Below are 57,671 nucleotides of genomic sequence, written 5' to 3' on the forward strand. Positions count from 1 at the left end.
CACTTACGGCCTGTACCACGGCACCAAGTTGACGTACCACGTCGAGCACTTGCCGCAAACCGATTCAAGCCTCTGGCCATCCCAGCCTCGCCCGGACGCACCGCTGCAATCGATCATTGCCGCATTGCCATCCGGTGGCGCCAGTGTCACGATCCTTCGCGACGGCAAGCCTGCCAAAGACGTCGAAGTGAAACTTTACTGCGAAGAAGGCCACGAAGAAGCGTCGGCCAAGACCGACATCGCAGGAATCGTGACGTTCAAAAAATCGGCCGTGGAACCGGGCCTCAACGCGATCGTCGTTGGGCTGACCGACGACGATGCGAAAGGCTTGCTTGATGGCGTCGCCTACACCAGCACGACCGACTATTTAACGGCCACGTTCCGTATCGCAAGTGATAAAGCAAAAAGCTCAGGCGAAGCGACACCGAAGCCCGAGTCAAAACGAAACAGCAACCTTCCTAAGCTGGACACGAACAGCGGAGTGTCAATCGTGCCGACCAACTTACCCGAACTTCCCGAGCCTCTGACCAGCTTCGGTGCCGCGATCGCGGATGGCAAGGTTTACATTTACGGCGGCCATACCGGCAGCGCTCATTCGTATTCGATCGACGAACAGTCCAATCGCGGTTGGTGCTTGGACACGACCAAAGGCGAAAACGGCAGTTGGCAACCGCTGCCCAGCGGACCAGCCCTGCAAGGCCTGGCACTGGTGGCACATGCAGGCCGCATGATTCGCATCGGCGGATTCACAGCCGTCAACGCGGCGGGCGAAGATCACAACCTGCAATCGCAAGATGACGTAGCCGCCTACGACTCCGCGACCAACGCTTGGACAGATCTGCCATCGCTGCCGGAACCACGATCGTCGCTCGATGCTGCGGTCCTGGGCGATACGGTCTACGTCTTCGGCGGCTGGCAACTCAGCGGCGAAAGCGACGACAGCCAGTGGCGCAAAACAGCTTGGTCACTCGACCTCGCCGATGCGTCCGCCACTTGGCAACCAATCGCCACCCCACCGCTGCAGCGGCGCGCGATGAGCGTTGCGGCTCACGATGGCAAGCTGTTTGTGATCGGCGGCATGAACTCCGACGGAAAACCAACCACCGAGGTCAACGTCTATGACCCCAGCAGCAACTCGTGGATCGCCGGCCCATCGCTTCCTGGCAGCGGCATGTCTGGTTTCGGTTCGGCATCGTTCGCCACCGGCGGCCGACTGTACGTCAGCACGATGGACGGATTCGTACACCAGCTCGCTGGCGACGAGCAATCGTGGACCACCGTCGCCAAAAGTGACCCAGCACGATTCTTCCATCGCATGCTGCCGACCAACGAAAGGGAACTGCTGATGATTGGCGGCGCGAACATGGAAATCGGCAAGTTCACGCAGATCGATCGAATCGAACTGCCGCAGTAACGCGACGAACCGCGTATCGATCGCTGGGGTACGCCTTTGGCGTAAATGGCGATCGCGGGGCAAACCTGCCGCCCGCCTGCCGGACGCTTGCATCGTCCGCGTTGCTCGACGATGATCAAGGCCCGCCCACACCTAACTGCGAGCCTACCTGATCATGCGTTTCTGCTTCGTCACCTGCTGCATCCTGGCATTCATCATGTCCCAACCATCCACGACCGCTGCCGACAACGCTTCGGAAAAAGTAAACGTCGACGTCTGGATCGGCACCGGGTCGAGCCCACAGTCGAAGGGCGTCTACCACTGCATGCTGAACACTCACACAGGCAAGTTGACCAATCCGACGCTTGCGGCCGAAATGAGTGGTCCTGGTTTCCTGGCGATGCACCCGAGCGAAAAGGTGGTTTACGCCGTTGGCGGTCTCGAAGGCAAACAAGTCGTTGCTGCTTACACGATCGACGGCGAGAAACTGTCGCTGATCAACTCGCTTGAAATCGGCGATGGCGGTGCGGCACACGTCTCGGTCGACCCGACCGGCAAAATGTTACTGACCGCCCAGTACGGTGGCGGCAGCGTGGCGGCGTTTTCGTTGAACGAAGACGGATCGCTAAAAGAACGTACCGCCCTGATCAAACACGAAGGCGGATCCGGCGTAGTGCCCGGTCGTCAAGACGCGTCGCACGCTCACTGGACCGGGTTCTCGCCAGACAATCGATTCGCGTTTGTGCCGGACCTTGGCCTGGACAAAGTGGTCATCTACAAGGTCGACCTCGAAAATGCAACGCTCACGCCGCACGGATACGGCAAAGTCCCGTCCGGCGGCGGGCCTCGGCACATGAAGTTCCACCCGTCCGGAAAGTTCGTTTTCGTGCTGAACGAATTGTCGCTTAGCGTGACGGTGTTCGACTACAACGCCGAAACCGGCACGATGACTCCCAAGCAAACGATCCCGACGGTTTCGAAACAACTGTTGGCGAAAGAGAAGTTCAAGAGTTGTTCGGAAATTCGCGTTCACCCGTCGGGCCAGTTTGTCTTTGCCGCCAACCGCGGTCACGACACGGTCACGGTTTTCCGAGTCAACCAGTCGTCGGGGCAGTTGTCGGTCATCGAAGTCGAAAACGCTCGCGCCGTCACACCGCGAAACATCAACTTGGACCCAACCGGAAACTGGTTGCTAGCCGCGGGACAGGATTCACACACTTTGGCGTCATTCAATGTTGACGGTTCAACGGGTGAATTGACCTACAACCAATCGATCGTTGTCGCGCCGTCAGCAATCTGCGTGATGTTCGAACACGAGTGAGACAGACGCTGGACTAAAAATCTAACGTCATCTCGTCCGTCGCCAGCGTCACGGTGCAAGCAACTTTTTTGCGTATCGATTCCATCCCGACCGCATCCTCGGCCTCTTCGATCGGGTTGATGTGCGTTAGCAACAGGTGCTTTGGTCGCGACAGCGAGGCTACTTCCGCCACGCGACCGGCATAGCTGTGACCTGTCTTGACGGCCCAATCGGCTGCCGCGTCACGAAAATAACACTCGTGCATCAGCACGTCGGCACCGGCCGACCACTCAGAGTGCTGGGCGGTCGTGTCGCCCGTCGTGTCAGTTGCGTAAACCAAACGTTTGGCTGGGCGTTTGCCCAGTGGTTTCCAATCGAGTCGATAGGCGACTGAACCACCGGGGTGATCCTGTGCTCGCCAGGCAACGTCGACTTCACCGATCGAGAAGGTCGGCCGATCGTCGATCGCGATCCAATCGGCGTCCAAGGCAACGGGAAAGATCAGCTCGTTGAATACATGCGACTGGATCGCTGCCAACTTATTTGCTTCGCCGTGAATCCTGAGTTTCTCGAGCGGTCGGCCGCGGCGTTTTTCAACTTGATAAAGCACGTCCAACAAAAACGTCAGCCCGAAGGTGTGGTCCAGGTGGGCGTGGCTGATCAGAATGTCCAGGTGATCGGTTTCGACCAACTCGCCCAACCGAAACGCTCCGCTGCCCGCATCAAGCACGATGCCTGATTCCGGCAAGAAATAGCACGACGTGTGACGAGCACGATTGGGGTGATATCCAACGGTCCCTAAACAATGAAGTCGCATCGGACGGGCACCTTAATTTGGCCATCGAGAGTTTCGCCGAGCGTATCAGTCTGACTGAAGCCAACGGCGGGCTCAAGAACCGCGCTGAACATTCCGGCGTTGATGCCAGCCGAACGCCCCATTCCTTTCGCAACCAACGCCGCTTGCCAGCGAAACGGTCAGCCGATATTCTTTGTCCTCGCGGTGTCCGACAAGGCACCGATTCCACATGCGGATGTGGCGAAATTGGCAGACGCGCAAGATTCAGGTTCTTGTGCCCGCAAGGGCGTGGAGGTTCAAGTCCTCTCATCCGCATTTCTTCTTCAATCGCAAGCCAGAACGCCCACGACGTTCAATTCAATCTTCTGCGATTTTCCACGCGTTGATCTTCTCCGCATAGGAGTTAGGCCAAACCGGTTTGCAAAACCCCGCTGGAGTTTGCCTGGCGTAGGTCGCAGTGCTGGGTTACTAGGCAGTCGGCCGGGGCCGGGGTAATCTTGCGTAATGCCGGAGAATACTGGCGTTTTTGAGAATTCACCTTTGCGGACTCGAGCCTTTATGCCCACCTACGATTACGAATGCGACGCGTGCGGTCACGCGATGGAAGTTTTTCAAGGCATCAATGACCCGGTGATGAAAAAGTGTCCCGAGTGCAAAAAGCTGAAGCTCAAACGGTTATTCGGCACTGGGGCGGCAATTGTGTTCAAAGGCAGCGGCTTCTATCAAACCGACTACCGCAGCGAAGGTTACAAGAAAGCGGCCGCGGCCGATTCGAAGAGCGAGACAAAGAGCGACTCGAAGTCTGAATCCAAATCGGACAGTAAGTCCAAGTCGGCGGACAAGCCAGCCGCCAAGCCAAAGAAAAAGTCGGGCGAATAACGATGCCTCACGTTCGTTCAGCCAACCTGCTGGCCGCCGACCGATCCGGCTTGCTGGTCATCGACATCCAAGAGAAGTTGGTTCCGGCGATTCGATCGGCGGACAACGTGATTGCCGAAACGTTGAGGTTGATCGACGCAACCGAACTGTTGGACATTCCGACGGCCGCGACGGTCCAGTATCCCAAGGGACTCGGTGGGCTGGTTCGTGAACTGGCGGATCGATTGCCGCCGCCCGAAGAAAAACTCGACTTCAGCGCCGCCGTTTGCCGCGGTGCGCTGGATGCCTGGGCCAGTGCTGGACGTGACCAGATTGTCGTGGTCGGCATCGAGACTCACATTTGCGTGCTGCAAACGGTGCTCGATTTGTTGGCCGAAGGCATGCGTGTTTACGTTGTCGCCGAAGCCGTCGCAGCTCGCGGCGGCCGCGAACACGAAACGGCGATCGAACAGATGGCCGAATGTGGCGCGACGATCGTGTCGGCCGAGTCCGTGCTGTTTCAGTGGTGCGGTACCGCAGCTCGGCCAGAATTCAAAGCGATCAGCCAGATGATCAAGTCAAAGCATCGCTAGAATCTTAGAATGAGCGATTCAAAACACTTAATGCCGCTGGGAAAGGTCACCAGCTTCTACGTTCCGTCGCACAAACTCGACGACTCGCGGTTCTACGACGACAACCACACCGCTCGTTCGTCGATCCACGAATTCTTGATGCACCATTACCGGGCGTACACGCAAACGCCAACGCCGGTCAAAGGATTCTGGGTCGATCCCGCTGGCGTGTTGGTGCATGACGTGATGGAACGATTCGAAGTCTCGTTTGCTAACGAAACGGACTTTGATCAGTTGATCGAGTTCCTGGTCACTCTCTGCAAGCGGCTGTCGGAGGAAGCGATCTACGTGACTCGCGGCGAGCGAAGTTTTCTGGTGGCGCGAGAAGCCAGCGAGTGAGAGGCCATCGCAAATACGCCTGTCCTCTGTAAACGCTTGCCTGAATTCTCTATCCTTACATCCGTTGAACACACAGTCGCTCGCGTTTGTAGGATGGATGAATTGAACGGAATTTTCTCGCGAGCCCATTTGCCTGAGTTCACGTTGCCTATCAGTCGCGAGACGTCGACAACGTTGCTGCTCGTTTGCCTGCTTTGCTGTCCGGCGATCGCTGAATCACCGGCCGAAACGCCATCTGAAACGATCGCCGCGACGCAGCTAAAACACTTACGCGAGGACGTTGCCTATCTGGCCAGCGAGCCGCTGCGTGGACGCAGCGTGGCCGACGAAACGATTTTGTTGGCCGCCGACTATGTCGCCAAACGAATGTCGCAAATCGGCTTGGACACGACATCGTTCGATGGCAAACCGTTCCAACCGGTCTCGATTCGCTTGGGTGCTGAGGCTGGTCCGGCGGAAAGCAACCGACTGGTGGTCCGCTTTGCCAACGAACAAGAACGAATCATCGCCGAACTTGGCAATGATTTGATGCCGCTTGCCGTCGGCTCGACTCGCGGCCAATTGACTGGCCCGCTGGTCTTCGTCGGATATGGGATCACAGCACCAAAGCTCGGCTACGACGATTACGCCGGCATCAACGCCCAAGGTGCGATCGTCGTCGTGATCCGCAAGGAACCTCAATCGGCTGATCCGAACAGCCGGTTCGACGGCACGCGGCATACACGCCACGCGTTTTTCAACACCAAGATCAAGAACGCGATTCGCCACGGAGCCAGCGCCGTCATCTTCGTCAACGATCCAGCAAGCATCGAAATTGGCGTCCAAGAACAATCCAATCGCATCGACGCTGAACGCAAACGCAAGGTTGCGATTGATGAGCAAATCGCTGCACTGCCAGAGGGCGCCGTCAATAACCGCGAAACGCTCAGCGAAAAAGCGGCCGGCATCGAAGCGATGATCGGATCGATGGAAGTCGAGCAAAATCGAGCCCGGCGCGGCGTCATGTCGATCTCCGAGGCCGGCGATCGCCCCGAAGTGATCCCGGGCGACCCGGTGACTGCTATTCCAGTGGCCTCGGTTGCTCGCGACATCATCGACGCGATCCTAAAACGCAGCAAAGGCAAGTCACTCGCTCAAATTGAATCGTCGATCGACGCGACGCTGCGTCCCGACAGCCAAGTGTTGGCGAATGTGTCGGCGACGCTTGGCGTTGATTTGAAAGAGTCGCTTCGCGAATCGCCCAACGTAATCGGTGTGCTGCCCGGACGCGGCGAACTTGCCAATGAAACGGTCGTGGTGGGCGCTCACTTTGACCACGTCGGCATGGGCGGCATCGGATCGCTGGCACCGGGAACGGTCGCGATTCACAACGGCGCCGATGACAACGCATCCGGCACCGCGACAATGTTAGCGACGGCCGACCAAATGGTTCGACGCTTGAAAGATGTGGCGTCGCACCGACGGATTGTGTTCATCGGGTTTACGGGCGAAGAACGCGGGTTGCTCGGCAGTCTGCACTATGTGCGGTATCCGCGATTTCCGATCGAATCGACCGTCGCCATGATCAACTTGGACATGGTCGGACGACTGCGAGACAACGAGTTGACGGTTTATGGAACGGGCACATCGGAGGCGATGGACGGGATCGTCGAACAAGCCAACCGCGAAACCAAGTTTGATTTGTTCAAAGTTCCGTCGGGGTACGGACCGAGCGATCACCAATCGTTTTGCGAAGTCGGCGTTCCAGTTTTGTTTTTCTTTACAGGCTTGCACAACGATTATCACCGACCTTCTGACGATTTTGACAAAATCGAGTTCGGTGGCATGACCCGGATAACCGATATAACTTCTAACTCTGCGTTCGAGCTAGCCGTTCGTCGCCAGCGCCCCACTTATGCGGCAACCGGAAGAGATGTCCAAATTCGTCGTCAAATGACGGCATTCCTGGGCGTTACTCTTTCGATTCGCAGCGACCAAGTCGCAATTACGGGCCTGACGCCAGGCGGACCAGCAGAAACCAGTGGAATTCGTGTTGGCGATCGATTGATTTCGATGTCCGGCAAACCGATCGCTCAGACTTCGGACGTCTTAGCGCTGCTTCGCAACCAATCACCTGGGGACGAGGTCAGCATTGAAGTCGCCCGTGAAAGCCGTCGGTTTACGGTCAAGCCAAAACTGCAAGCTCGTCCCGACGGCTAACGAGTGACCGGCTAAACGAAACGACAAAAAGAAAAAGCCGAAAAAAAACGATTCAGGGCTGGTGAGCGAAAAACTCGCCTTTACGCCCACAAGAACTGGTGACACAATCGCCGAGATCGATCTTCGAATTTCAAGATCGGCTGACGTTGATGACTCGGCGCGGGTGACGGAAACCTTTGCGTGGAATCGAGCAAAACAGAGAACGTCAGTTTCAGTACGCACCACACACGCAAGGAGAGCGGACGTGCGATTTTTTGGTAAAGCAGCCATTGCTATGGCTTTAGGATTCCTGGCTGCGATGGCCCCTCAAATGGCATCCGCCCAAGACGCAGGACACCGCGTTGCCGTGGTCGACGTTGCGTACATCTTCAAAAATCACCCTGGCATCAAGGATCAAGTTGCTGCGGTTGAAAATGAGCTGAAGGCCTTCGGTGGCGAGATGCAAAAGCGCCAAGACGAGCTGAAGGCTGCGGCCGAGCAAATCAAGGCATTCAAACCGGGTTCGCCCGAGTATTCGCAGCAAGAAGAGCGTGTCGCTAGCCTCGAGTCGAAGCTGCGTTTGGACATGGCTCGCAAGAAAAAAGAACTCGCCGATGCGGAAGCTCGAATCTATTTCGAGAACTACACTCGCATTGCCGACGGCGTCAAGTTCCTGGCCAACCACTACAAGATCAACTTGGTCTTGCGTTACAACAGCGAAAACATGGACTTGGAAGAAGGCCAGTCGGTCATCCGTGGCGTCATGAAAAACATCGTTTATCACGACGATGATTTGGACATGACCAAGGGCGTGATGCAGTACTTGGACAAGTTCAGCGTCGCCGGCAAGCCTGCCGCAACTCGCTAGTTCCGTCGACACCCATCAGCCAGGACTCGTCCAGCACACGGACAGGACTTGTCCAGGACTTGTCCAGGCAAATGGGTTGCCGTCGCACGAAAAGCCAGGAAACGACCTGGCCTACGATCGAAAGTAGAACGCTCGCCAAGGATGGCGGGCTAACTCGTCCAAGGAGGGCCGTCGCGTGCATCGACCACGCAATGAACACACGACCGCCGTCACGTGCGAAATACACGGACGCGGCTACTGGTCCGGCAAAGCAGTCATTGTGACTGTTCACCCGGCGCCAATGGGAACCGGCATCTGCATGATCCGCACGGATCTAGCATCTGCACCTCGTTGTGTCGCATCGGTCCACCATCGCGAAGACGCCAACCTGCGGACCAACTTGGTCTGCGGCGAAGCCCGTTTCCAGATGGTCGAACACCTGATCGCAGCCCTTGCTGCTCTTGAAATCGACAATGCGTTTGTCGAAATCAACGCGGAAGAACTACCGGCTCTCGATGGCAGTAGTCTTGCGTTTGTCGAAGCCCTTTCACACGCTGGATTGGTCATTCAAGCACAGCCGCGCCGTCAACTGATCATCCGCGATCGCTATCGTGTGGGTTCAGCCGGTGGCTGGCTAGAAGCGATGCCAGCGAAAAATGGCGAATCGTACTTTGAGTACCAACTTAGCTTTGACGACGAGACGCCGATCGCCCCACAAGCGTTCAGCGTCGAGCTGACGCCCGATCGATTCATTCGCGAAATCGCGTCGGCTCGTACCTTTGTCACGTCCGCCCAAGCCGAACAGATCCGGGCAAGCGGAATGGCTTCGCACGTGACCAACCAAGATCTTGTCGTCGTCGGCCCCGCCGGCCCGATCGACAACGCGTTCCGATACACCAACGAATGCGCACGCCACAAAACACTTGATTTGATTGGCGACCTAGCACTTTCGGGTCTTGAATTGATCGGTCGATTCACCTCGTTTCGTGGCGGGCACAACCTGAACGGACGAATGGCAATGCAGCTAGCCAAGCTCGCCAGTTGTGAATCCGTCAGTCAATCCCGAGCAACAAATCAGTCTGGTCAAATCACTGATGCGTTCAGTACAAACGACCGAAACAATCCCTATAACCCCAACACCATCGAGAGTCGAGAAGCAGCCTAGTGACTGCCTCGCTGGTTTTTGTAAACCAGTGACTCTTCGAGACACCAAAGACCGACACCCGCGTCGATTGCAGGAATCCACATGAGCAGCATGATCGCGCAAACCGCCGTCGTTGACCCCCGTGCCAAACTGGGGAACAACGTTCGCATTGGCCATTTCTGTGTGATCGGTCCCGACGTCACGATTGGTGATGACACCATCATCGATTCGCACTGCGTCATCAGCGGCAACACACGAATCGGCGAAGAGAACCACTTCTTTAGCGGCTGTGTGATCGGCACTCATCCCCAAGACACCGGATATCGCGAAACACCAACGTGTGTCGAGATCGGCGACGGAAACACCTTCCGCGAACATTGCACCGTCAACCGCGCGACTGAAAAGGAAGACGGCATCACTCGCGTTGGCGACAACAACTATTTGATGACCAACGTTCACGTCGCACACGATTGCAAGTTGGGCGATCGGATTGTGATTGCCAACAACGGCATGCTGGGCGGACACGTTCATGTGTTCAATGACGTGACGATCGCCGGCGGAGTCGGGGTGAACCACTTTGCATCAATCGGACAGATGAGTTTCGTCAGCGCGATGAGCCGCGTCTTGCACGATGTCCCACCCTTCATGATCGTCGACGGCCAACCGGCCAAGCCACGCGCGGTCAATAGCGTCGGACTGAAACGACACGACTATCCCGCCGAAGACATCGAAGTTCTATCGCGGATCTATCGCATGATGTACCGATCCCGAATCGGCGTCGAAGCGACTCGCAAACAGATCATGGAATCGGGCCCCATCCGCCCAGTGATGAAACAGTTTTTCGACTTCATTGACATTGCCGGAACCGGCAAACACGGCCGCGGCCGACAACAACGAAAGAAAGCAGCGTGAGCAAGCTACGCATCGCCGTCATCGGCGCCGGTCACTTGGGACGAATCCACAGCAAGCTGATCGGCCAAGTCGACGGCGCATCTCTGGTCGGCGTCAGCGACCCTTTTGAATCGGCACGAACCAACGCAGCCGAGCTGTTTTCGGTTCCGACGTTCGCTGACTATCGCGATCTGATTCCGAACATCGACGCAGCCATCATCGCAGCGCCGACCGATCTTCACGCCGAAATCGCTGGCACGCTGATCTCGGCTGGCAAGCACGTGATGGTCGAAAAGCCAGTCACGATCGAGTCCACAGATGCTGACCGACTCGCCGCTCTGGCCGCCAAACGTCAAGTCACGTTGCAAGTCGGCCATGTTGAACGATTCAACCCTGCGTTCACCGCACTCGGTGATCTTGCGGTTGACGTCAAGTACGTCGAAGCCGTCCGTGCGTCTAGTTTTCCAGGACGTTGTCTGGATGTGGGCGTGGTGATGGACTTGATGATCCATGACATCGACTTGGTTTTGTCGATGACAAACGCTCCGCTGAAATCCGTTAGCGCGTCCGGAATGGCCGTGATCAGCAATCATGACGACTTGGTCGAAACACGATTGGAGTTTGAGTGCGGACTGGTCGCAAACCTGAAGGCGTCACGGATCAGCCCAACGCCAGCGCGCAGCATGCAGGTGTTTGGCGCCAATGGGTTTGCCGAAATCGACTTCGGTGCTCCGTCATTATCGGTCGTTCGCCCCTGCGAGTCGGTGGTCAACCGATCGTTTGATCTGTCGATGGAAACCGAGAATCCGCTCGGATACTCGGCCACCCTGTTCAGTGGCAAACTGCAGTGCGAAACGCTGGAACTTGAACCACGAAACGCGATCCTTGACGAACTGCATGACTTTGTCATCAGCATTCAAACCGGAATCGCACCAACAGTGGATGGCGTAGCAGGCGCACGAGCAGTCACGATTGCAAACCGAATCTTGGAAGCAGTTCAGCAACGCCAGTGGTACACAGACTGCCGAACGACCGAGGTCGGTCCGCATGCAATCCCACGCGAGCGCATCGAAGCGGTCAGCCGACGCATCCACCAAGACCGCAAGGCAGCCTAAATAGGCGGATAACTTCACAGCGAATAACTTTCGCTAACGGAAATCGCTGTGATCGAACACACGCGTTTCTCAATTGCCGCCGTGGTGACCCCACCACACTTTTGCTTCGTCGATCGACCAGGGATACTTCATTCGCAACTGGTCGATGACTTGGCACAGTTCGCCAATCGTTCCGAACCGATCTTCCGGACGTTTTGACATGCAGCGGAAAACCAGTTCTGAAATCTCTTTCGGCACTTCTTCGCCGCGGTGAATTGCAATCCCGATCGGATGCTCGGACAAGATCAACGCAAACAGCGATTCCGGATCCGATTCAATGAACGGCGGTCGTCCTGACAATAAATAGTATGCGACGCAGCCGACCGAATAGATATCGCTGCGCGGATCCATCACACCGGGTTGCCGGAATCGTTCGGGCGCCATGTACATCGGTGTGCCGGCCCAAATCGTCTCGCTGGTTTGATAGACGCCCGCATCGGGTTCAAGGGGCTTGGCCAATCCATAGTCGAACACCACCGCCCAATCGCCAACCGATGGGTCGAGCGACAACATGATATTTTGCGGCTTGATGTCGCGGTGCAACAGATTCATCGAGTGTGCTTCGGCGAGCGCATCGCAGACCTGACGCATGACCGTCAACATTCGGCCGATCGCCTGATAGCCGCTGCGGGCGACCACTTCATTTAGCGTCAGCCCTCTCAGGAACTCCATCACGCAATACGCTTCGCCTTCTTCGCTGCGGCCGTAGTCGTAAATTTGGACGCTGTGCGGATTGCTAAGGCTGGCCGCCAAACGGGCTTCGCGGTCAAACCGCAATCCGTCTTCGGCCGAGTGCCTGTCACCTCGCAATACTTTCAATGCCGCGTCACGCCCCAGTTGTTTGTGGACCGCTTTGAAGACGACTCCCATCCCGCCGCTGCCCAATTGTTCCTGGATATCGTAGCGCGAAAGAGGATGATTTGCCGCATGTTCGGCCGTCGATGTGCGAGCGAGTTTGGTTGCGGCCAAAAACGCAGTCAGTGACAACAGGCTGCCCAGCAGCAAAAAGGCAAACCGAACCACTCGCACCGGCGCGAACGCTTGGTCAGCTTCCTGTTCGACAATCACGCCCATGTTCCATTTGTCCAGCCAACGCCAAGCGCCGACGACCGATCCGCCATAGTAAGTCGAGTAGGGTGCAGTTTGGATATCAGGCCGGATTCCAACCGCACCAGCAACCGCGACCGTGACTGGCCGAAATTGGCGCTGAAACGCTCCCTGGTTTGTTCGGGACAACAAGTATCCCGGATCGCTGACTCGCAAATTCGCGGCGATGTCATTCGGCCCAACGTCCAACAACCCCCGCGTCGCCAAACCGAGCGCCCGACCACTTGCGTTGAGCATGACGCCATCACGATTGATAGCAAATGCGTCCAGTTGACCGACTTCGATGACGTCGGAAAAAACGGCGTTGAACGCTTCGTAAATACCAATCCCACGCACCATCAATGACGCGATGATGCGTCCATCGCTGTCGTGAATCGGAACGATCACAGCCATCACTGGCTGTTCCGCACTGGGATCAAAGCCGGGCAAATCCGCAGCCGGTCGCTCGGGGCCATAGATGACCGTTTCGCCCGCCATCACTCGCGCCAAATTGGCGGCACCGGACGGATGCACGGGTTTTCCGATGTCGGCGCGATCCTCGGACCAGCTGGCCAGAGTGCGAAACGAGTCATTCCAAACGATGAACTTGACGTCTTCGACGCCCGATAGCTGCTTGAGCTGCTGATGGATTCTGCCAATCTGTTTCGAACTGCGAAGTTCGTCGATCGATTGACCGGTTTCAGCAAGTTCGTTCAGTTCAATCACAGCAGCACGAAGGTTCGGCTCGCGAGACCACGATTCCACCAACGTGGCTTTATCGCCAAGGAAACGATCCGCCGAAATCGCGACGCTGTTGATCACGCCTCGCAGTTCGGTTCGAATCGATTGCTCGATCATCGACTCGACTTCGCGGTAAGTCCACCAACCAATCAAGGCAGTTGGCAATAACGCCGCCAACCACAACCAACCCGAGTTCCGGCGGCGACTGTTGCGAGTCCGCCGGGCCCAAATCTGATTGCTGGTCGATTGGTGCTTTCGGCGTTCTTCTTGTTTGACGCGTGGCGAAGCGTGAGTCCGGTTGGCGCCGTGTCGGGTGACCGCTGCCGATCCGCCCGAACGACCGCGCCCCGGCAATGCCTCGATCTCACCGCGGCGAGTCTGATTCTGTGAATCACCGCGTCGCGTCGTATCGCCGCTTCGTTTGGAAACAGGTCCGCTTTTGGTGCCAGGCCCACTTTTCGTACCAGGGTCGGTTTCGCGCGTTAAATCAGAACCTGCAGGGCCGGTCTTTGTGATCTCACCAAACGCGCTGCCGATCTGGGTGGGACTCGAGATCGGCGCTGACACCGGCGTTGCCGATTCGCCTTCGATCTTGGCAAACTCGGCATCATGTTCGGCCAACAACGACATCACTTCGTCGAACAGCGAATCATCACCATTGCAATGCGAACGCACGAATTTCTGCTGCTGGTCGGCAGGCAATTCTTCCGCGGCCAGAAACAGATCTCGAATTCTGGCATACCGAGCCGCATCCATTCGTCAAACGTCTCCAGGTGATATCGCACCTGAGCCTTCTTCGGTTTCGATCACGCCAGCTTGTTCGTCAACAGCTTCGTCGGAAGCAGCGTCGTCCGAAAAGTCTTCGCTCCGCAATTCACGACGCATCCAAGCCCGCGACATTGCCCATTCTTTCTCGACCGTGCGGAGACCCAAATTCATTTCGGTTGCGATCTCTCGCATCGTCATGCCGCCGAAGAACCGCAGTTCGACGATCTTGGCTTGCCGAGGATTCAGTTCGGCGAGTGTTTTCAACAAATCGTCCAACGCAACCACGTCGTCGTCGTCGCTCAGCTTGAAAGTGACATCGTCGGTCAGTTGGCGCCGTTCCCAGCCACCACCGCGTTTTAGTGAACGAACCTTGCGAGCATGATCGACCAGAATCCGTCGCATCACAGTCGCACCGATCGCAAAGAAGTGCGTCTTGCCCTGCCAATTGATCCGCGATTGGTCGACCATTCGAACGTACGCTTGGTGGACCAACGATGACGAACTCAATCGATTCCGCAGAGGCTCATTTTGCAAAAAACGCCCCGCCAAACGACAAAGATCTTCGTACATCAACGTGAAGAGCTGGTCGGTTTTACCCGATTCACCCTTCGTGCTTTTCGACAGGAGATCAGTGATCGAATTCATGGGCAACCGCCAGGCCAACGTTCGAAACAATAAATAATTAAAGGCATACGGGCAAAGCCCCTGGCCTGAAATGCCACAATGTTGAAGGCATTGAGTATAGCAGGCCCAAAGCTGACCACTCAAACAGACGACACTTTGTCATCGCATCTCTTGGACCTGTGCACCCCCCCATTGTATAGGTTCCCAGCGAACCGCAATGTGTTATCGCTCGGATTCTCGAGCGAATTGCAAAGCAGCGACTCGCCTTGGCGGGTGAAACGTGGTGGTGACGCCGTGGTGGTGGCTGGTGGCTGGTGGCTTGGGGGTGGTGGCTAGGCGAGTAGCTTTGCCGCCGCACACATGCCCTCGGCCTCGGCCTGCGATTCCGCTTCGGCGATGAACCGGACGATCGGCTCGGTATTGCTGCCGCGGACCAATAACCACTTGTCGTCCCAAGCAAGCCGCAGCCCGTCCCCGGTTTGCACTTTCGCGTCCGGGTATTGATCGGTCAGTTTCTTGAACAAGTCGGGCAGTCGATCGGCCGAAACCGTCGCTTTGTCTTTGTGGATGTGCAGCTTGGGCAGTCCATCGGCAAGCGTCGCGACCGATTTGCCCGTCGCGGTCATCAAATCCAAGATTTGCGCCATCCCGACAAAGCTGTCGCGGACATAACCGACTCGCGGGTCAATCGGACCGCCGTTGCCCTCGCCGCCGTACGCTGCTTTCTTGTCGATCATCATGTCGGCGACGTTCGCTTCGCCAACCGAACTTCGATAGGATTCGACACCCGCGTCGCGAGCGATCCGTTCGCTCATCCCGCTGGTGGCTCCATTGATCACGATCGGCCCCCGAGTCGCCTCGTCCGACATCGCTCGCAACACACATAGCGCCAACGTGTACTCTTCGCCCACGTACCGCCCGTCCGCGTCAACCAGCGCCAATCGGTCTGCATCCGGATCTTGGCAGAACCCAACGACGCATTTCTCGTCACGCACTCGCTTGGCAATCGCAGTCAAATTGGCGGCCGTCGGCTCGGGCTCGTGCGAGAACTTGCCATCGGGCGTGTCACCGACTGCGACGATTTGGCAACCGAGTGCTTTCAACAACCGCACGCCCAGCAGACTGCCCGCACCGTGATTGCTGTCGATCAGCACTCGATGGCCGGCTGCTCGGATCGCCAGCGTATCGACGGTCTCTAGAACCGCGCAAAGATGAGGTTCGTGCGGATCGGATTCTTCTGAGATCCGGCCAATCTGGTTGAACGGTTTGTAATCTGCTTCGCCAGCAAAGTAGGCATCACGAATCGCCGCCCCGGTGACCGCATCGAGCACTCGTCCGGTCGAACCAAACAACTTGATCCCATTGTAAGGCGGTGGATTGTGGCTGGCCGAGATCTGTACGGCACCGGCGGCCCCCCGTTGTCGCACCAAAACTCCGATCGTTGGCGTCGCCGCAACGTCGACATCAATACAGTCGCGCCCACACGCCGAAAGTGCCGCGATGATCGCGCGGCTAAGCATCGGCCCGGTATTACGCCCGTCGCGGCCGACGATGATCGGGCCGTCAGGCAATTTGCTGGCGAAAGCGGCGACGAACCGCATCGCGACTTCGGGAGTCAAGGTTTCGCCAACGATTCCACGCAGACCGCTAACGCTGATGATCAATTCGCTCATGTTTTCGATACTTTCGAGTCACTTTGGGTGCCTTGGTTGCGACGACCGGCAGACTGCAAATAGAATCGCATCACTGCAACGTAACAAGGTCAGCGCAGCATCCCCCAATCTTGAAGATTCTATGAGTATTGACGCAACCGTGCCCTCCTCTCTGTCCGCCGTCCAACAAGCCGTCACCGATGGCAAGCTGACTGCCGCCGCCGCCAAAAATATCGAAGCCTGGCTGACCGAAGACCGCTATGCCGAATATCGCGACGAAGTGATCGAGCACATTGTCGCCGGCAAATGGCAAAAACTGGACGACGTTTTCTGGACGATCATCCCGTTCGGGACCGGTGGTCGCCGAGGCCGGATGTATTCGATCGGGTCCAACGCGATCAACGATCGAACGATCGGGGAAAGTGCACAAGGATTGGCCGACTACGTGGTCGAATTCCACAAAGGCAAGAAAGACCTTTCCTGCGCGATCGCTTATGACACTCGGCACAAGTCACGTCACTTCACCGAATTGTGCGCCGGCATCATGGCCGCCGCTGGCATCAAGGTGTACTTGCTTGACGACTATCGCGCGACGCCGCAATTGTCGTTCGCTGTCCGTTATAAAAAATGCGACTGTGGCATCATGGTCACGGCCAGCCACAATCCGCCCAGCGACAATGCCGTCAAGGTTTACTGGTCCAGCGGTGCCCAAGTCTTGCCGCCGCACGACAAAGCCATCATCGGCAAAGTCATGAACTGTCAACAAATTCGGTCGATGCCGTTCGACGAAGCCGTTGCCAAGGGGATGGTCGAAGTCGTCACCGAAGAAGTCGACAAGGCGTACTTCGATGCCGCCAGCAAGTGTGCATTCGAAGGTCCTCGCGACGTCAAGTTGCTGTACACACCGCTGCACGGTGTCGGCGCCGCAGCCGTTGTTCCGCTAGCGAAACGCGATGGATTCACCGACATCGAAATCTATGGACCGCACGCCGAAAAGAGCGGTGACTTTCCGAACGTTCCTGGCCATGTCTCGAACCCCGAGAACGCTGCGATCTTTGACGAACCGATCAAGCACGCCCAAGCCCACGGCCAAAACTTGATTCTGGCAACCGACCCCGACTGTGACCGCATCGGTGTTGCCGCGCCCAAAACGATGGACACGGCGGGCCCGTGGCGAACATTTAACGGCAACGAAATCGGCGCAATTCTGGCCGAGTACGTGCTCAGCAAACGAAAGGCCGCCGGCACGCTGTCGCCACAGCACTACATCGTCAAGACGTTGGTAACAACCGAACTGACCCGCCGGATCGCCGAAGAGTACGGCGTTCGATGCGTCGGCGACCTGTTGGTCGGATTCAAGTACATCGCCGAAGTGATCGACCGCGAAGGTCCGGACCAGTTTGTCTACGGCACCGAAGAATCGCACGGATACTTGGTCGGCCAGTATTGCCGCGACAAGGACGGTGCGGTGGCGGCGATGTTGATGTTCGAATTGGCTGCCGAATTGAAGGCACAGAACATTTCGATGCACGACTACCTGTGCGATCTGTTTCGCAAGCATGGCTATCACCGCGAAACGCTGATCAACTTGGTGATGGAAGGCAGCGAAGGCATGGCCGCGATGCAGCGTCTGATGAAGTCGTTCCGAACCTCGCCGCCCGAATCGGTCGCCGGGATCAAGATCGCGAAAGTACGCGATTATGCAGCGGGAACGATCACAGACACGGCAACCGGCAAGTCCGAAAAACTGGATGGCCCGACCGGTGACCTGATCATTCTGGATCTGGCCGAAGAAGGAAATTACGTCGCCGTCCGGCCTAGCGGTACCGAACCGAAGATCAAACTTTACGTCTTCACGCGTTTGGAACCAGCCAAGTCGCAAGATTTAGACGCCGCCGATTCTGTCCTAGGATCCCGGATCCAAACGCTCGAAAAAGACGTCCGCGCATACGCGGCAAAGAACGCGTAGCGGCAAGTTCGGGAATAACTCCGGCATTCGCAAGCCCAAGATCACCTTCCCGCCCCGCGGGAGGGTAGATTCCCAACACTACTTCCGCATGATCTCGTAGGAGCCCGTTCGCCTGCATCTGGCCAACGAATTAGACAATCAGTCGACAGCGATGCAAGCGGCTTGTTCGGTGCTGCGCACAAACACCTTTCCATCACTGATCGCTGGCATCGACCAGCACTTGCCGGTCAAAACGTCCTTGCGAGCGAGTTCGTGGTATCCCGATGGATCTGCTTTGACAATCGCGACTTCGCCGGCGTCTGAAAGCACCACCAACTTGTCGCCTGCCAGGATACAGTTGCCCGGTCCAAACCCACGCTCGGCCCACTTGATTTCGCCGGTTGCCAATTCAACACATTGCAGCGGAGCGGTCCCGTACTTCTTGAATTCAAAGAGACCGTACAGGTGACCGTCGTGAACGACCGGCGTGCTCCAGTGATTCATCAACTCGTTTGACTTGAACCAGACTTCGTCCGCAATCGCGGTGCCGTTTTTCTTGAAAACGCCTGCGCCGACGCCGTAACCGGCTGAGCAGTAGACAAGATCACCATCGGTTACCGGCGAAGCTGCTGTCGATGTACTGAACGGGAACTGCGCCCGCCACAGTTCTTTGCCCGAATTGGCGTCGACCGACACCAAACCCGATTTAGCAAAGAAGATCACCTCATCACCGCCATCACCTTTAGCAACCGTGGGAGTTGCGTGCGTGATCGTTTCGTCACCCGATTCCCAGACATTCTTTCCGGTCGTCTTTTCAAACGCTAGAAACGACTTACCCGCTCCGCCGCCGCCTACAATCACCAAGTCGCCAGCGATCACCGGTGATGTCGCGTTCAACCACGAAATGTTTCGGCCATCATATTCCTTGATGACGTCGCGTTTCCAAACGAGCTTGCCTGTCGCGGCATCAAAACACTGCAACAACATGTACGAATCGTAAACATAGACTCGGCCGTCATCGACCAAAGGTGTCGAGCGAGGTCCGTCGCCGCCACGGTTGTCTTTCGTGCCCGCACCGCCGCCGCCCTGCTCGTAAGCACTGCTACCCATCGGCACAGCCCACAACTCTTTCCCGTTGCTGGCGTCCATCGCCACCAGCGTTTCTTTTTCGTCGCGTCCGATGACCGTGAACGCACGACCGTCAGCGATCGCAAACGAACTGAACCCCAACGGAGCCGGCACGGTCCAAACGACGTTCAACGAATCACCGATCGACTCTGTTGATTTTCCATCGCCTTGGTTACCACGATACTGATGCCAATCTTCGGCTCTGGCGAACGACGCAGCCACGGCAACGGCGGTAGCTGCACAAGCAAAACGGAACAATTTCATGGTCAAAGCCTTTTCGGCGCTGGGCGAAAATGGTGGGAGACTTGAAAACACTCGGCTCGATCGATTTCAAGCTCTGTGGTTTCGGGCTCCGTAGTTTAGTAAAACCAGCCCGTCTTGGTTAGCCGTTTCGCGGCACCCCAAACAATGAATCTCCACCAAGGAAACTGCCGCATGGATCCGTTTTTAGAAGCCGCCATCGACGAAGCCCGCCAAGGACTTAGCGAAGAAGGCATCCCTATCGGCTCGGTGCTCGTCATCGATGGCGAAATCGTCGCCCGCGGCCACAACCGACGCATCCAAAAAGGCAGCGTGATCTTGCACGCCGAAATGGACTGTCTGGAAAAAGCCGGTCGACGAACCGCTGCGGATTACTCGCGGTCCATCCTGTACTCGACGCTGTCGCCGTGCGACATGTGCAGCGGCGCCGCCCTGCTGTACAAGATCCCCAAAATCGTGGTCGGCGAAAACCGAACTTTCCAAGGCCCCGAATCCTACGTCCGCAGCCGAGGCGTGGACCTAGAGATCCTCGACGATCCTGACTGCATCGCCATGATGCAGTCTTTCATCGCCGAGCGACCGGAACTGTGGAACGAAGACATCGGGCTGCCGAACTAGAGCCTATCGGGCGTTCTTCGCTCGCAGTTGTTCCAAGTAATCACAGCCCTTCCAGGTCAGAACCAACGGGCCTTTGTCGGCGAGCGTTTGGGAACCAAGTTCGACGAAGCCTGCATCGGCTAGCAGATAGACGTGATCGACAACCGCATCACGTTCGTACCCTTCGATCGGAATCGTTCCTTTAAACATACGGTGGCCCTTGCTCTCGACAAACAACAGCAACTTGTAAACCAAAACCATGTCTCGCTTCATCGAACGTCTTTCCAGTCAGGGCATCGCTCAGCATCAGACACGCGAAATCGCCATGTCTCAGGCCCCCTAGAGTCGGCCGGCACCAACAATCCCGCAAGTGCAATCACGACCGCCCATGACATCGACTCTACTCTTATCGTCACTCTTGTAGTCACGAACCTGCTATCCGCCTTGGCTCATTAGACACGGTCCGCGTCCTTGGCATGCCCCCCACCTAATTAGCAGCGACCTACAAGATCGCACTCAAAACAGCCTAAACAGGCCTTCCAAGCCCCCCCCCAGAAGTGACGCAACACGCGATTATTGTCGTAAATCGATGCCAATATCGTTGTTAACTCACGCAGCCTACGTAGACTGGGAGCTCTGTCGTCGATTGACATCTGCCCACCTCACGGCCCCTTCGTGGAATTCAGTAATGCTTCGGACTTTGATTTGCTTTGGCTTGCTCGCTTGTTTTGCTTCGACTCAAGCATCCGCTGCGTTTGTTTTGGATTTCACATCCTCGACGGAGGGCTTTACGGCAAGCAGCGCTGCATCTGTCGGTTTTGCCGGCGGTGTATTGCAAGTCGTCGACGCGCCGGGCGGTGGTGAGTTCTTCGAAGACTCTTCCCGAGCAACGAGACTTGATTTTTCGTTTGCTTCACCGCTGGGGGTCGAGCTCAATGCCGCGGCAGCCAATGGTGGAACGATTTCATTCGATATCTCCATTGCCGAAAGCGACATCACTTGGGCCGGAGCTGGACGCCCTGGCCTGCTGGAAATGCAACTTACCCTCGACAGTCCTGGTCGCGATACGGAAGTGGAGTTGTTATCCGTTCCTTCCGTTGGCGGAACAACAACGAGAACTTTTTCCGCGAATATCGTTCCTGGAATCGGCCAGCAGTTCAACGGCACCAACGACAGCATCAACTTCAATACGAGTCCGGGTTCTCTATACATCGGCCTCAAAGATCAAGGCGACTTTATAACGACTGCAACCTTCTCGATCGACAACTTTACAGTCTCGGCGAATGCCGTCGCCGTGCCCGAACCTTCATCGCTTGCTCTGGTTGCCATCGGTGGCGTCGCAGTCGCTGCCCGTCGTCGCAAGTCAGTCAAAGCGTCCGTTTAATCAGCTAACTGAATACAGTCCTGAATCCGCTCCAGCGCCGGACCCTCATGAAATCTTTGCTATCGGGCATCATCGCGACCGCGGTGATGCCCTTTCTTTTTGGTGCCTCGTCGCTCGTCATCGCTGACGAAACACCCACCATTTCAAATCGATCCGCGAAGGCTCGGTTTGATTACGAGTTGATTTTCGACAGCGACTTTTCGAAGCCACAGTCGATCGATCCCAAAGTAGGACAATGGCGCCGCGAGACGATGCGGGACAGCAACAATTCCGGCCAACATCGTCAAGGGGAAGGTCGTCGACACGCTGCTTGGTATGACAAGTTCGCGGACGAAACGGCATCGGTTGAAGACGGTGTCCTGGTCCAACGCGGGTTCGTTGCCGATTCGGAACTAGACAATTTCACCAGCCGCGATTCCGGTGCAAAACCTCGCAACCATCTCTACACCGATCCCGATCCGAAAGACGCGGCGCTCGGGGAAGTGAATTTCGCGGACTTCGAAATCCACACTTCCTGGTTCGATACGTTCGCCGCCAAGTCAGTCGATGGAAAGCAAGTTCCCGTCCTACGCACTGACGAACTGCTGCCGAAAGACAAGTTCTGGGGACAAGACGGAAAGACAGACACTCTGTCGCCCAACATCACTTTCGAGCCAGGGACGTTCTTCGAAATCACAGTCAATTTCGAAGACATGGAAGCACTCGCTCACCGTCATTCGTTTTGGCTGATGCCGGCGAGCGAACAGGGACTCGCCTACGACAACGATCCAGCAAACGGACTGGAAATCGACATTTACGAACACGAAATGGTCGTGGCGAAAGACCAAGTTCCGGCCGGCGGCGACAATCCCAACGAAGTGATGCTGATGAAGTGCATCGGCGGAAAAACCACACCGCCTTCGACCTTCAATGAACTGCACCCCGACGGAAAAACATCGATTCATTCGCCGGGGATCAATCGAGGTTGGCACAAAATCGGATTTCTGTGGACCAACGAGGTGGTGATGTGGTTCATCGATGGACAAGCTGTCGTGCGAGATCGCAAGTTAGTACCGCAAGTGCCGATGTACTTGATTCTCTCACGCGAGGCGAACACGGGTGCCGGACAATCCGGCGACGCACAAAACTTGAAAGCCGATGGTGACAAAATCCCCATCGATGCCGGCCTGTATGGTCGCAACGTTGCCACGCCAGCCAATCGCGACCTGATCAAACAAGGCCGTGACGAAGTGAAGGTAAGAAGCGTGAAAGCATGGAAACTGACAACACGCTAAGAAAATAGTCGTTGCAACGCAAACTCGCAGGCTGCTTTTACGAGATCCGTCACTGCAAGTTCCTAAAACGCCGAGATCACTTCAAGTTCGGCTTTAGTAATCAACGACGCATAGACTTCGATGTCGATTTGTTCCGAGATGAAGTGAGTGCTGCCGTCGGCCAGATTGATTTGCAACCCGCCGGGGTGAAACGAGTACGCTTCGTTGTTGTTGGTTTTGTTGATTGCCCATGGTCCCGAACAGCTCAAACCATCGTCGCTGAATCCATGCAGTGGGATAAAGTTCTGAGGGTCAGCCCAACCGCCACCCTTCGCTCGCCCATTGGCGACGTTCAGATTGCCGCAACCGTTGTCGTTCGTCGACGGTCCTAACCGGCCATTGACATAGAACTGGGGTCGACCGGCATCCTCGGTCAACAGCATCGTGTTTGACAATCCGTCGAAAACATCACGCATTCGCGTGACACTTCGGTTGATCAAACCAAATGGTTTCTTTCTCCGTTTGACGAACCCCGCGTTCATGATCGTCGACGTGACCACACCATGGGGAACATAATCCGTTGTGGCAGTCATGACTCCGCCACCCGCACGATCGAGCAGCCCACTAATCGGCGTACTCGGGCACGTGTACGTCGACACCTTTTTATCAATCGTGTCATGGTTGCGACTGTTATTCCAATCGACACTGAAATCATAGCTACTAAAAAGGTCAACACGTTCAAGAAACGGCATGATGGCAACAGCCCAAGTATGGCCGCGATTGGGCAAGGCTTGACGCGGAAACATCTTGTACAGCGAATGGTAGTTCTGGGCGGCAAGGCCGATCTGTCGCATGTTGTTCGAACATGACATGCGACGCGTAGCTTCACGGGCCGCCTGAACAGCCGGCAACAACAGCCCAATGAGCACTGCGATGATCGCAATCACCACCAGCAATTCGATCAGAGTGAATCCCACGCGTCGACTTCGAACGAGATTGCCAATCACCAAAACCGTGCCTCACTCTACCGGTGAACCGAAGAACCCAGCCCAACAGTCTAACGCATCCGCGAACCGCTTTCGCGCAGCGAGTGCCTGAATAGCAGGAACCACAAAGCTCGCCGAATGATTCGGTTAACACCGCATCATTGAAACGTCAATCCTGCACAGACGTCATTTGCATCGTATCAGCGATTCCATAAAAACGGTTCGCGCTGCGGCATCGTGGGATCGCGTACCACTGATCACCCAACTGTCCCACAACGATTCGAGATCCGTACTCGCGACCGTCGTATCCTTCTGCCACCACAGCAACGCACATAAACTTTTCAGCGTAGTAAGTGCTCACCATTTCCAAACGCAAAGCGACAACTCGTCTGTCGTCGGGATCAAAGGCTTCACTTGCGACGACGCGCACAGGTCGATTCGGATTCATTCGCTTTGGCAATTCGTAGACCGTAAACGATTCCTCGCCGTGACTGAATTTGGTTTCATGCAGACACTGGGCAAACTTCTGCAGCGTGTCGACCGAACCGTCACATACACCCAAAAGCAGATGTCGAACAAAGTCTTTGGGTGATTCCATTGCACAGCCACGAAACAGAGCGGAGGCAGCATCTTCGGGGCTGGACGCGCCTTCGCGATCGAACGTAAACGGAGCGAGAATCGGGTCTGCGACTGCGGCATTCAAGCGAACCCCGTAGGTCATCGTGGCAGCAACAATCACGGCCATCACCGTGCATGCGATGGAAAAACTGCGGCGCTTCATGGTTGTGATGCCCTTAAAAAAGTGAACAAACGACGCTTGTGTTCGCCCGACCGAAGCGAGCGACGATACCACGGAACTTTAACCGACAAGTGAACTCAAATGGGACAATTCAAAGTGTAAAGCAAAGATCAGACAATCGTGGCTTGGCGAACTGATGGGTATATTGATCGCTTCGCCGAAAATTTTCGGATGTGGTGGACCCTAGGAAGACCGAGAAATTGATGCCAATCCCGAAGTGTTTGATTCGAAGCGCCGTTGGTTTCGGACTGTGGTTGGGAGTGATCGGTTGCTCAACATCTACCGTACCAACGCCCGACAAGGACTCCGCTGCTGCAAAAGTCAAAACGCCGACTATCGAAAAGTCGGAATCCGTTGCCCCGCCACTCGGCGATCAGCCCCCATCAATCGACGTACTGATCCAATCGGCGGAAGAAGCTTTGGCCGCCGGCCAGTGGGACAAGGCCAGAGAATCGCTGCGGCGCGGACTACTGATCCAACCGGACAGTTCGCGGCTACGATTCTTGTCTGCTCAAGCCGAGGCGAACGACGGAAACCTTGACGAAGCGATCGCGATTCTGGCTTCGATTGACAATAGCGATCCCGATTTTGGCATCGCCTCCCTGGGGCAAGCGGCACAGTGGTTGGCATCTGCAGGACGCGCGACCGAAGCCAGAAACATGTACGAAAAAACGCTCGAGTTAGCACCCGATGTCGACTTCCTGCGTCACCAGTACGCTGCGTTCCTGAACTTTGTCGGCTGGCGATACCGTGCCCGCGACGTGCTCGAGCCGCTTGTGAAGTCCGGGCAAGCTAACACGGCCGAACTTCGGTCTCTTTTGGACGTTTCGAATTCGTTTGCCGCGACCCAGGCGACTAGCACGAGCGGAACCGCCAACCGCGAGGGGCCGCTCAGCGAATCACTCGGACGGCTAAGCCATCGCCAGCCTCGGATCGCCATTGAGATTCTGCAAGCGATGTTGAAGCAAGGGTTGATGGATCGCGAATCGACAACCGACGCGGCAATCGCAGCCGGGTTTGCCGAGCTTCAACAGTTTGACGAAATGGCACAATGGCTCGACGACTCGTCACCGGACGTCACCAACAATCCGATGTACTGGCGAACGATCGGCGACCAGCGTTTCTTTGACGGCCGCGCTGACGAGGCCGTTGCGTGCTATCTGAAATCGATCGATGGCGACTGTACCAACCCGATTGTCTACGAACGCCTGACGGCCGCAATGCTGCGACTGGGCGACGATCCGTCCGCGCGACGCATCGACGGACATCGCGAATTGTTGCTGTCGATTTCACAAGTTGCCGAAGCGATCGTGACTCAAACACCAAGCGACGACAGCCTTGCCGTTGAATTGGCGGACAAGTTGGAACAAGCAGGCCAACCAGACCAGGCGGCCGCTTGGTTGTCGTGGTTTCGCACTGAGTATCCCGAGTTGGTGAATTCGGCTGCGTTCGATCGCGAGATCCTGCGGTTGAGGAGTATCGATGCCAACACTATCGAGACGCAGCGGTTTGTCGGAATCTCGCCGAAGGCCTATCCAGAACCGTCGGCGATCAAGCTACCTACAAACGATGGCTCTGCAACGAAAGAGTCTTTGGCAAATACCGACAAACGTCCATTCGTTCGGCAACCAACGCTCGCCACCTTCGTCGATGTTGCTGAAAGCACCGGTTTAGTTCATGAGTATAAGAACGCCAATCCAAAACGCCTCTACAACTTCCGCATCTTCGAAGGCTTGGGTGGCGGCATCGCAGCGTTTGACTTTGACCGCGACGGACGCGTCGATTTCTATTGCAGCCAGGCCGGTTGCGAGCCGCCGTTAGGTCTTAGCAGCGAGTCCAATCAACTCTACCGAAACCTTGACGGACACTTCCGCAATGCCACCGAAATCGCCTCACTCGTCGACCGAAACTACACCCAGTGCGTAACGACGGGCGACATCAACCAAGACGGTTTTGATGACGTGCTTGTTGGAAATTTGGGTTTCAATCGCATGTTGATCAACCAAGGTGACGGCACCTTTCGCGACATCAGCGAGTCGGTTGGCTGGACAAACCCCGATACGGCCCATTGCACGATGGGGCTAGCAATCGCGGACATCACAGGCGATGCGATTGCCGATGTAGTCGAAGTCAACTACGTCAATTCGCCGTTGATGTACGAACCGTCGCCAGTCGGGCCTGATGGTGGGCTCGTTAAAATACCAGGGCCACTGCACTTTCCCGCCGAGGTGGACCGTCTTTGGATTCAAACACACGATGGCAAGTTTGAGCCAATGAATTTGGGCGAGACCGCTACGTCGGCCGGCCACGCACGAGCGGCCGAGTTTGGTGACTCTGCGAATCCAGGACTGGGAATGATCATCAGCAACTTTGACGACGATCCAGCCAATGAAATTTTCGTCGCCAATGACGCGCGGCCCAACCAATTGTGGAAGCAGCAGCAATCGGCGAAGCAGCTAAGTGCTGACGACAACGAGTTGTCCTTCGAAGACATCGCCGTTGCCCGCGGTTGTGCCGTCAGTTCGCGAGGCGAGGCGTGTGCCTGCATGGGTGTGGCGTGGGCCGACTTTGATCGCAACGGATCGCCAGACATGATCATCACCAATTGGTTCGACGAATGGCTGAATTTCTACCTGGGTGACTCAAGCGGCAACTTTCGTGATGTCGCACCGCGATTCGGCTTAGACAAACTAAGCGAAAACTTACTCGGGTTTGGTTGCCAGGCAATCGACTTTGACAACGACGCGACCGTTGATGTCTTTGTCGCCAATGGTCATATCGACAACGTCGCGGGCGCTAAAACTGCGTTGGCGATGCCTGCTCAATTGATCCAAAACCTTGGTGATCGATTCTTGTTAGCCGAGCAGTCGGCCGAAACGTTTTGGCAGCAAAACCATGTGGGACGGGCTGCGATCACCGCCGACCACAATCGCGACGGACAAATGGACATCGCGGTGGTCGACCTGCTGGCGCCGGTCGCCTTGTTAGAAAACCAAACACAAACCAACAACCACTGGATCCAGTTCGTGATTGTCGGCGTCGAAAGCGAACGTGGGGCGATCGGCACACGAATCGAAGTGTCGCAGGGAACCGAAAAACAAGTTGCCGTCACGGCAACCGGCGACGGGTACCAGGGACGCAGCGAGGCCGTTGTACCGTTCGGCCTTGGCTCGTCCGAGGCGCCGGTTGGAGTCAAGGTTATATGGCCGTCGGGAGTGGAAAGTTATTTGCCAAGCTTGCGCCCCGACACGCGATACTTGATCGTCGAAGGGCAATCCGAACCATGGGCCGACCACCTACGCTGATCGTTTTTGACTTAGCTTGAATGAGCTTCGGCAAGTGGGATGCTCCGAACGCGCAATCGCTTTGTTCACGCCGCATGGAAGGATATTTGGTCGGCGGATTTTATTTCAAATATATTTGAAGATTCCGTCAAACGAGCCGCTACCTAGAAAGCAGACTGCTGTTTACTATTCATGAATGACGACTCGATCACGCTGAACGGGTCTCACTTGGAACAATCTTACAATAGTGAATGCCCAGAGCGCGGACAATCATTCGATGAAGTCTCTTTCTGCCTTTTGCTGAAACAGCAATGAGACTTTCCGGTTGTCGCCTTGCTCACTCTGTAGATTCCGTTCGCGATTAGCCAAATAAAACGATCCCGGTTGTCGGGCTCTTCTGGTTAAGTTTCTGTTTCATCTTTTACTATTTTGGAGAAGTGTATGGTTCAAACTGCGCGCCGCCGTTCGCACGGCGGTTTTACCCTGGTCGAGCTACTAGTGGTCATCGCCATCATTGGCGTCTTGGTTGGTCTCCTGTTGCCTGCGGTTCAGGCCGCTCGTGAAGCTGCACGCCGCATGAGCTGCAGTAACAATTTCAAGCAAATCGGGCTTGGTCTTCACAACTACCACTCGGCATTCAACCAGCTTCCTGCGCAATGTGCTGGCCCGCACGTCGCTGGTCTTGCCTACACTTCTGATAGCGTCTTGGCTGCCAACAACAAGCTTAGCTTTTTGGTTGGCTTGACCCCGTTCCTTGAACAACAAGCCATTTGGGAACAAATCTCGAATCCCGGCGGCATTGGCTTGGCGTTAAACGGAAACCTCACTGGCTTGTTCCCAGCAATGGGACCGTCGCCCGACACCGACCCAGGTGCGAACAACACCGGTGGCCGCAACTACACGCCTTGGTTCAACGAGCTGCCAACGCTTCGCTGCCCAAGCGACCCAGGCGTCGGTCTGCCGGCCCAAGGTCGTACGAACTACGCCGCCTGTCTTGGTGATGCAATCGACAAGACTCACGAAGGTGCCGGCGTTCAGCAAGCAAACGGCGTTTGGCCACTCAACGCGACCACTGCTGAACAAGCTCGTGCTGCTTGCCGTGGTGTGTTCATCCCCTACCAAAACACCAAGTTCCGCGACATCCTTGACGGACTGTCGAACACGTTGGCCTGTGCCGAAATCGCAACCAACTTGGGTGACCGAGACGTTCGAACCGACCCTGTTGTGAACACCGGTGTTCGCAACCGAAGCGGACAAGCTGGTGAACTAGGAAACCTGCTCGCCTGTGACGTCAGCATCGACCCGCTGCGTCCAAATTTCTGGGTCTCGACCGTCGACACTCTTTCGATCAACGCCGCCGGAACCGAAACTTGGCGTTCACGTAGCGCTCGCGGTTACATGTGGGCCTATGGTGGTCCAGTAACAACCGGCTTCAACACAATGCGTCCACCAAACAAAGCAACTTGCTTGGGATGGCGTGGACTGCGTGAAACGGGTGCTTTGCCACCATCAAGCTATCACCAAGGTGGCTGCCACGTTTTGTTCGCTGACGGTGCTGTCAAGTTCCTGACCGACTCGATCGAAGCAGGCAACCAAAGCTCACAACCGGTCAAGTTGGGCAACGTTGCACCAGCTCCTGTACCTGGTGCTCAAAGCCCCTACGGCTTGTGGGGTGCTTTGGGTACTCGAGCAAGCAAAGAAACGATCTCAGAAGAACTATAGTCTCGGACGACCGTTCATCACTTCGCCAATCCGCATGCCCCGCCGATCACTTGGTCGTCGGGGCATGCTTCTTCGTTAACATCAACCTGCAAGTAGTTTAAACGTGAAAAAGTTAGTATTGCTAAACGCCCTGTTCGTGGTCATGTTCGCATCAATCACCGGATGCTCGGAACCGAAAGCCGGCGTTGTCGCTGATCCAGCAGAAATGGACCAGTACATCACACCCGAAGGTGTTGATTTGTCGGCCGAACAAAGCCCCACCACCAGCAAGTAGTCGGCGTGTGCTGCGAGCAACCGCAAGGTGTCTGATTTGAATTCCATTGACATCGATGCCATGGACTCAGTTTGCTCGTTCGACGAATGACTCTGCAATCGCTTAGCCAGCCAAACGGAATTCCCGAGGTCAAATCCTCGAAAGCTCCGCTCGGCTTGGCCGGATGCCAGCCCACAGGGATCGGCCAACCATAGCCCGTGCATCAACATGAATGGTGTCGGCGAACTTGTGACCGAACGCAATTCAATTCCGCCATTGCGAAAACGAAACAGCGTCTCTTCGCCTTTCTAACGAAGCAATCAACCTCGCTTAGCGATCAGCGTTACGCCTTGCGACGACGACGGACAAACACCGCAACGCCGCTTGCCAGAACAAATGCCAGTGAACCGGGTTCAGGAACCGCACTGATATTCGTGTATCCGATGTCCCTAAGGATGCCGACTTCGATGGCACTGATCACACGAGTATCTAAGCCCGAAGCAACGGCGCCCTCGTGATTCATCATTTTCAACGCATTGCCATTGGTACCGTTGAAGAAATCCGTATCAAGGTGCGAGCCCGACGATCCGCCCAACCACGTCGCTGGCGAATAAAGCGGCACCGGGTTTCCACCGTTAGCCAGTACAGCGTTGGGGCCGTTGAACAACAGCCCGTCAACGGGCCCTGCGCCGCCTACCGACGCAGCGTTCCAACGGGCAGTGTCCAGTGCAAACGTTCCATCGATCAACGCGCCCGTGGAGTCGGCAACAAATTGATCAAACGTTGTCCAAGCGGTTGGTGCGCCGATAGGATCGCTGAACCCACTGCTGCCGTCTTGCCCGATGCTGGACGCAAAGCCGACGGCGTGCAGCAATTCGTGGACGGCTGTCGAAAACAAGTCCAACTCGCCGGGCTGAAAATCATCAAACGGCTCCCACTGAAAGTTGGCAAAGTTCCAATTGACCGTTCCGTCGGCCAACGCTGGCGATGGGTCCGCTGCATCACCACCAAGAATCTTGGTCCTAACATCGCCAGACGAGACGAATCCGTTGGTAGCAACCGACGCGCTAAAGTTCGAGCCCGCCGAGGCGAGTGTATTCGGCCCTGTTTCGCTGCCGTTGACGTCCATGTTGATGGTTGCGGTGTAGTTTTTGAAAAAACCGGCTAGATAGTTCCCCGCATTGGTCAGCCCCTGGCGACGATCGCTGCCCGTCTGTCCATTCGCGTTGAATCCCACGCCCAAAGCATCAGTGAAGTTGAAGTCAAAAATGACTTCAGCTTGCGCCGGTTCCGGCGTATTCATCAGAAACCCAGCGGCAATCAGCATGAAAAGCCGCTTGCGCAATTTTGAAACAACTGCCTTCTTATGACACATCATTTGACCCTGAGAAAAAGCCATTTAAAAACGGGAGCCTTGGCGAAAGCCAAGTAAGACGCACCGGTCGTGTCAGCAGCGAAGAAAGTGCGTGCTAGGCAAGATGCGGAGCGATAATATGCACCGGACTGCCGGTAAAAGCAACTACGCAAATTCGTTCATTTGACGCGGTTTTTACGGAAGTAAAGAGCAGTTCAGGCTTATTAGCGGCGTTGCCAACAAGCCTGAAATAGCATCGGAAATGCGTCCTTTGCCAATTCTGCCTTTATGGATCCCGCCAGCCATCCGCGGCCGATCGGTTCAAGGAACTCGCGATCGTCTTCCCCATCAACCGCGCTAGTCCGAAGTGACCGGTAATTTCAGCACAGGCTCAGTCCGCACAAATTCAACAACTTCCTCAAGTCTCTCGCTCGTCTGCTCGTTCCAGGCGTTCAGGTGTTTAATTTGCAATCTAAGCGTTTCCATTCGACGCTTCAACTCCCGATTCTGTTGGTGCTGGTTCAACGAAACAAAAACGAGTGCCGCAAATGCGATCAGCAACAACAGCGACCGAATCGAAAAGTGTTTCTTTACGAGCGGCGTATCGGCAACGATCAGTACTGCAGCTTGCGTTTGGTTTCGATTCATAGAAGTGTTTCAGATGGTAGGCGGTCGTCCTGACCAAGAACGTAGGCTTTCAAAGTCTGTGCCGTCCGCCATGGGATGATAGAGCCGTCCGCGTTCGGCTAGCTTTCCGCCCAGCAACGCCAGTGGCACGATTAGAACACAGCTCATCACGTGAGTCCAAAAATATGGGGCATCGACCAGCCAAGGAACTGACATTGCAACATCAGCGACCAGATAAATGCAACCGGCATAGAACGCGTGGGCGATGCACCTGTATCCAGCCAAGCGCCCGGCAAGATAGCCGCACAACAGAAACGGCGGCCACACAAATGCAGGAAAGAAAATGGCGTTGAACAAGATCGTCGAGCCTTCGTTGCGATCAAACAGCAACATCCAATAAATAAAAATAAACAGGCCCGCCATTGCCGCGAGAACCAAGGAAATCGCCAGCGTGGCGACAGGTGCGAACAGCACCGCAGGAATAGAAATCGCTGCGGAAACAGTTCCTTGAACGTTCGATCCGAACGGGCGATACGGATTTTGCATAACAAGTACACCGGTGGAAGGAAAACAGCGCAGCCTTGGAAAACGCCAAACATGAGACGCTTCGAAATAGGCTGGATTTACCTAAACGATGGGCGTGTAAAATCGCCAACTCGAACAGAAGCTCGCTACAACTGCTGCATTTCGAACAATGGCAGTGACAGTTTTAAATCGAGTGTTCCGATGCTTAATCAACCGAGCATCACCGGGGATCTCGTTAAAGAAAAGAACTGTCGCGTAAAAAACTTTACTGCTGGCTTTCGCCGAAATAAGTTGCCAGCACGTCGTTCCATTTGGGGCTGGACGTTTGACGCAGCAAGACTTGATTGATGGGTTCGCGCAGCGGACTGTCGCTCGGCAATGCGAACGCGTAACTCTGCCGCTCGAATGTGGTTGGCAACACGTAGGCGTCGCCCGACCATTTTCGATAGGTCTCGTGCTGCAAGATCGGCGCGTCGTAAACGACGGCGTCACATTGGTTGGCCACCAGACTGGTCAGTGCCGAGTCAACGTTGGGAAATCCGGCGAACAAGATATGCCGAGACCGCAGATAATCGGCCGACGTGGAACCGTTGACTGTTGCGACTTTCACTCGCGACAAATCGGCGGGGCCGCTGATGCGTGATCTCAACTCCGTCAACGTCAGTGCCGACGTGACCGCCGCGGTGAAACCAGCGATGATGAACAGACCGGCGAACATCCAAATCAATCCGATCAATCGACCGCCCAGCGTCCTGGGTACTTTGTCACCATAGCCGACGGTCGTGATCGTCACCGCCGCCCACCACATGCCGGCAGCGATACCTCGAACCCAACCTTTGTCGAACTGCTCGCGATTCGCCTTACGCTCGAACAGGTAGATTCCCACCGCGCTGACAAACATTGCCAAAACCAACCCAGCAACAATGCGGATGAACGTCGGTGAGAAGACTGCGTCTAGGATTCCGAACCATCCGGATCTGCGTTGCTTCGCACCGACCGCAATGCCCAAACCCGAGGTGTGAAACGAGTGCGTGAAGTCCATGCGTTTTTCACGTTCATAGTTGACCGTGATCGCAGCGGCGGCCAAGTCGACTTCCGCCGCCTCGACGGCGTCAAGCATCTCGCCAAGCGACAATGGCCGGAAGTCGATTTCAATGGTGTGGCCAGATTCGATTTCCAGTTCGGCTTTGACCTCACGCATCAAATCGACGCTGATGCCGGTCCATTGACCGTCGTCGCTAAGCATCGCAAACGGAGGGACCTCGCGGACAGCGACACGTAGCGTTTCTGGTACTCCCAACCGGACCGGATCATCAGTAGGACCGTTGTCGCGAATGTTATCCTGAGCCAGCCCGATCGCCTGCGCAAAAAGGACTACGCCTAAAAACGTAATACAGACGCTTACGGTGTTCGCCTCGATTGGACTGCCTCGCATCGATTCATTCTCCTAGATAGCGATAGACAAGTTCATCCCATGAATCGCTCTCGCGAAAACGCAGCAACTCTTCGTTGAAGCGTTTCCGCAGCTCGCTATCCCTCGGCAGCGCGATCGCATACTCCTGGACATTGAATAAGACGGGCAAAACGTCGATTCGGTTTGCGAACTCGTCACTTGCCAAATACTTTAACAGCGCGGCGTCATAAACCACGGCATCGGCGTTGCCAGAATCGACCGCACCGATTGCAGCACGAGGTGACTCGTAAGCACGAAAGAAGATGCGACGTTGACGAAGATAATCAGCACTCGTGCTCGCATCGACCGTCGCCACTCGCACATGATGCAGGTCCGTCGACCGATTGATTCCAACATCGAGCTGCCCGACCGTCAGCACAGATGTGATCACGCCCGTCAGAATCGATAGCACGATCAAACTGGCGAACATCGCCAGCGTCGCCAGCAAACGCCCCATCATGCTAACTGGAATGATGCTCTTGTTTCCGAGCAGCAAAATGATCGACCACCAAATGCCCATGCTTAGGCCTTGTCGGCGCTTGCCACCGAACATCGACGTGTTGGACTTGCGTTCGAACACCCAAAACAGAAATCCGCAAACCGCAACGGTCAAAACCATTGCGGCGACAATCTTCAACAAGCGACTTGAGACAATGCGTTTGAGCACGTTCCAAGGGCTCGAATGATCGCGCGTGCTGATCGCGATCCCCAGCCCGGTCGAGTAATGCGGATGGCAAAAATCGACGTGTTCGAGTCGTTCCGACGTGACGCTAATCGCTGCGACGGCAGCATCCAATTGCCCCTCTTCCAATCCCTGCAACATTTCGCCAAGCGTCAGCTCCTGAAACTCGTATTCCAGTTTCAGTTCATGGGCCAAGTGTTCCCAAAGTTCGATGCTGATTCCAGCCCACGAACCGTCAGAGTTCTTGATCGCAAACGGAGGACTTTGCTTGGTGCCAACTCGCAAGACGACAGGTTCGCCAACCTTTTCTGAGACAACGATCGACTCGGTTGCTTCTTGGGCGCCGGCTTCGATGCAACTACCGAACGCTCCGATTAGCAACGTCGCAATTAGCAACGTCGCAATTGGAAGCCAACGCAGCTTGGACAGGATCATTGCAGTCTCTGGCATGGTAGTGAAATCGACGAGCATCTCCAGTCACACGATCGTCCGCGGCGAATGATTGGTCGCCGGAGTGTAACAGAATCTCGCAGTCAATCGAAATCGATGACGATCGCATCATCTAATTCACGGCGAAACGGAAATCGCAACCGTGGATCCGAACACGACCTCCCCTTCGTCTGTTCCTCAACACGCGTGCAGCGAATTGCTACCCGTCGTTTTCCGCTGCAACGCAAACGCGGACACACGGCAACCCATTTCGATAGGAAGTCACGATCACATCCGTACCTGCAACTAGCAAACTTCCATCATCCGAAGTCACCGAAACGAGATTTCCGTCGATGATCGCATCACCGATTGGACGCAGCGGAGAGGATGTTGTGCCAGTCTTGCCGACGAGCTGGTGTTTTGGCACGCCAAACGAAGTCGGTCCATCGTCAACAAGCGGATGAAGAACGATTTGAGGAAAACCGAATGACCATTCACGTACCAAATAGGCGGCAGCCCAAAGCCCAGACACCCCGCCATCTAACTCGCCACCAATGACGAGAGCGAGTGCTAAACCAGCCCCAAGCAGCAACGCAAAAACTCCCCAAACCGCAAAATTGAAGTACCAGCAAAGCAACAGTACGCCAGCCATCAACGCCAACACTCGGCGGCGAGCAGACGGAAGCCGAGCGGCGACGTCCAGATTGGTTTCAAGGTCGCTGCGGGAAGCCCAACGATTGAAATGCCAAATGAACAACGCCAGCGCAACGGCGACCAAAGGTAAATCAACGAACGGTGCAAATGCGAATCGGTTCATTGCGTCATCTGCTGTCGGTGAGTTGTTTCGTGATAGTCACGACGCAAACGCAAGGTTTCGGCTTCCGAAACCGGCATGAAACGGCGACAAACGACAAGATGCCCGTCCCGAAACAGCAACGCTAACATTGCCAATAGCCCAACCGCCGTCACGACGAGAGATAGCGCAATAACACTCGCAGGTCCGGCCGAAGCCCACAGCACCAGCGGAACGCCAATGAAGTACATAACGATCAGCGTTATCCGAGACCGCAGTGGCCACTTTACACCGAGCGTGTTACCGCAGGTCTCGCATGCTCGCAGCCCAGACCAATAACGCAACATCGAAACACGGTCTTCGCATATTGGGCATCCACCACGGCATTTTGCGTCAGGCGATTCGGCACACGTGGTTGGCGGTGAGTAAGGATTCACGATGATTCAATTGCCTGCTCGCGAAACGGCTAGTACAGCGTCGATCCACAGTAGTAGCGTCGAATAACGATCCGGCGAACAACGAATAGTTGCAAAACGTTGAAAATCTTCAGCCAAATCAACCACGAGGTCAACGCATATGATTCCAGAAAATCGGTCACACCGAAGGCAAGGAAGAGGATCGAGTATGCGATTTCAAGCCGACTGTTGCGGTGCATCCAATAGCGCCGGATCACCAGCCACGAAAGCACAAACCAGACCGTCCCTTCGGCAATGTTGAACCAGTGGTAAAGCTCGTTAAAAAGATTGTTGCCGCTAGGTGGGTAACGCCACCAAGTTCGCTGAACCAATAAGTCGATGAGATCGGTCATGAAGCCAAGCTTACCGTGGGCACACCGGCGTTGCGCAGGCTGTCATTGGCTACGGAAACCGCCGCATGGCCATAAAAAAAGCCCGCGAGCTGGATGCTTGCGGGCTTTTGCGTTGACGACGTTTGTTTGGTTCGCCCCGGGCGGATTAGGCTTCGGTCTTTTGAGCGCTGGCAATTCGGTCGGTTGAATCGACGAAGGGGTTCGACTGGATCGCGCCGAGCTTTGCGGGATTTGGCTTGGCACCACTGTGGTGCACGCACGGGTTGCCGCATGGCTGGCTGAACGATGGGCTCGGCGTTGGCACGATCGGTTCAGCGAACTCGGTACGCAAGCGGCTGTTGTAGTTCGGGCCAGCTTGGACCATTGGCGGCGAGGCGAACGGGCTCAGGCCGTACGGACGAGCGTGACGGGCGCCATAATAGACGGGGGGGTTGGTGGCAAAGTAGGGTGGTGTACGGATCGAAGTGGAGTACCGAGCTCCGAATGGTTGATAGAATCCATAGGGAGCGAATCCGAACTCGCCGAAACCTTGAGCCGATGCGGTTCCTGACTGCAGGACGCTTGAGCCCAAAAGAGAAGCGGCAACCACCGCAAGTGCTGCCACGAAATGCTTGTTCATCAAAAAACCTTTTGCGTACCAAAATGGGATGGAGCGATCACGTTTGGCCAAAACCGTTTTTGACGTTCACGTCCCCACGCGACTGATCAGAATGCGACTAACCACAATTAAGGCTAGTTACCCCCTCTAACTGTTTCAACCATCACTGGCCGAGAATCCGTTGTTTTCGTCGCCATCGCTGCCACACCGCCGCTCGCCGCACAATCTCGATCGAAATATTCAGTTTTGAACATCACCTGTCTGATTCATTCTCTCGACGGCGGGGGAGCCGAACGCGTCATGGCGGGTTTGTCGTCTCGCTTGGCAGGTCGCGGGCATGCGGTGACGCTGTTGACGCTGGACAGAGGAGAATCCGACCGCCACTTGGTCGATCCGTCCGTCAGTCGGCGAATGCTTGGCGTGATGGGCGAGACCCGGTCATTGATCTCGGCGGTGGCAAATCTGCGCCGGCGCGTTCGCGTGATCCGCGCGGCGATGGTGGACTCATCGCCCGACGTGGTGCTGTCGTTTTGTGACCGCACCAACATTTTGGCTGTGATGGCGGCGCGTCCGACCGGCATCCCGATCGTGATCAGCGAACGCAGCGATCCGTCGGCCCAGTCGCTTGGCCGAGCGTACGGTTGGCTAAGAAATCGGATGTATCCAAAAGCCAATCGCATCATCGCGCAGACCGTGGACTCGGCCGAGTATATCGAGACGCTACTGATATCGGCTGGCCGCCGCCGAGTGACTGGCCCGGTCGACGTGATCCCGTCGGCGGTTGATACACCATGTGCAACGTCCGACCGAAGTGTGGCTGTTGCCAATCGCCAGGTCGTGTCGGTTGGACGACTTGAGATCGAAAAGGGATTCGACCGATTGATCGATGCGTTCGCGCCGGTCGTGAAGCGATACCCGGACTGGAAATTGCAAATCATCGGCGAAGGCTCACAGCGCGGCCCGCTGGAAAATCAGATCCGGCAACTGGGACTGACATCGTCGGTTTCGCTGGCGGGTTGGATCCAGCCCGTCTGGCAACCGCTTGCCGCGGCCACCATTTTCGTATCGTCCAGCCACTACGAAGGATTCCCGTCGGCGCTGATGGAAGCGATGGCGGCGGGCGTCCCAAGCGTTAGCGTGGATTGCCCCAGCGGGCCCCGCCAAATCATCTGCGACACCCTGAACGGGTTATTGGTGCCCAATGACTTGGCCGGAATCACGGCTGGAATCGAGCGAATGATTGTGGACTCGACCATGCGTGAAGAAATCGGCGAGGCCGGCCGCGACGTCCTGACCCACTTCGGCTGGCCCACGATGGTCGACCACTACGAACGCGTGCTGGCGGAAGAATCAGGACGCTAACGAGTCTGGCCGGCTTGCGTTAGAATAATAGAGTCGGCGTTATGACACATTGCTGACAGAACTGACCGCTTCGAACCGCTGCGCAGGATTTTGAAATTGACCGTGACGCCACGCTACCTTGTCATTCCCAAAGCGATCGCGGCCTGCACCGTGCTGTTGCTTGCCCATGCCTTGACGGCCAATGTCGTGACGGCTGGAAATGCCATGACGGTGACGACTCAATCGGGCGAGTCGTTCGGCGGCGACTTTGCTGGCATCGGTGACGATTCGATGTTGATCATCGTCGATGGTGCCGAACGCGCGATTCCGTTTAGCGAACTGCAAAGCTTGACGCCCGACGACGTGGCATCCGAAACCGGTCCGGCGTTTCGAGTCACGTTGGTCGATGGTTCCCGGATCGCCGCTCAGGATATTTCGCTTGACGAGTCCGGCGTTGTGATCGAGCCGCGCCGGCAACGGACCATTCGAGCCGACTTGCGGAAGGTCAAAGCGATCCGGTTCCGTGCTTCCGCAACGACAACAGATGCCCAGTGGTTGGGACTGCTTGAAAAAGAGTCTCGCGGTGACGTGATGGTGATTCGACGCCCGGGCGACAAACTGGATCCGACATCAGGCATCGTAGAGGCGATCGCAGATGCGAAGGTGACGTTTAACTTGGACGGTGACACGGTGGCGGCGCCGATGGACAAACTTGAAGGCGTCATCTTCGGGTCCACTGCCAGCGTTTCCGATGATGCCGAAATTCGGATCGTTGACGTTTACGGTTCACAGTGGTCGGTCCAATCATTGTCGCCCAGCGAGCCCGGTCAACCGCTGAAGTTGACGTTGTCATCGGGACTGCAACACGAGCTTCCACTCGGCCAGATCGCGTCGATGAAACTTAGCAGCGGCATGATGATGCTGGCCACCGAGAAGCCGGCTGCGGCTTCGATGACGACCTACATTGAAACCAACGTCGACGCAGGTTTGATCGATGCGTTTTTGGGTCCAGCCGCGTCCGGCGATGCTGACTTGGCGATCAACGGCGGCGGCAAAATCGAGTACCGAGTGGCCGAAGGATTCGAAACGATCAGCGGAACGGTTGTCCGTTCGAACAAGACAAAGATTGCCAGCGGTGTGACGGTACGAGTCACGCTTGATGGCAAAACCGTTTGGGAAGAATCGCTGACTGATACCGAGCCGCGTGGTTTCGAAATCCCGATCGCGTCGGCACGCCGAGTTGCGATCGAAGTGGACTGTCAAGACGACGGCGACTTGGGTGACATGGTCACAATTCTGAGACCGCGGCTGTTGAAGTAACCGGAGTTTGGTTTTGCGAGTGTGTAGAAAGCGTAGGTCGTGGGTACTCCGTCTTGGGAATCTGTATTTGATGACAATGATTGCTCGTTGCGTCGCGTCGGCGATGACGTTGATCGCCTGTATCGTGACACACGCCGAAGGACCGGTCCAGATTCCGGCCTCGTTGCAGGCGGCCGAACAGTCTCGCATTGATGCGATCGCGCGAGCGATGCCTTCGGCGGTCTGCGTCTTTGTGCCGGGCGGAGGCGGAGGTGGCAGCGGCATGCTGATCTCGCCCGACGGTTTCGCGCTGACCAACTTTCACGTCACCAGTCCAGCCGGCACGTTCATGCGATGCGGGCTATCGGACGGCAATGTTTACGACGCCGTGATTGTCGGCATCGACCCGGTCGGCGACTTGGCAATGATCCGCTTGATCGGACTGGACGGCAAAACCAAGAATGACTTCCCCGTTGCGACATTCGGCAGCAGCCGGACCGCCCAACCAGGCGACTGGTGCATGGTGATCGGCAATCCGTTCTTGTTGGCAACCAACCTGCAACCCACGGTGACTTACGGCATCCTCAGCGGCGTCGGCCGGTATCAGTATCCGTCGGGAACACTGCTTGAATACGGCGATTGTTTGCAAACCGATGCATCGATCAATCCCGGCAACTCAGGCGGACCGATCTATGACGCCGAAGGCAAACTGCTGGGTATCGTCGGACGCTGCTCGTTCGAAAAACGCGGCCGAGTCAACGTCGGTGTCGGCTATGCGATCTCGATCAATCAAGCTGAAAATTTCCTAGGTGTGCTGCGGTCCGGGCGCATCGTCGACCATGCGACATTAGGTGCGACGGTTGCCACGGATCCCGACGGCGGCGTTCGAGTCACCAACATCTTGGAATCCAGCGACGCCTACCGTCGCGGTTTGCGATACGGTGCCGAGATTCTTGAAATTGACGGCCGAGTGGTTCAAACCGCCAACGATTTGCAGAACGTGCTGGCAACTTTCCCGGCCGGCTGGCGAATCCCGATTCGCTTTCGCATCGACGGCAACAGTCGCGACACGCTAGTACGACTTGCAAGCGTCCACGGGCCGGACGAATTGCTTGAAAAGATGGCCGGTGCCTTGCCGCCGCCACCGCCTCGCGAAGAACCAAAGCCAGAGGACAATGAGGACAACGAAGGCGATGATAGCGACGGCGAACAAGAATCGGCACCGGAGGACCAAGAGCCGGATTCGCCGCACGGCAAGAGCCCGATTCCCAAGTCGGTGACGGACCAGTTGATCGAGCGAAAGGGTTATGCGAACTACCATTTCAACGAACGAGAACAAGACGACTTCATCGCCGAAGTGCGGAACCAATACCCGGCACAAGAATCCAGCGAAAGCAATGAACCGACCGGATGGATCATCGAGGGTGAAACGGCCGATGGAGACGCGAGTCCGGTGATGATCCGCGTCACATCTGGCAAGATGGCAATGATCGTTGGTGAACGCCCGGTCCAGATCGAAACCAAAGGTGAACTCTACGAAGCCGTCACGCGTCGATCGCCTGTCGGAATGTTAGCGGCATTGGATGCTTGGCGACGCATGCTGGCGACGGGACCAAAGCAGTTCGGCGAAACGTTTTACTGGGGCACCATGCCGCTAGGTGGCCAGCGGCCCTTGCGAGACTGTGTCGTGGGCATCGACGGTGAGATGGAAACACGGTGGCTGTCGCACCCTGATTCTCATGCACTCGAAGCCGTCGAAGTCTTTGCCGATCGCGACGAAGACCCAGCCGAACTTTGGCTGTTGCGTGATGGTGCTGACGCCAAAGCGATGCCCACGTTCTTGGATCTGCGATACGGCACTGAATCGCTGTTGAAGGTGAAAGTGAAGTCGTGGAAGTTAGTCCCCGAATCGGAACTGGACGCCGAAAACCAATGATGAACATTCAAAAACTAGCCGTGCTGGTTGTTGCGTGCGCGGCAATGAATCTCGCAGCGATGAACATCACAGCGGCACAAGACTCACTTGCCCCGTCGTCTCGTGATGCCCAGCGTCGTGTGGCCAAGGTTTACGGCGCCGGCGGACTGAAAGGACTGGAAGCCTATCAAAGCGGGTTCCTGGTTTCGCCGGACGGACACATCGCAACGGCTTGGAGTTACGTATTGGACGTGGATCCGATCGTGCAGCTTGATGACGGCCGTCGATTCGAATCGAAGATCGTTGGCTTCGAACCGGCACTTGAATTAGCGGTGCTAAAGATTGACGCATCGGATCTGCCGTACTTTCCAGTCCCCGCGGATACGTCGGTTCAGTGGGGTGACCCAGTCATCGCGATCAGTAATCTGTTCAATATCGCGACCGGCGACGAACCGGCTAGCGTGATGCAAGGCAGTGTCGCTGCGGTGACTCAGCTAGACGCTCGACGTGGAACATTCAAAACGCCCTACCGTGGTGATGTCCTGATTTTGGATTTGATCGCCAACAATCCCGGCGCAGCCGGCGGCGCGGTCGTCGACGCCAACGGTAATTTGGTCGGCATGTTGGGCAAAGAACTTCGCGACACCGCCACCGGCGTTTGGCTCAATTACGCGTTGCCCGCGTCGGCTCTGCGAGCAACCATCGGCGACATCATCGCAGGCCGCAAGACGACGGCTCCGGTTGAATCGACGCCAATGCTGCCGAGGAACGATTCGCATAACTTCACAACCATGGGCGTCATCATGGTTCCTGATGTTCTGGAAACGACGCCCGCGTACATCGATGAAGTGATGCACGCGTCGGCAGCGGATCGTGCAGGCATGCGGCCGGATGACTTGATTTTGCTAGTCGATGGCCAGCGAATCGAAAGTCAACGCAGCTTTCGCCGCATTCTCAGAACAATCGATCGGCGCGACAACCTAAACCTGACTGTGCAACGCAACAGCGAAATTTTGAACTTGGTGCTGAAACCATGAGTGTGTGTAAAACTATCATCGCGCTGATGTTGACGATCGCGTTCGCGACGCAAGCACTGGCGGATGATCTCGATCAGCAACGCGCCGCGCACCAACACGCGTTAGCGCAAGCGGTTCGTGCCGCCGCAGAACACGTGTTGCCGTCGGTGGTGATGATCGAAATCATCGGAACGAGCCAGGGCAGCCAAGGGGAAGTCGAACAGGATGCGCCGACGTCGGGCGTAATCGTAGCGGTCGAGCCCGAAAACGCGTCGGGAAACAACGAGAACGAATCGCGAAAAGCCTATGTGATCGCCGCCAGCTTGGTCGTGGCGAAACCGGCGGCCAGCATTCTGGTTGTGATGGGCGATGGTACACGCAACTCGGCGAAGGTCGTCGCCAAAGACGATCACCGCGATTTGGTACTGCTTGAATTCAAGACGGACCAAGCAATTTCTGCCGTTTCGCTGACTTCGGATGCTCGCCGCCAAGTGGGACAAACCACAATCGCAATCGGGCGTTACGGCAGCAACGCGGCACCGATCGTTAGCACTGGAATCCTTAGCGGCGAAGGCCGTCTTGATGGCATCGCCCTGCAAACCGACGCCCGAGTATCGGCGTCTCATTATGGCGCGCCGCTGATCGATTTGTACGGCAATGTCCTGGGGATTCTGATCCCCGCAGTCGCCGAAGGCGGCGCTGAAACGTCGACCGACTGGTACGACTCGGGCGTTGCATTCGCGATCCCTGCGGACGTGATCGCCAAAAAACTGGACCGACTGAAGGCTGGCAAGGATATCAAAAAAGGCCTGTTGGGCATCGTCGGCAAGAGCAAGGATTTGAACGACGCGAACACCGAAATCGCAGCCGTGCGATCGCGATCGCCTGCCGAAGAAGCCGGAATCAAAGCGGGCGACCAAGTTCTTGCGGTCGACGGCGTTCCGGTAAAACGTCATCAAGAGATCCGACAAGTTCTGGGCAGCTTTGATGCTGGCGAAGTCGTGAACGTCAAAATCGAACGTGATGGAACCCCCTTGGACATCGACGTGACGCTGGCCGAAACCATCCCACCGCTTCAACCTCAGAGAATTGGTTTGGTCGTCAGCGACGAAAACGAACAAGCGGTTGTGTCGGAGATCATTCCCGAATCACCGGCTAGCGAATCGCTAAAGACGGGCGACGTGGTCTTGAAGATCAACGAAACGGAAGTCGATGGCGCGGATGCACTGCGCCGGCAACTGATCGCGGCCCAGCCGGATAAAGAACTGCTGATTTCCTATCGCCGCGGTGAAGAGGAACAACAAGCGAAGATCACTCCCGAGACGATCGCAGGCAAGTTCACGAATCAGGTTCCAAAAAGCTGGCGCCGCGACAAAGCCGAACCTTGGACGACCACTGAAATCAAGCTTCCTGAATCTCCCAACATTGCATTCTATGTTGCCCCCAACGCGAAAGACAATGTCGCAAGTGACGAAGCGTGGCAAGACCTTGGTTTGCTGGTACTGCTGCTTGGGCCTGGTGAGGGCACACCGGAATCGACCGCTGAAAAATGGAAGAAAGCGGCCGAAGAATGTGGCGTAGTCGTTTGTGTAATCGCTCCGGAAGATGCTACGAAATGGCAACCCAAGGAACTAGAAGTGACGGCGAACTTTGCGGCGGCGATCATTAAAAAGGCAAATATCAACGCGACCGCAGTCGCCGTTGCTTCGGCCGGTAGCATCGATGACGCCGACGCGACAGCCGCTGACACCATGGCTTTGGCCGCTGCAATCTCGCAAAGCAAGACGTTTTTCGGTGTCGCGGTATCGCCCGATGCGAAGCCACCCGCAGTTCGACTGCGTGAAAACGAACCGGCGGCGTCACTGCAACTGATGATCCCGGTCGAGTCGGCGACCGATCTGCCGGATTGGTCGAAAGCGATCGAGGCTGCTGGCTATCCCGTCATTGTTGGCGGAAAGTTGGACCAGAACGGTTTACTGAATTGGGTTCGGTTGCTGCAAGCGATCTAAATGAACTCAAACGATCGTCCACCAACGCTTTAATGAGTTGCCTCAAGTTAACGAAACGGTGCTGGCACCGCGGTAGCGGTCTGGCCTTCCCAAACTCTTGCCAATGGACCTGTTCCGCATGTCGACCAAACCAAACACTTCGGCGCCACAACCGGGCACTTCATTGACACGGCGTTCGGCGATCGCGGCGGCGGCCAGTTCGATCGCGGTGCTTGGGATGCCCCGAACAACCAATGCCGCCGAAACCGCGTCATCCGCAAAGATTGATCGCCGTCCCAATCCGATCGCGATCTCGACTTATTCGTATTGGCGTTACCGAGACGACAGCAAGCTGACGATTGAAAAGTGTGTCGACTTGGCAGCCGAGGCGGGCTTTGATGCAGTCGAAGTTTTGCATGTGCAAATGGAAGACAAATCCAATGTCGCCGCACAGCGGATCAAGCAGCGAGCGTTCCGCAACGGAATGAGTTTGTGTGGACTCTCGACGCACCAATCGTTTGTCTCACCAGACGCAAAGTTTCGCCAAGACAACGTCGACCACACGATCGAGTGCATCGAACTGGCGTACTCGATGGGCATTCCGACGATCCGAGTCAACACAGGCCGATGGGGAACGTCCGGCGACTTTGACACGCTGATGGCCAACAAAGGCATCGAACCGAACTTGGAAGGCTACACCGACGACGACGGATTCGCGTGGGTCAAAGAAGGCATCGAAAAGTGTTTGCCGATCGCGGAAAAATGCGGCGTCGTGCTCGGTCTGGAAAACCACTGGGGACTCGGGCGAACCGCCGCCGGAGTGCTTCGTGTGCTCGATGAAGTCAAGTCGCCTTGGCTAAAGGCGACGCTGGACACGGGCAACTTCTTAGAAAACCAATACGGCCAGTACGAGAAGATGGCACCGCATGCGGCCTACGTTCAAGCGAAAACGTATTACGGAGGAGGCACTTGGTACACGCTGGATATCGACTACGACCGTGTCGCCAAGATTCTTCGCGACGTTGATTATCGCGGATACATCTCGCTGGAATTCGAAGGCAAAGAGTCTCACGAAACTGCGATTCCGAAGAGCTTGGCGATGTTGCGAAAAGCGTTTGCATCGACCGAAGCTTAACGGACGCCGACGATTCCCATCGATCGCAACAGGCCGGCCAACCTTTGCACTTGGTCTAAATCGTTGTAAGCCTGCAAAGCGATTCGCATCAATTGCGTGCCAGACTTGAGGCTGGGATAGATCGGAAACTCGAATCGGTGCTTGGTGCGAAACACTTGTTGCAGCTTTTCGTCGGACGATTGGATTGGCAGTGCGATCAAGCTGCCGATCATCGAATCGGGCGCCGGTGCATCAACATGCAGCGCTTCGCACAACACGCCACGCGACTCGATCGCCAACTCGCGATTGGACTGCATCAGCGAAACGATTCCACCAGGCAATAGACTGTCGAGAAAGTTGATCGCGGCCGCCGTGGCTAGCAGCGGCGATGGATCGAACGTGCCAGTCCAATCGAACTCGCTGGTGTATCGCGAACGTCCGTCGACCGGGCGATTCGCCGCATGGCTGATCACGGTCGGACGAACCTCGCTTTGCCATTCGGGACGTGTCCATAAAAAACCGGAAACCTTGGGACCGCACAACCACTTGTGATGGTTGGCGGTGTAGTAGTCCGCGTCGATCTCGCGAAGATCCACTGGTACCATTCCCGGTGCGTGGGCACCGTCAATCAGCACTCGAGCGCCGCGGCAATGCGCTAGGTCCACGATGTCTTTGACCGGAAAGACCAATCCTGTGGGGCTAGTGACGTGATCGACCAGTAACAACCGAGTCGACGAATCAATCACCTGATCGATCGCATCGACGACCTCGGTGGGACCGGAAATCGGAAAGGGTACTTCGACAACTCTCACTTCGACGCCCGATCGATCGGCCACATACCGGATCGCGTTCGTGCAAGCGTTGTAACCATGGTTGGTCACCACAACGTTGTCGCCGCTTCGAAATGGGAATGAACGCACGACGGCGTTGACGCCATCGGTTGCGTTTCGCACCCATGCGATGTCCGCCTCGTCGGCGCCGACGAGGCGGGCAACCTGTGCCCGGACCGCATCTAACCTTGGTAATAGGCTGCGTTCGGGTGCCAGAAACTCGATCGGATCTCGTTCCAACTGATCACGGATTCGGCGTTGCTCTTCTAGCACGACTGTGGGCGTGGCACCGAACGACCCATGATTTAGAAAGTCGAGATTCGGGTCAAGTTGCCAGTGGCTTCGCCAGGCAGTCGGTCGTCGGAAAATGGACTGTGTCACGAGTTCTTTCAAAATAGTTGATGTCGAGTTGGTTCACATTCAAAACGCCCATCGCACCCGGGGGGCACGATGATTGGTCCAGGCCGGTTGGTGACGAAAGATCCTAAGTCGCTATCATGACATACGTTCAACTGCGCGGTGCGTCCGGACGACCGAATCCATCAGTGCATCAGCAGTAACACTGACTCTAAATTTCGCGAGCCACGACGATGCTTTCCAAGACTGCTGAGTACGCACTTCGATCCGTGGTTTGCATGGGTGCCCAGATGGGCCAACCCGCCTCGGCGGACGCACTAGCGGAAACGACTCAGGTACCGCGTCGCTATTTGACACGAGTTTTACAAGACCTTGCCTCGGCTGGATTGGTTCAATCGCGTCCTGGTCCCGGTGGCGGTTACGAACTGATTCAGCCCGTATCGAAGTTGACGATTTTGGACATCGTTAACGCCGTCTCGCCGCTGCAGCGCATTCGATCATGCCCGCTCGGACTGAAATCCCACACGAAACTTTGTCCGCTGCATGCCGAACTCGACAAAGCGTACGCGGCGACCGAAAAGGCATTCCGCGGCGTCACGGTCGAATCGATGATCGGGTCGACCAACCCGATCGTCCCACTGTGTGAGTCATGAGGTTAGAATACGTCCCTTGTACTTTTGGTTGCGTCCTTTCCGATGGGGCGAACAACGACGATTCCTTGGGAGTTCGACCTGATGGCCAGCGTTAAATCTTTAGCTTGTACCTTCGCAGTGTCCGTTTGTGTTTGCATCGCGTTTGCTGGTTCCGTGTCGGCCGAAGAAGCCGCTCCCACCGAACACACCTTGAATTACAAGACGGTGTCGGTCAAAGGCAAAGACGTTGAATTGAAGATCGATTGGACTCGACCTGCCGATTGGAAGGCGACTGATTCGCGACCGGCGGTTGTGTTCTTTCACGGTGGCGGTTGGACGGGCGGAGCGCCGGGCCAGTTTGCCGAACACAGTATCGAACTGGCAAAGCTGGGCATGGTTTGCTTCCGTGGCCAGTACCGATTGCTGGACAAGAAGAACAAAGACGCACCAGACATCTGTGTCGAAGATGCTTCCGACGCGTTTGAATACGTCCGCAGTCATGCATCCGAGTTCGGAATCGATCCGGAACGCATCGCGGCCGGCGGCGGATCCGCGGGCGGTCACTTGGCTGCATACTTGGGGATGATGGACGACACCAAGTCCGACGTATCACGCAAACCGGCGGCACTGTTGCTGTTCAATCCTGTCTATGACAACGGGCCGGGCGGATGGGGCACCGCACGCGTCGGCGACCAGTACGCGAAGTACTCGCCCGCCCACAACATCACTGCCGATGATCCGCCATCAATTGTATTTCTGGGAACCAATGACAAGCTGATTCCCGTCGCCACGGCCGAAAAGTTTCGCGACGACTGCAAGCGAGTTGGCGTGAACAGCGAGTTGCATTTGTACGAGAAGCAGCCGCATGGATTCTTCAATGCCAAGAAGGGCGGCAAGGACGAGTACTATCGCGACACGCTGGCCAAGTCGGTCAATTTCTTGACCGAATTGGGTTGGGTCCAGCCGTAGACTGGCTACAGCGAAATCGCTTTTGCAACCACTTGCTTCGACTTTTCAAGCCCCTCGGTTGCGACGTCGCCGGCGTCGCGTTTCCAGTACTCGGGATTGAACAATTCAAGCGAAAACGTGCCGGTGAATCCGCGGTCGATCAACCCTCGGATGATCACCGGCAAATCGCAAACACCGTCGCCGGGGAACACGCGATCCTTGTCGGCAATCTTGTCGACGCCTGGCGTAGCGGGATAGTCATTGATGTGAAAGCAGTGCATTCGCGAGGCTTCGATCATCTTTAGCGACTCGAAATCGTTGCCGCCTTTGTAAATGTGATAAAAGTCGGGCAGTACGCAAGCATCGGGGTGTGCCGAGCCGGTCGCAACGTACGCAAGTTCGGCCAGTTTCGAAATTGTCGGTGAAAAACCCCAAAGTTCCAGCTGTGGCGTCACGCCCATTTCGTGACCGACTTCTAACAGTGCCCGATAGCGATCAGCGATCACTTGCAAGGGCGGCGACACGTGTCCGGCTTGGTGAGCGCCGACGGGCGGCGCGGCGATGTGAGCACCGCCGATGGAACGAACCAACGCCATTTCTTTCTTGGCGTTTTCAAGCCCTTCGGCGCGAGCAGCATCGTCGTCGACGATCCAGTTAGCAAAACCGATCGCGCTGGCGACACCCATCCCGGTATCGGCGATTTGTTTTTTCAGGTCAGGAAGGCTGCCGCCATCGTCGACGAATTTTTGGATGTCGCGAACCCATGGCTCGATCGAATCATACCCAGCCGTTGCTGCGACCTTGACCTGTTCGGGCAGCGTCAAATTCTGACCGCGCAGCGTGCTCATGTTCAGCGAAAACTTGACAGGAAAAGCATCGGTGGCGCGCTCGACCGCGACCAACTTTGTCAAAGGCATTGCGGCGGCGGCCGTGGCGGCAGTCGCAGCAAGAAATAAGTCGCGGCGATCAATCATGTTCGGTGCGTTGGTGGGAAGGTGAGAAAAAGGTGGGAATGATTTGCACGGCCCCGCAGGCAGACGGACCAAGATACACCAACCGTACGTGAAAATCGTCCACCATCGATGAGGGTGCAAGCCACAACCGGCGCGCCGAACGTGTTTTTGCGTTCCCGGCGGGTGTTTTTTGTCGCTTGAGGGTCAAACATGGTGTAGATTTGTGATCACGAGATGTCCGGTTGAATCCGGCATAAAAAAGACAGACGCAGGACGCCCACCAAACTCCCCCCCCTTACCTCGCACGTGCGTCGGACGCGTTTGCGGTGGCCTCACCTCCCGCCCCGGCAACGCCCGCGATGTTAAACGCCATCATGCCAGGTCGCAAATGCGCGCGATCGTTCGCTCGCAAGATTTTGACGGCCATTTGGATCGGATACGCGAGTATCTCAATCGCCCATGCCGATCCCAATGCATTGTCACTGGTTTCGACATCGTTTGATTCGATCGATAAGAACATCAGGTTCGAAGTCGATTTTCCGGGCGGTAAAATTGATCGCTTGATCGAAAACGGCAGCGACAATTTCGAGATCGTGATTCGTCCTGAAACCGACACTAGCAACGACAGCGCGTGGTACGCTTTTCGAGTCCACTCGAAAACGAGTCTCGAAATCAAAGTTCGGATTCGTTACGAGGGCGGCTCGCACCGATACGCTCCCAAGATTAGTCATGACCGAGTCGAGTGGACACCGGCGAACCACTTGATCGTCAGCCGCCATCCCGGTGGCCGCGAAGTGACACTGAAGTTGCCGGTCAGCGATAAACCGTTGTGGGTCGCGAGCCAGGAACTGGTCAACAACAAAGACATCGCGAGCTGGATCAACGATTTTGATTCCAAGCCATTCATCAGCAACAAAGAGATCGGCACATCGGTCAACGGCAGACCGATTCACAGCATGACGATCGGCGATCCGGACGCATCGGATTCCATCTTCATTCTGTCGCGCCAGCACCCACCCGAAGTGACCGGTACGATTGGGATGATGCACTTTGTCGAAACGTTATGTGCCGATACTCCCTTGGCAAATCAGTTTCGCAAACTTTTTCAAACGTCGGTTGTGCCGATCGCCAATCCCGATGGGGTCGCCAAAGGTTACTGGCGTGCGAACGCAAACGGCGTCGACTTGAATCGCGATTGGCTGCACTTCACTCAGCCCGAAACCAAAGCGATCCACGACGAACTGATCAGCCTGCGTGATCGCGAAGACGGTCGAATGTGGCTGTTCTTAGATTTCCACAGCACGTTCAACGAAGTCTTCTATACCGCGCCGATTCAGAACAATTTGTTCCCAGCGGGATTCACAAAGGACTGGCTGGCCGCGATCGACGAGCGAATGCCGTCATTCGATGTGCTTCGCGAAGAAGGCCACAATGCTCACCGAGCGACTAGCAAAGCCTGGGTCGCCCGAGAGTTAGGCATCCACGCGATCACTTACGAATTTGGTGACGAAACGGACCGAGAACGCATTCGAGACATCGCAACGCAATCCGCCGAAGAAATGATGAAGCTTTTGATCGCCCGCAAGACGGACGAGTCAAAGTAACGGGCTTCGCTCGATCAGTGTGGCGACGGAAGCACTCGTTCGTATTCTGACTTAGCGAGTTGTTTGAGACGACCGTCCAATAACTGAATCGCCATCTGGTAGCTCATCCGAGCCGCCGCAGCGTTGCCCGACCGATACATCGAACGAGCGTGACGGACCAGCGACTTTCCTTCGGCGGTCGCGTCTTTGTGTGACAGCGAGTTCTGCGAGTCGGCGGATTTTTGATCATCAAAACGCGACTGACCAAGGATAGCTCGGTCGATCGCTTGGTGATCGATGATCGTCACGTGGACTGCGGCACCCGCATGCGACGAAGCGCCGGTGAAGTTGCGACCACTGCGATTGGATACCGAACGACGGACACCGCCCAAGGAGGCCGATCCCGAGTCAGGCACCAGGACGCTGCCGGAATAGGAAAACGTGTGGAAAGAAGGAAGCTGGATCACTTGTGCATCTGCCGACGAAGCGGACAGGCACTCGATCATCGCGACGACCAACGTCCAACGCAACAGCTTCTTACGATTCATCGCTTCGCCTTCGTGACGCTACCTATTTGACTTTGCGTTTGTCCGCAAATTCATGGTCGAACTTTTCGACCTTTGCCCGCACCACATTTTGACAGTAGCCTGCGTTGGGATTTAAACGAAAATAGTCCTGGTGGTACTCTTCGGCCACATAGAACTTGGTCGCTTCTTCGATTGTCGTGACGATAGGCCCCGACAATTGCTCCGATGCATCGAGTTGCTCGATGTAGGCTTCCGCGATCCGTTTTTGTTCCGCGTTGTGAACAAAGATGGCGCTTCGGTACTGAGTGCCGCGATCAGCGCCCTGACGATTCAGCGTGGTTGGGTCGTGCGTCTTGAAAAAGACTTGCAACAGATCTTCGTATTTGACCTTGGCCGGATCGTAGTGGATCTCGACCGCTTCGGCGTGACCGGTCCGCCCCGTGCAAACTTGATCGTAGTTCGGATTGGCGCTCTTTCCGCCCAGATAGCCCGAGACAACGTCGTTGACGCCTTCCATCCGTTCAAACACGGCTTCGGTGCACCAGAAGCAACCACCGGCCAACGTCGCTACTGCTTCTTTGGAATCCCCCGGTTCCGACGCGTTCTCGCCATCGGGATAGGCGTGGACGACACCGTAAAAGAGTGCAACGACAGCAATGATTGCCGTAACAGGTCGTCGAGTGCTATTGCTTTTTAGTCCGGAATTTGACCGGAGGTAGTTCAGGAAGTTCAACATCTCGTCACCAATGGGGGGAACGTCGGGGCGGGAACTTGGCGGGGGGAACGGCGTTTTTGCTAGTGCATTCTAAGCCAACGGGCAGGGGAAACCGCAAGCTCATCTCGGAATGTCGTTCGGTTTCACAGTCACAGGCTTTCGCTATCATAGGCCGAATGACACCATTCTATGACTATTACCACACCGTTACCGCCGAGGAAATCGATGCTCAGGCGCATGTCCATAACTTGCGTTATTTGCAGTGGTCGCTGTGGGCGGCGAGTGCTCATACGGCGGCGATTGGATTTGACAGCAAATCGGCATTAGCGGCTGGATTCGGGTGGGTCGTCCGTCACCACGACGTGACTTACAAGGCTGCGGCTGTGGCGGGCGATGACGTGGTCGTGCGTACTTGGGTCAGCCAGATCGACCGAATTTCGTCTCGACGACAATACGCGATCACGCGTCCGGCGGATCGGAAAATGTTGGCTCGAGTTTCAACACGCTGGGTTTACGTCGATTTGCGAGTGCACAAGGTGGTCGCGATCCCAACCGAGGCGACCAAACATATGGAAATTTGCGAGAATTCGCCGGGAATGCCTTGGGAATGAACGAAATTCAAGTACGCAATCGGAACCGTTTGAAATGGTTGTTGCGACTGGTCGGTGTTTCAGGCCTGTTTGCATTCGGTGCCGCCGTGATGCCCGAGAAATGGATGATCGAAATTGCCGGGGAGCTTGGCATCGATCCGTTTCCCGACTCGCCGCTGACGTTTTATTTGGCTCGCAACCTGTCGCTGATGTACGGATTCGTGGGAGTCATGTTTTTGTTGATCGCACGGGACTTGGATCGCTATTTTGAACTGGTCCGAGTCCTGACGTTTTGCACCGTGGCGTTCGGTACCGGCCAGTGGATTGTCAACTCGATGGCAGGATTGCCGACATGGTGGGTACTCGGCGAATCGTTGTCGACCATCGGCGGCGGATTGCTGATGGCTTGGTTCGTTCGGGGAAGTCGATAGGATATCGGCTTGTCACTGCGATCGCGATTTCGGTCTCGAACGCGCCACGTCCATCCTGTCGAAGTCCAATCTGCCATGAACGCTCCTGCCGCCTCCGGCCGTCCTGAATCCTCTGGCCATCCCGCATCCGGCGGCCGTCCTGCATCGACGGGCCGCCCCGGTTCCGAACCGCTGCCGGAACCATCAACGATTCCTTCAAACGGCTGGCACGTTGGTCACTTCTTTTATCGGTTTCGTCGCGAGACAATGGACGGGCCGATGTCACCTGCGATCCAGCAACAATTTCAAGACGCCATTCACCCTGGCGAAGCCGACATGCCACAGCGATTGGCGTCGTACTGGACCAGCGGGCATCGCGCTGACTTTGGCGTCGTCGTGATGGATCCCGATCCGGCCAAAGTCGACGCGATTCATCAGTCGATCATGGCGCCAGGAATCGGCCGATTCGTCGAACCGGAATGGTCGTTCGTTTCGATGAGTGAAGTGAGCGAGTACGTGCCGACGATCGAAGAATTCAAGCGTCGCTTGGTCGCGGGCGGTGAAGACGCGGACTCGCCAACGGTCGCTGCAAAAGTATCGGCGTACGAGCGACGGTTGCCGATGATGAATGAGCAACGTTTGCGCCCAGATATTCCGGAGTGGCCATCGGCATGCTTCTATCCGATGAACAAGAGCCGAGTGGTCGGCGCGAACTGGTTCACCGAAGCCTTTAGTCACCGTAACGCGATGATGGCCGAACATGCGCAAAGCGGCATGGCTTTCGCCGGCAAGGTCAGCCAACTGATATCGGTCGGCGTCGGGCTAGACGATTGGGAATGGATGGTGACGCTGTGGGGTCGCAATCCGGAGTACCTTAAAGAGATCGTCTACAAGATGCGTTTCGACGAAGCGAGCGCAAAGTACGGCGAGTTCGGCCCGTTCTACGTCGGCTATCGAGCCACGGCTGCCGAAATTCTGCAGCACTGCAAACTGGTTTAGCACTCAACCACGCCAAGCGATCGTACGGGAATACGTCCCGGGAATAACTCTCCCTTTGAGAGAGTCGGACGCGGTAGCGGCCGGAGAGGGTTTTGCATACGACACTGCCTCTGGGACGTCATGCCGTTTTGCTTCACCCTCGTTTTCAAGGAAGACCTATGCGTCAGCGAGGGGACGATTCCAGCACTGGCCCTGTCCTCGCGGACGCTCGGCTCTCGGCTCTCCCAGAGGGAGAGTGGAGAAAACGTTTGTGAAATAACGGCTTAAAAAATGCGAGACCTCCGAGCGAGAGGTTTATTTTTGTGCTTGCGAATGCCTAAGCTTTCGTCGCAAAGCGTTCGCCTACTTGCCGGTCAGACGGCGGTAGGCTTCTTCGTATTTGGCTTTTGTCTTGGCGATGATTTCTGGCGGTAGACTTGGCGGATCCGATTGCTTGTCCCATCCGCACGTCGACAACCATTCGCGAACGAACTGCTTGTCGAACGACGGCTGAGCCTGGCCGGGCTGGTAAACATCCGCCGCCCAGAACCGGCTGCTATCCGGCGTTAGCACTTCGTCGATCAGTACCACCTCTTTGCCGACCATGCCGAACTCGAACTTTGTGTCAGCGATGATGATGCCTTGTTGGCTGGCATAGGCCGACGCCGTTTTATAAATGTGCAGACTCTTATCGCGAAGGTCCGTCGCTAGTTCGCTGCCTAGATCGGCGATCATGCGATCGATGGAGACGTTTTCGTCGTGGCCTTCGTCGGCCTTGGTGGCGGGCGTAAAAATCGGTGTTGGCAGAGCGGCACACTGAACCAAACCAGCTGGCAACTTGTTGCCACAGACTTCACCGGTTTGTTTGTACTCTTGTAGACCGCTGCCTTCCAAGTAGCCGCGAACGACACATTCAAACGGTATCACGGACGCCTTTTCCGTCACCATCACTCGCCCCACCAACGGTGCCGTATCAAACTGCTTCGCTAACGATTCGGGCACGTCCGTGGAAATCAGGTGGTGACGGACCCCCAACCGATCGAACCAGAACTTGCTGGTCTTGGTCAGAATCCGGCCTTTGTCGGGGATGCCGCTGGGCAGGATATAGTCGAATGCACTGATTCGATCGGTGCTGACAATCAACAACGATTCGCCTAGGTCGTAAACGTCACGGACTTTGCCCGTGCGACGAGGGAACGGCAAATCGGTTTTCAGCAGGGCGCCGGCATCATCAAATTCGTAAAGCATCGTCGTCGCGGGGGGTCAGTGGTTCAGCCTGATTACAATCTGATTTGTGGTCAGAGCTGTGATTGGAACTAGAGGCTATTCGGATCGTCACGCCCATGCGGATTGTCCAGCCCAAGTGTGTGCCAATGTGGCAAACCGCGCCGATCACAGCAAGCGTCCAGTCGCAAATCACGGGGCCAGCGATTATGTTACCGGTCCCTTTTTCCCCTTCCACACTCCTTCGGCAAGCCGGCATGGGGCAGTTTTACTACGACGTGCCCGACTCGGCTCGCGACTTCGTCGAAAAGTCGCTGTGGAATGATGCGTACATTTGCGGAATCGAAGGCGTTCCATTCCAGTCTCGCAGCCAATTCGACGGCAACCGATTGACGATCACGCGGCCCGGCATCGACAGTTCAGGCAAACTGTTTTTGGCATGCTTGATCCCCGGAATAGGCTATCGAACACTCAGCACCTGCAGCCTGAAACCGCTCGAAGACGAAGCCTACATGCTGCTATTGGAACTGGCCCGAGGAAGCTGCTATCGGGCTCGCGTCCAATCGGACAACTGGCAACGAGCCGGGCTAACTCTGTCGGCTCAGTTCACGAAGTTGTTGGCCGAGGGCACCGAAGCATTTCTAGAATCAGCAGGTCGTCGAGCCGATCCGCCGCGAAGCGCGACCGCAGCGAAGCGAGCGATCGAGTTGCTGGAATCAGCAATCGCTGAACTCGGCGAATCGTACGCGGTTCAGTCGATTGCATTTCGCAAACAACGTGAACCTCAAATCGGCACGCTTTTGGCCGGTACCGTGATCGCACCTTCGCCGACGACGGGCGATGAAGCGACCGAGTTTGTTGAGACGTTCAACGCGGCAGCAGTCCGGTTGAGTTGGGCTGATATCGAAACGGATTCAGGTCGGTTCGATTTCGAAGCCGCCGAAACATCGATTCAGTTTCTGGCCAGCAAAGGCATCCGCGTCATCGGCGGACCGTTGATCGATTTTCGCGAACGACTGATGCCACACTGGCTGTACTTGCTAGAAGACAACTTCGAATCGTTCTTGCAGGCGGCCACTTCCTACGTCGAAAAAACGGTCAGTCATTTTCGTGGTTCGGTCCAGTTATGGAATTGCGCCTGCGGACTCAATACGGCTGGTCCGTTAAAACTCGACGACGAACAGGCGATGCGATTGGCACTTGAAATTCTTGCCACCGTTCGCCGCACCGATCCGAACACTCCCGCCATCATGTCTTTCGATCAACCGTTCGGCGAACACATGGGCAAGAGCCGTGATGCGATCTCGCCGCTGCACTTTGCCGATGCACTGGCGCGAACAGGTTTGCAGATGGCTGGGATCGGGTTGGAGTTCCGTGTGAATTACAAAACCGGTGCGACCTTGCCGCGATCCGCAGTCGACTTTGGTGGCATGATCGATCGCTGGGCAACGCTAGGCATGCCAATGCTGGTTCAAATCACGGTGCCCGGTGGCGTTGGACCTGATGCGAAAGCACAAGCACCGTCGGAAGTGATCACGTATGACTCGCAGATCGCGGACCCAGCGGCGGAACAACTGCGAATCGCGGGTCCAATGGTGCGCACTCTGTTAGCGAAGCACATTGTCCACGGAATCGTTTGGGACGGATGGAGCGACGCGCAGCCGCACGTTAACAGCCACTCGGGCCTGATTGACGCTAACGGACATCCGCGACCGTTGCTTGAGTACTTGAAGCGTCTGCGGAAAGAATTCCTGGCGTAGCCCTCGAAGGGCCGCCTGTTTCACGAACTCGACATTTTGATTCCTGGTGATCCCGAACGGTGACGGGCTATTTCAGGCGTGCCAGTAACTGACCGCCTGCGACTTGATCGCCGACTTTGACACAGATTTCGTCGATCATTCCATCGGCTGGTGAAGCGATTTCGATCTCCATTTTCATCGCTTCCAAAATCAGAATCGTGTCGC

The 57,671-nt window shown here is 56.1% G+C and carries 53 protein-coding genes and 1 tRNA gene (2 of these 54 running past the window's edge); 31 read left to right on the plus strand and 23 right to left on the minus strand.

Annotated elements, in window-relative coordinates; translation table 11 throughout:
* Window positions 1–1,414: the 3' portion of a Kelch repeat-containing protein gene (locus Poly59_RS21805; protein WP_146536241.1), read on the plus strand. 293 nt of this gene lie to the left of the window's left edge; the window shows 1,414 of its 1,707 coding nt (coding positions 294–1,707); its start codon lies off the left edge, out of view; the stop codon is at window positions 1,412–1,414.
* Between the two features lie 196 nt (window positions 1,415–1,610).
* Window positions 1,611–2,714 carry a lactonase family protein gene (locus Poly59_RS21810; protein ID WP_146536242.1) on the plus strand — a complete coding sequence of 368 codons (1,104 nt, stop codon included), beginning with the start codon at window positions 1,611–1,613 and terminating at the stop codon, window positions 2,712–2,714.
* Window positions 2,715–2,727: 13 nt separating this feature from the next.
* Here Poly59_RS21810 and Poly59_RS21815 read toward each other — a convergent pair whose 3' ends face one another.
* Complete coding sequence (locus tag Poly59_RS21815; protein WP_146536243.1) at window positions 2,728–3,510, minus strand: MBL fold metallo-hydrolase; 783 nt, start codon at window positions 3,508–3,510, stop codon at window positions 2,728–2,730.
* Window positions 3,511–3,720: 210 nt separating this feature from the next.
* Here Poly59_RS21815 and Poly59_RS21820 point away from each other — a divergent pair.
* The 9 genes from Poly59_RS21820 (at window position 3,721) to Poly59_RS21860 (ending at window position 11,493) form a co-directional block, all read left to right on the plus strand.
* Window positions 3,721–3,804 (plus strand) — tRNA-Leu (locus Poly59_RS21820).
* Window positions 3,805–4,047: 243 nt separating this feature from the next.
* The gene (locus Poly59_RS21825) at window positions 4,048–4,368 is read left to right on the plus strand and encodes an FmdB family zinc ribbon protein (protein ID WP_146536244.1); all 321 of its coding nucleotides are present in this window, start codon (window positions 4,048–4,050) and stop codon (window positions 4,366–4,368) included.
* A gap of 2 nt (window positions 4,369–4,370) precedes the next feature.
* The gene (locus tag Poly59_RS21830; RefSeq protein ID WP_146536245.1) at window positions 4,371–4,940 is read left to right on the plus strand and encodes an isochorismatase family protein; all 570 of its coding nucleotides are present in this window, start codon (window positions 4,371–4,373) and stop codon (window positions 4,938–4,940) included.
* A gap of 9 nt (window positions 4,941–4,949) precedes the next feature.
* Window positions 4,950–5,318: a hypothetical protein gene (locus Poly59_RS21835; RefSeq protein ID WP_146536246.1), complete on the plus strand. Its 369-nt coding sequence runs from the start codon at window positions 4,950–4,952 to the stop codon at window positions 5,316–5,318.
* A 93-nt stretch (window positions 5,319–5,411) separates the two neighbouring features.
* A complete protein-coding gene (locus Poly59_RS21840) occupies window positions 5,412–7,517 on the plus strand; it encodes a M28 family peptidase (protein WP_146536247.1) in 2,106 nt (701 codons plus the stop codon).
* 274 nt (window positions 7,518–7,791) lie between these two features.
* Window positions 7,792–8,364 carry an OmpH family outer membrane protein gene (locus Poly59_RS21845; protein ID WP_146536248.1) on the plus strand — a complete coding sequence of 191 codons (573 nt, stop codon included), beginning with the start codon at window positions 7,792–7,794 and terminating at the stop codon, window positions 8,362–8,364.
* 175 nt (window positions 8,365–8,539) lie between these two features.
* On the plus strand, window positions 8,540–9,508 hold the full coding sequence (locus Poly59_RS21850; protein ID WP_146536249.1) for a UDP-3-O-acyl-N-acetylglucosamine deacetylase: 969 nt from the start codon (window positions 8,540–8,542) through the stop codon (window positions 9,506–9,508).
* A gap of 81 nt (window positions 9,509–9,589) precedes the next feature.
* The gene (gene lpxA / locus Poly59_RS21855) at window positions 9,590–10,399 is read left to right on the plus strand and encodes an acyl-ACP--UDP-N-acetylglucosamine O-acyltransferase (protein ID WP_146536250.1); all 810 of its coding nucleotides are present in this window, start codon (window positions 9,590–9,592) and stop codon (window positions 10,397–10,399) included.
* Window positions 10,396–11,493 carry a Gfo/Idh/MocA family oxidoreductase gene (locus Poly59_RS21860; RefSeq protein WP_146536251.1) on the plus strand — a complete coding sequence of 366 codons (1,098 nt, stop codon included), beginning with the start codon at window positions 10,396–10,398 and terminating at the stop codon, window positions 11,491–11,493. Before lpxA ends, Poly59_RS21860 begins: the two co-directional genes overlap by 4 nt.
* Before the next feature lie 69 nt (window positions 11,494–11,562).
* Here Poly59_RS21860 and Poly59_RS21865 read toward each other — a convergent pair whose 3' ends face one another.
* The 3 genes from Poly59_RS21865 to glmM all read right to left on the minus strand — a co-directional run bounded on the left by Poly59_RS21865 (window position 11,563) and on the right by glmM (window position 16,424).
* Window positions 11,563–14,115 (minus strand): serine/threonine protein kinase, encoded by a 2,553-nt coding sequence (locus tag Poly59_RS21865; protein ID WP_146536252.1) that lies wholly within the window; start codon window positions 14,113–14,115, stop codon window positions 11,563–11,565.
* 3 nt (window positions 14,116–14,118) lie between these two features.
* Window positions 14,119–14,772 (minus strand): ECF-type sigma factor, encoded by a 654-nt coding sequence (locus tag Poly59_RS21870; protein WP_146536253.1) that lies wholly within the window; start codon window positions 14,770–14,772, stop codon window positions 14,119–14,121.
* A gap of 311 nt (window positions 14,773–15,083) precedes the next feature.
* Complete coding sequence (gene glmM, locus Poly59_RS21875) at window positions 15,084–16,424, minus strand: phosphoglucosamine mutase (RefSeq protein ID WP_146536254.1); 1,341 nt, start codon at window positions 16,422–16,424, stop codon at window positions 15,084–15,086.
* 121 nt (window positions 16,425–16,545) lie between these two features.
* Here glmM and Poly59_RS21880 point away from each other — a divergent pair, with 121 nt between their 5' ends.
* A complete protein-coding gene (locus tag Poly59_RS21880; protein ID WP_146536255.1) occupies window positions 16,546–18,372 on the plus strand; it encodes a phospho-sugar mutase in 1,827 nt (608 codons plus the stop codon).
* Window positions 18,373–18,510: 138 nt separating this feature from the next.
* Here the strand turns inward: Poly59_RS21880 and Poly59_RS21885 are convergent, their stop codons facing one another.
* Window positions 18,511–19,743, minus strand: coding sequence for a PQQ-binding-like beta-propeller repeat protein (locus Poly59_RS21885; protein WP_146536256.1), 1,233 nt, complete (start codon window positions 19,741–19,743; stop codon window positions 18,511–18,513).
* A 171-nt stretch (window positions 19,744–19,914) separates the two neighbouring features.
* Here Poly59_RS21885 and Poly59_RS21890 point away from each other — a divergent pair, with 171 nt between their 5' ends.
* On the plus strand, window positions 19,915–20,358 hold the full coding sequence (locus Poly59_RS21890; protein WP_146536257.1) for a nucleoside deaminase: 444 nt from the start codon (window positions 19,915–19,917) through the stop codon (window positions 20,356–20,358).
* 3 nt (window positions 20,359–20,361) lie between these two features.
* On the opposite strand, the gene Poly59_RS21895 is transcribed toward Poly59_RS21890, so the two are convergent.
* Window positions 20,362–20,610: a DUF2513 domain-containing protein gene (locus tag Poly59_RS21895; RefSeq protein WP_146536258.1), complete on the minus strand. Its 249-nt coding sequence runs from the start codon at window positions 20,608–20,610 to the stop codon at window positions 20,362–20,364.
* Window positions 20,611–21,025: 415 nt separating this feature from the next.
* Here Poly59_RS21895 and Poly59_RS30285 point away from each other — a divergent pair, with 415 nt between their 5' ends.
* Together Poly59_RS30285 and Poly59_RS21905 are read left to right on the plus strand one after the other, a co-directional pair.
* Window positions 21,026–21,721, plus strand: a complete 696-nt coding sequence (locus Poly59_RS30285) for a PEP-CTERM sorting domain-containing protein (protein ID WP_246151846.1) — start codon at window positions 21,026–21,028, stop codon at window positions 21,719–21,721.
* Between the two features lie 47 nt (window positions 21,722–21,768).
* Window positions 21,769–22,995, plus strand: coding sequence for a glycoside hydrolase family 16 protein (locus tag Poly59_RS21905; protein ID WP_246151847.1), 1,227 nt, complete (start codon window positions 21,769–21,771; stop codon window positions 22,993–22,995).
* Window positions 22,996–23,057: 62 nt separating this feature from the next.
* Here Poly59_RS21905 and Poly59_RS21910 read toward each other — a convergent pair whose 3' ends face one another.
* Both Poly59_RS21910 and Poly59_RS21915 read right to left on the minus strand, forming a co-directional pair.
* The gene (locus Poly59_RS21910; RefSeq protein ID WP_246151848.1) at window positions 23,058–23,951 is read right to left on the minus strand and encodes a DUF1559 domain-containing protein; all 894 of its coding nucleotides are present in this window, start codon (window positions 23,949–23,951) and stop codon (window positions 23,058–23,060) included.
* Window positions 23,952–24,129: 178 nt separating this feature from the next.
* A complete protein-coding gene (locus Poly59_RS21915) occupies window positions 24,130–24,741 on the minus strand; it encodes a hypothetical protein (RefSeq protein WP_146536259.1) in 612 nt (203 codons plus the stop codon).
* 221 nt (window positions 24,742–24,962) lie between these two features.
* Here Poly59_RS21915 and Poly59_RS21920 point away from each other — a divergent pair, with 221 nt between their 5' ends.
* The 3 genes from Poly59_RS21920 to Poly59_RS29725 all read left to right on the plus strand — a co-directional run bounded on the left by Poly59_RS21920 (window position 24,963) and on the right by Poly59_RS29725 (window position 30,039).
* A complete protein-coding gene (locus Poly59_RS21920; RefSeq protein WP_146536260.1) occupies window positions 24,963–28,064 on the plus strand; it encodes an FG-GAP-like repeat-containing protein in 3,102 nt (1,033 codons plus the stop codon).
* A 420-nt stretch (window positions 28,065–28,484) separates the two neighbouring features.
* A complete protein-coding gene (locus Poly59_RS21925; RefSeq protein WP_146536261.1) occupies window positions 28,485–29,765 on the plus strand; it encodes a DUF1559 domain-containing protein in 1,281 nt (426 codons plus the stop codon).
* Window positions 29,766–29,868: 103 nt separating this feature from the next.
* Window positions 29,869–30,039, plus strand: a complete 171-nt coding sequence (locus Poly59_RS29725) for a hypothetical protein (protein ID WP_186776442.1) — start codon at window positions 29,869–29,871, stop codon at window positions 30,037–30,039.
* Between the two features lie 322 nt (window positions 30,040–30,361).
* Here Poly59_RS29725 and Poly59_RS21930 read toward each other — a convergent pair whose 3' ends face one another.
* From Poly59_RS21930 to Poly59_RS21970, 9 genes are all read right to left on the minus strand, one after another.
* On the minus strand, window positions 30,362–31,345 hold the full coding sequence (locus Poly59_RS21930; RefSeq protein ID WP_186776443.1) for a PEP-CTERM sorting domain-containing protein: 984 nt from the start codon (window positions 31,343–31,345) through the stop codon (window positions 30,362–30,364).
* Window positions 31,346–31,729: 384 nt separating this feature from the next.
* Window positions 31,730–32,020, minus strand: a complete 291-nt coding sequence (locus tag Poly59_RS21935) for a hypothetical protein (RefSeq protein ID WP_146536263.1) — start codon at window positions 32,018–32,020, stop codon at window positions 31,730–31,732.
* Window positions 32,021–32,029: 9 nt separating this feature from the next.
* A complete protein-coding gene (locus tag Poly59_RS21940) occupies window positions 32,030–32,545 on the minus strand; it encodes a hypothetical protein (protein WP_146536264.1) in 516 nt (171 codons plus the stop codon).
* Window positions 32,546–32,789: 244 nt separating this feature from the next.
* The gene (locus tag Poly59_RS21945) at window positions 32,790–33,959 is read right to left on the minus strand and encodes a transporter substrate-binding domain-containing protein (RefSeq protein ID WP_146536265.1); all 1,170 of its coding nucleotides are present in this window, start codon (window positions 33,957–33,959) and stop codon (window positions 32,790–32,792) included.
* A gap of 4 nt (window positions 33,960–33,963) precedes the next feature.
* Window positions 33,964–35,109: a transporter substrate-binding domain-containing protein gene (locus tag Poly59_RS21950; RefSeq protein WP_186776444.1), complete on the minus strand. Its 1,146-nt coding sequence runs from the start codon at window positions 35,107–35,109 to the stop codon at window positions 33,964–33,966.
* A gap of 199 nt (window positions 35,110–35,308) precedes the next feature.
* A complete protein-coding gene (locus Poly59_RS21955; protein WP_146536267.1) occupies window positions 35,309–35,905 on the minus strand; it encodes an NfeD family protein in 597 nt (198 codons plus the stop codon).
* Complete coding sequence (locus Poly59_RS21960) at window positions 35,902–36,318, minus strand: hypothetical protein (protein ID WP_146536268.1); 417 nt, start codon at window positions 36,316–36,318, stop codon at window positions 35,902–35,904. The genes Poly59_RS21955 and Poly59_RS21960 overlap by 4 nt, the downstream gene beginning before the upstream one ends.
* Window positions 36,319–36,347: 29 nt before the next feature.
* Window positions 36,348–36,689, minus strand: a complete 342-nt coding sequence (locus Poly59_RS21965; RefSeq protein WP_146536269.1) for a hypothetical protein — start codon at window positions 36,687–36,689, stop codon at window positions 36,348–36,350.
* A gap of 145 nt (window positions 36,690–36,834) precedes the next feature.
* Window positions 36,835–37,308 (minus strand): hypothetical protein, encoded by a 474-nt coding sequence (locus tag Poly59_RS21970; RefSeq protein ID WP_146536270.1) that lies wholly within the window; start codon window positions 37,306–37,308, stop codon window positions 36,835–36,837.
* 225 nt (window positions 37,309–37,533) lie between these two features.
* On the opposite strand from Poly59_RS21970, the gene Poly59_RS21975 reads away from it, so the two are divergent.
* The 6 genes from Poly59_RS21975 to Poly59_RS22000 all read left to right on the plus strand — a co-directional run bounded on the left by Poly59_RS21975 (window position 37,534) and on the right by Poly59_RS22000 (window position 45,981).
* The gene (locus Poly59_RS21975; RefSeq protein WP_146536271.1) at window positions 37,534–38,649 is read left to right on the plus strand and encodes a glycosyltransferase; all 1,116 of its coding nucleotides are present in this window, start codon (window positions 37,534–37,536) and stop codon (window positions 38,647–38,649) included.
* Window positions 38,650–38,751: 102 nt separating this feature from the next.
* Complete coding sequence (locus Poly59_RS21980; protein ID WP_146536272.1) at window positions 38,752–39,948, plus strand: NPCBM/NEW2 domain-containing protein; 1,197 nt, start codon at window positions 38,752–38,754, stop codon at window positions 39,946–39,948.
* 76 nt (window positions 39,949–40,024) lie between these two features.
* Window positions 40,025–41,863 (plus strand): S1C family serine protease, encoded by a 1,839-nt coding sequence (locus tag Poly59_RS21985; RefSeq protein ID WP_146536852.1) that lies wholly within the window; start codon window positions 40,025–40,027, stop codon window positions 41,861–41,863.
* Complete coding sequence (locus tag Poly59_RS21990) at window positions 41,860–42,879, plus strand: S1C family serine protease (RefSeq protein WP_146536273.1); 1,020 nt, start codon at window positions 41,860–41,862, stop codon at window positions 42,877–42,879. The genes Poly59_RS21985 and Poly59_RS21990 overlap by 4 nt, the downstream gene beginning before the upstream one ends.
* Window positions 42,876–44,867 (plus strand): PDZ domain-containing protein, encoded by a 1,992-nt coding sequence (locus Poly59_RS21995; protein ID WP_146536274.1) that lies wholly within the window; start codon window positions 42,876–42,878, stop codon window positions 44,865–44,867. Before Poly59_RS21990 ends, Poly59_RS21995 begins: the two co-directional genes overlap by 4 nt.
* A 217-nt stretch (window positions 44,868–45,084) precedes the next feature.
* Window positions 45,085–45,981: a sugar phosphate isomerase/epimerase family protein gene (locus tag Poly59_RS22000; protein ID WP_146536853.1), complete on the plus strand. Its 897-nt coding sequence runs from the start codon at window positions 45,085–45,087 to the stop codon at window positions 45,979–45,981.
* Here the strand turns inward: Poly59_RS22000 and Poly59_RS22005 are convergent.
* Window positions 45,978–47,171: an aminotransferase class V-fold PLP-dependent enzyme gene (locus Poly59_RS22005; RefSeq protein ID WP_246151850.1), complete on the minus strand. Its 1,194-nt coding sequence runs from the start codon at window positions 47,169–47,171 to the stop codon at window positions 45,978–45,980. The two genes, Poly59_RS22000 and Poly59_RS22005, sit on opposite strands and share 4 nt — an antisense overlap.
* 209 nt (window positions 47,172–47,380) lie before the next feature.
* Here Poly59_RS22005 and Poly59_RS22010 point away from each other — a divergent pair, with 209 nt between their 5' ends.
* Window positions 47,381–47,800 carry an Rrf2 family transcriptional regulator gene (locus tag Poly59_RS22010; protein WP_146536275.1) on the plus strand — a complete coding sequence of 140 codons (420 nt, stop codon included), beginning with the start codon at window positions 47,381–47,383 and terminating at the stop codon, window positions 47,798–47,800.
* An 81-nt stretch (window positions 47,801–47,881) separates the two neighbouring features.
* Window positions 47,882–48,748, plus strand: a complete 867-nt coding sequence (locus tag Poly59_RS22015; protein ID WP_146536276.1) for an alpha/beta hydrolase — start codon at window positions 47,882–47,884, stop codon at window positions 48,746–48,748.
* Between the two features lie 5 nt (window positions 48,749–48,753).
* Here Poly59_RS22015 and Poly59_RS22020 read toward each other — a convergent pair whose 3' ends face one another.
* On the minus strand, window positions 48,754–49,581 hold the full coding sequence (locus tag Poly59_RS22020; RefSeq protein WP_146536855.1) for a sugar phosphate isomerase/epimerase family protein: 828 nt from the start codon (window positions 49,579–49,581) through the stop codon (window positions 48,754–48,756).
* Between the two features lie 425 nt (window positions 49,582–50,006).
* Between Poly59_RS22020 and Poly59_RS22025 the strand changes: the two genes are divergently transcribed.
* Entirely contained in the window at window positions 50,007–51,284 is a 1,278-nt protein-coding gene (locus tag Poly59_RS22025) for a M14 family metallopeptidase (RefSeq protein ID WP_246151851.1), read from the plus strand.
* A 14-nt stretch (window positions 51,285–51,298) separates the two neighbouring features.
* Here Poly59_RS22025 and Poly59_RS22030 read toward each other — a convergent pair whose 3' ends face one another.
* Together Poly59_RS22030 and msrA are read right to left on the minus strand one after the other, a co-directional pair.
* Window positions 51,299–51,811, minus strand: a complete 513-nt coding sequence (locus tag Poly59_RS22030; RefSeq protein WP_146536277.1) for a hypothetical protein — start codon at window positions 51,809–51,811, stop codon at window positions 51,299–51,301.
* A gap of 22 nt (window positions 51,812–51,833) precedes the next feature.
* Window positions 51,834–52,526 carry a peptide-methionine (S)-S-oxide reductase MsrA gene (msrA, locus tag Poly59_RS22035; protein ID WP_146536278.1) on the minus strand — a complete coding sequence of 231 codons (693 nt, stop codon included), beginning with the start codon at window positions 52,524–52,526 and terminating at the stop codon, window positions 51,834–51,836.
* Between the two features lie 155 nt (window positions 52,527–52,681).
* Here msrA and Poly59_RS22040 point away from each other — a divergent pair, with 155 nt between their 5' ends.
* The 3 genes from Poly59_RS22040 to hemQ all read left to right on the plus strand — a co-directional run bounded on the left by Poly59_RS22040 (window position 52,682) and on the right by hemQ (window position 54,504).
* Window positions 52,682–53,116, plus strand: coding sequence for an acyl-CoA thioesterase (locus Poly59_RS22040; RefSeq protein ID WP_146536279.1), 435 nt, complete (start codon window positions 52,682–52,684; stop codon window positions 53,114–53,116).
* Window positions 53,113–53,526, plus strand: a complete 414-nt coding sequence (locus tag Poly59_RS22045; RefSeq protein ID WP_146536280.1) for a hypothetical protein — start codon at window positions 53,113–53,115, stop codon at window positions 53,524–53,526. Before Poly59_RS22040 ends, Poly59_RS22045 begins: the two co-directional genes overlap by 4 nt.
* A 171-nt stretch (window positions 53,527–53,697) precedes the next feature.
* On the plus strand, window positions 53,698–54,504 hold the full coding sequence (gene hemQ, locus Poly59_RS22050) for a hydrogen peroxide-dependent heme synthase (protein ID WP_146536857.1): 807 nt from the start codon (window positions 53,698–53,700) through the stop codon (window positions 54,502–54,504).
* Between the two features lie 342 nt (window positions 54,505–54,846).
* Here hemQ and Poly59_RS22055 read toward each other — a convergent pair whose 3' ends face one another.
* A complete protein-coding gene (locus Poly59_RS22055; protein ID WP_146536281.1) occupies window positions 54,847–55,731 on the minus strand; it encodes a phosphoribosylaminoimidazolesuccinocarboxamide synthase in 885 nt (294 codons plus the stop codon).
* 95 nt (window positions 55,732–55,826) lie between these two features.
* Here Poly59_RS22055 and Poly59_RS22060 point away from each other — a divergent pair, with 95 nt between their 5' ends.
* Entirely contained in the window at window positions 55,827–57,467 is a 1,641-nt protein-coding gene (locus tag Poly59_RS22060) for an endo-1,4-beta-xylanase (RefSeq protein WP_246151852.1), read from the plus strand.
* 67 nt (window positions 57,468–57,534) lie between these two features.
* On the opposite strand, the gene Poly59_RS22065 is transcribed toward Poly59_RS22060, so the two are convergent.
* Window positions 57,535–57,671, minus strand: partial view of a biotin/lipoyl-containing protein gene (locus Poly59_RS22065; protein WP_146536282.1) — the 3' portion only. Its footprint extends 1,681 nt past the window's final position; only the last 137 of its 1,818 coding nucleotides appear in the window; its start codon lies beyond the right edge, outside the window — the gene reads right to left on this strand; it ends in the stop codon at window positions 57,535–57,537.

Source organism: Rubripirellula reticaptiva (assembly GCF_007860175.1).
In the GTDB taxonomy this organism is placed as follows: Bacteria; Planctomycetota; Planctomycetia; order Pirellulales; family Pirellulaceae; genus Rubripirellula; species Rubripirellula reticaptiva.

Excerpts from the sequence above, each read along its gene's own strand:
- Poly59_RS21810 (WP_146536242.1), top strand. The coding sequence starts at position 1,611 with ATGTCCCAACCATCCACGACCGCTGCCGACAACGCTTCGGAAAAAGTA.
- Poly59_RS21815 (WP_146536243.1), bottom strand. The coding sequence starts at position 3,510 with ATGCGACTTCATTGTTTAGGGACCGTTGGATATCACCCCAATCGTGCT.
- Poly59_RS21825 (WP_146536244.1), top strand. The coding sequence starts at position 4,048 with ATGCCCACCTACGATTACGAATGCGACGCGTGCGGTCACGCGATGGAA.
- Poly59_RS21830 (WP_146536245.1), top strand. The coding sequence starts at position 4,371 with ATGCCTCACGTTCGTTCAGCCAACCTGCTGGCCGCCGACCGATCCGGC.
- Poly59_RS21835 (WP_146536246.1), top strand. The coding sequence starts at position 4,950 with ATGAGCGATTCAAAACACTTAATGCCGCTGGGAAAGGTCACCAGCTTC.
- Poly59_RS21840 (WP_146536247.1), top strand. The coding sequence starts at position 5,412 with ATGGATGAATTGAACGGAATTTTCTCGCGAGCCCATTTGCCTGAGTTC.
- Poly59_RS21845 (WP_146536248.1), top strand. The coding sequence starts at position 7,792 with ATGGCTTTAGGATTCCTGGCTGCGATGGCCCCTCAAATGGCATCCGCC.
- lpxA (WP_146536250.1), top strand. The coding sequence starts at position 9,590 with ATGAGCAGCATGATCGCGCAAACCGCCGTCGTTGACCCCCGTGCCAAA.
- Poly59_RS21865 (WP_146536252.1), bottom strand. The coding sequence starts at position 14,115 with ATGGATGCGGCTCGGTATGCCAGAATTCGAGATCTGTTTCTGGCCGCG.
- Poly59_RS21870 (WP_146536253.1), bottom strand. The coding sequence starts at position 14,772 with ATGAATTCGATCACTGATCTCCTGTCGAAAAGCACGAAGGGTGAATCG.
- glmM (WP_146536254.1), bottom strand. The coding sequence starts at position 16,424 with ATGAGCGAATTGATCATCAGCGTTAGCGGTCTGCGTGGAATCGTTGGC.
- Poly59_RS21880 (WP_146536255.1), top strand. The coding sequence starts at position 16,546 with ATGAGTATTGACGCAACCGTGCCCTCCTCTCTGTCCGCCGTCCAACAA.
- Poly59_RS21885 (WP_146536256.1), bottom strand. The coding sequence starts at position 19,743 with ATGAAATTGTTCCGTTTTGCTTGTGCAGCTACCGCCGTTGCCGTGGCT.
- Poly59_RS21890 (WP_146536257.1), top strand. The coding sequence starts at position 19,915 with ATGGATCCGTTTTTAGAAGCCGCCATCGACGAAGCCCGCCAAGGACTT.
- Poly59_RS21895 (WP_146536258.1), bottom strand. The coding sequence starts at position 20,610 with ATGAAGCGAGACATGGTTTTGGTTTACAAGTTGCTGTTGTTTGTCGAG.
- Poly59_RS30285 (WP_246151846.1), top strand. The coding sequence starts at position 21,026 with ATGCTTCGGACTTTGATTTGCTTTGGCTTGCTCGCTTGTTTTGCTTCG.
- Poly59_RS21905 (WP_246151847.1), top strand. The coding sequence starts at position 21,769 with ATGAAATCTTTGCTATCGGGCATCATCGCGACCGCGGTGATGCCCTTT.
- Poly59_RS21915 (WP_146536259.1), bottom strand. The coding sequence starts at position 24,741 with ATGAAGCGCCGCAGTTTTTCCATCGCATGCACGGTGATGGCCGTGATT.
- Poly59_RS21920 (WP_146536260.1), top strand. The coding sequence starts at position 24,963 with ATGCCAATCCCGAAGTGTTTGATTCGAAGCGCCGTTGGTTTCGGACTG.
- Poly59_RS21925 (WP_146536261.1), top strand. The coding sequence starts at position 28,485 with ATGGTTCAAACTGCGCGCCGCCGTTCGCACGGCGGTTTTACCCTGGTC.
- Poly59_RS21930 (WP_186776443.1), bottom strand. The coding sequence starts at position 31,345 with ATGCTGATTGCCGCTGGGTTTCTGATGAATACGCCGGAACCGGCGCAA.
- Poly59_RS21935 (WP_146536263.1), bottom strand. The coding sequence starts at position 32,020 with ATGAATCGAAACCAAACGCAAGCTGCAGTACTGATCGTTGCCGATACG.
- Poly59_RS21940 (WP_146536264.1), bottom strand. The coding sequence starts at position 32,545 with ATGCAAAATCCGTATCGCCCGTTCGGATCGAACGTTCAAGGAACTGTT.
- Poly59_RS21945 (WP_146536265.1), bottom strand. The coding sequence starts at position 33,959 with ATGCGAGGCAGTCCAATCGAGGCGAACACCGTAAGCGTCTGTATTACG.
- Poly59_RS21950 (WP_186776444.1), bottom strand. The coding sequence starts at position 35,109 with ATGCCAGAGACTGCAATGATCCTGTCCAAGCTGCGTTGGCTTCCAATT.
- Poly59_RS21955 (WP_146536267.1), bottom strand. The coding sequence starts at position 35,905 with ATGAACCGATTCGCATTTGCACCGTTCGTTGATTTACCTTTGGTCGCC.
- Poly59_RS21965 (WP_146536269.1), bottom strand. The coding sequence starts at position 36,689 with ATGACCGATCTCATCGACTTATTGGTTCAGCGAACTTGGTGGCGTTAC.
- Poly59_RS21970 (WP_146536270.1), bottom strand. The coding sequence starts at position 37,308 with ATGAACAAGCATTTCGTGGCAGCACTTGCGGTGGTTGCCGCTTCTCTT.
- Poly59_RS21985 (WP_146536852.1), top strand. The coding sequence starts at position 40,025 with ATGATTGCTCGTTGCGTCGCGTCGGCGATGACGTTGATCGCCTGTATC.
- Poly59_RS21990 (WP_146536273.1), top strand. The coding sequence starts at position 41,860 with ATGATGAACATTCAAAAACTAGCCGTGCTGGTTGTTGCGTGCGCGGCA.
- Poly59_RS21995 (WP_146536274.1), top strand. The coding sequence starts at position 42,876 with ATGAGTGTGTGTAAAACTATCATCGCGCTGATGTTGACGATCGCGTTC.
- Poly59_RS22000 (WP_146536853.1), top strand. The coding sequence starts at position 45,085 with ATGCCCCGAACAACCAATGCCGCCGAAACCGCGTCATCCGCAAAGATT.
- Poly59_RS22010 (WP_146536275.1), top strand. The coding sequence starts at position 47,381 with ATGCTTTCCAAGACTGCTGAGTACGCACTTCGATCCGTGGTTTGCATG.
- Poly59_RS22015 (WP_146536276.1), top strand. The coding sequence starts at position 47,882 with ATGGCCAGCGTTAAATCTTTAGCTTGTACCTTCGCAGTGTCCGTTTGT.
- Poly59_RS22030 (WP_146536277.1), bottom strand. The coding sequence starts at position 51,811 with ATGAATCGTAAGAAGCTGTTGCGTTGGACGTTGGTCGTCGCGATGATC.
- msrA (WP_146536278.1), bottom strand. The coding sequence starts at position 52,526 with ATGTTGAACTTCCTGAACTACCTCCGGTCAAATTCCGGACTAAAAAGC.
- Poly59_RS22040 (WP_146536279.1), top strand. The coding sequence starts at position 52,682 with ATGACACCATTCTATGACTATTACCACACCGTTACCGCCGAGGAAATC.
- Poly59_RS22045 (WP_146536280.1), top strand. The coding sequence starts at position 53,113 with ATGAACGAAATTCAAGTACGCAATCGGAACCGTTTGAAATGGTTGTTG.
- Poly59_RS22055 (WP_146536281.1), bottom strand. The coding sequence starts at position 55,731 with ATGCTTTACGAATTTGATGATGCCGGCGCCCTGCTGAAAACCGATTTG.
- Poly59_RS22060 (WP_246151852.1), top strand. The coding sequence starts at position 55,827 with ATGCGGATTGTCCAGCCCAAGTGTGTGCCAATGTGGCAAACCGCGCCG.